Source organism: Nocardioides endophyticus (genome assembly GCF_039543845.1).
Taxonomy (GTDB): Bacteria; Actinomycetota; Actinomycetes; order Propionibacteriales; family Nocardioidaceae; genus Nocardioides; species Nocardioides endophyticus.
This window is the reverse complement of the sequence record NZ_BAABKN010000005.1, coordinates 57,672-113,749: the sequence shown is the minus strand read 5'-3', so window position 1 is coordinate 113,749 and position 56,078 is coordinate 57,672. Positions and strand designations below refer to the sequence as shown.

Genomic DNA, 56,078 nt, shown 5'->3' with positions numbered 1-56,078 from the left:
CCTACCCGACCACGCTGGCGTTGGTCGCTGCCCTGTGGTCGGGCCCGGGGCGGACCAGGACGATCGCACTCTGGTCGGCGCTCGGTGGCGCCATCTCCTCACTGGGACCGCTGATGTCGGGGGCGCTGCTCGAGCACTTCTGGTGGGGGTCGGTCTTCCTGGTGACCTTGCCGCTGGCGGTCGTCGCCCTGGTGATGGCCGTGGTGTTCGTGCCTGCCCACGTCAACGAGGGCTCGGAGCCGGTCGACAACCTCGGTGGCGTCCTGTCGGTGCTGATGATCGGCGCGCTGGTGGTCGGCATCAACTTCGCCGCCGTACCAGGATCGACGACGCTTCTGATCGGCATGGGGGTCATCGTGCTTGCCGCAGGCGGTGCGTTCGTGCTGCGGCAGCGGCGGACGGACAACCCGCTGTACGACCTCGACGTCGCCGCCCGCCGGATCTTCTGGGTCGCTGCCCTTGCCGGCATCATCGTCTTCGGTTCCCTGATGGGCGCGATGTTCATCGGCCAGCAGTTCCTGCAGAACGTCCTCGACTACTCGACGCTCGAGGCCGGCACCTCCATCATCCCGGCGGCGGTGATGATGGTGCTGATCGCGCCGCGCTCTGCCCTGCTGGTGGAGTCCCACGGAGCGCGCTTCACGCTGCTCGTCGGCTACGTGTTCGTGCTGCTCGGCTTCCTCACGATGCTGCTGCTGTGGAAGGAGGGCAGCGCCTACTGGCAGGTGGCGCTCGCCTACGCCCTGGTCGGCACCGGGGTGGGGTTCGCCGGGACGCCCGCGTCGCACTCGCTCACCGGTGCAGTGCCGGTGCGTCGCGTCGGGATGGCGTCAGGTACCGCGGACCTGCAACGGGATCTGGGCGGCGCGGTGATGCAGAGCATCTTCGGTGCGCTGCTGGTAGCGGGCTATGCGTCCTCGTTCACCTCGGCGATCGGCGACTCGTCCGATGCCAGCAAGGTGTCCGACAGCACCGAGGCAGCACTCACCAAGTCGTTCGACAGCGCTGCTGCAGTCGCCCAGCAGAACCCCGAGTACGCCAGTCAGATCACAGCCGCCGCGAAGGAGTCCTTCCTCGCAGGTGATCACTGGGCCTACACCGCCGGGATCGTGGCGGTCCTGCTGGGCGCCGCGTTGGTGGCGACGATGTTCCCCGGCAAGGAGCGCGAGCAGGAGCTGCTCGCGGCGTACCAGTCCGAAGACCAGGCGGAGTTGGGGCCCGCTAGCTGGGACTGAGGGGGTCACGCAGGTTGGCCAGGTCGGCGCGCGGCCAAGACTGCCATCCTGCCGGACGGGTGCCGGGGGACAGGCTCAGCGCAGCTCCCCGCGGACGGCCCGCCCGGGGTAGGCGCCGGGGTCGAGCTCGTCGTCCCTGATCACGAACGTGCCGCCGACCATCAGGTGGCGTACGCCGCTGGAGGGTCGCACCGGGGCGGCGGCCGTCGCGTGGTCGGTGACCGCCTGCGGGTCGAGAACCACGAGGTCCGCGTCGGCCCCCGCCGCGAGACGGCCTTTCGCACGCATCGCCGGAGCCACCTCGTCGAGCACCCTCGCGGGCAGGTAGGCGCAACGGCGGAACGCCTCCGGCCAGTCCCAGAGCCCGTGCTCGATCACCATCAGCCGCAGGCTGCGGGCGAAGGTCCCCGATGTGCGTGGGTGCGTCGACGCGCCCGGCGGCAGCGGCCACTCGCGGGTGTCGGCGCGGTGGTCGGGCCACTCCAGCGGCATGGCGTCGCTGGCGACGATCGCGTCCGGGTAGGCGAGCGCCCGCCGCAGCAGCTCGCGGTCCGCCTCGTCGCGCTCGTCGAGGAACTCCACGATGCAGGTCGCGCCCGGGTCGAGCTCGCGAATCTCCTCCAGCCGGCGTACGTCGGCGATGCGCTCGCCGCTGCCGACCATCACGATGCTGGACGGGGCCAGACCCCAGGCGGGGAGCCGGTCGGGCGCGAGGAAGAAGGCACCGACGCTGGTGCTGCCCATGCCGTACGGGTAGGCCTCGACGGTGACCCGTGAGCCGGCGGCCCGCGCTGTCTCGAGCGTGCCGAGGACCCGGTCGACGTGCCGGCGCGAGGTGCTGTTGACGTGGCAGTGGTGCATCGCGGCGCCGGTCTCTGCGGCCGCGATCGTGACCTCGCTGGAGCCGTCGATCGGCGTGGTCGGGTCGGCCTCGACGAGCTCGCGGACGTGGGTGAACGTCGGTGCTCCGGCTGCGGCCGCGAGGCGCGCGACGGCGAGGTACTCGGCCGGATCCGAGCGCGGCGCGTAGCCCATCAGGATGCCGATCCCGAGGGCGCCGGCGGCGAGCTCACGCTCCAGGAGATCGAGCCAGGCCGCGAGCTCGGCGGGGGACGAGGTGCGCTGCCAGTCGAGGTTGCCCAGCAGACCGGCCGAGCGCTCGAAGTCGGCCGCCGGCGTGATGCCGGCCAGGACCTGCCCGCGAGCGTCGGACCACGATGCGGAGAAGCCGTAGTTGAGCACCCGCCCGGCGGCAGCGGCCTCGGCGTACGCCCGGTCGATCGGCATCAGCCCGGCCTCGAGGTCGAGGTTGGTCGTCACGCCGTCGAACGCCTGCAGTCGCTGACCGGCGATGGAGTGCACGTGGCTGTGCAGGTCGACGAAGCCGGGTCCGACGACGAGACCCGTCACGTCGACGACCGTCGCATCGCCGTCCAAGACGGGCAACGGCGAGATCTGGCTGACCGTCCCGTCCGTGACGACGACGTCGGCGACGGTCTCCGTCCCGGCCTCGGGATCGATGACGCGGCCGCCGCGGAAGATCGTCGTGGTCATGGCGGCGATTGTGCCGCCAGGTCCTCGGGTGGTGGTCGTCGGGCGTCGCTGATCTTCACGGGCTCCACCACCGGGGAATGTCGGGGGACTTGGGCGCGTGCGAAACCGGTGGTCGACCGACCGTTCACCAACGGAACCTTGCCCCCGGGGACCGAGCGAGCGCGTCCTGGACGAGGAGAGTGCCGGCGTGCCGGGATTGGTGTTCGACGCGGGTGGTCACGACGGCGCGGCTCGGTGATGGTGGAGTCGCCGAGGCGTTCGACTACGTCTTGAGGGGCGACGGCGTCTAGGAGCAGAGGCCGTTGGCGGCGGCCTGATCCTTGGAGCCGCTCTGGTTCCTGCCGCTGATCGCGCCCTTGCCGAGGGTGCCGAGCGGTTGGTCGTGCTTGACCTTCGCCCACAGCGCCGGCGCCGCGTCGGTGAGCTGGAGCCGACCCCAGTACGGGCTGTCCGCCGGGAAGTCGGCGGTCGGCGCGGTCACGAAGCGGATCTTGTCCAGGTTGGCGTCGCGCAGGGAGAGGCCGAGCTTGCCGAGCTTGCCGACGCTCGCGATCTCGGGGTTGGTCGTGATCGAGCCCGCGAGCGCGCGGGCGAAGCCGACGACCTTGTCGGGCCGGGTGAGCGTCTGGGCGGACATCACCCTCGACAGCATCGAGGCGATGAACGCCTGCTGACGCTTCATCCGGCCGAGGTCGGAGTTCGGCGTGGAGCTGCGCTGGCGCACGTACGCGAGTGCGGCGTCGCCGTACAGCTTCCGGGTGCCGGCGTCGAGGTGGATGTTGTGCTCGGGGTCGTCGATGTCCGACGGGATGCACACCTCGACACCGTCGACCGCGTCCACCATGTCCTTGAACCCTGCGAAGTCGACGACGACGTAGTCGTCGATGTAGATGCCGGTGAGTGCCTCCACCTGGGCGACGGTGCACGTAGGGCCACCGACCGCGAGCGCGTCGTTCCACATCACGTCGGTCGCCGCCGGGATGGTCTTGTCGTCCTTGGTGCACTCCGGGCGGTCGACGAGCGTGTCCCGGGGGATCGAGATGCCGTACGCCGACTTCCGGCCTTTGGCCACGTGCAGGAGGATCGTCAGGTCGGACCCGCCGCCGCCGGCTTCGCCGTCGATCCCGCAGCCGTCGCAGGAGCGCGTGTCGGTGCCCATCACCAGGATGTTGAGCTCGCTGGTGGGGAGCTTGGGCTCCCGCGTGACACCGGGAGGGTGCACAATCGACGGTCCCGCGACGATGCGCCCGTTGACCTGGTTGTACGCGAAGGCGACGGTCGCGCCGGTGACGAGTGCGACGACGAACTCGGTCACGAGGATGACCCGCAGTGCTGTACGTCGTTGGTGGCGGGTCGCCTTGGCCAAGTCAGGTCCTTCCAGGGAGTGTCCCCGAGACACTGTGCCGCCAGCCTACGGGGCGGTCCCAGGCCCCTGACGGTGATGTCCGATTCCCGCCAGATGGTGTCGGTGGCGTGGGGGAAGATGGATGCATGACCCCGACCCTCGAGACGCGGATGGCTCCCCACCTGGATGGCGAGTCCTGCTACCGCGCGGTGAAGTCGCGGGACCGCCGTTTCGACGGTGTCTTCTACACCGCGGTCCGCACCACTGGCATCTACTGCCGACCGTCCTGCCCGGCGCGCACCCCGGCGTTCCACAACGTGACCTTCCACCCGAGCGCAGCCTCGGCCCAGGCAGCGGGCTACCGCGCATGCAAGCGCTGCCTGCCCGACGCGACCCCGGGGAGCCCCGACTGGGACGTGGCGGCGACCGCGGCCGGCCGGGCGATGCGGTTGATCGCCGACGGCGTCGTCGACCGCGACGGAGTCGAGGGTCTGGCCTGCCGGGTCGGCTACACCTCGCGCCACCTCGGTCGCATCCTCACCGCCGAGCTCGGCGCCGGACCGCTTGCCCTGGCCCGGGCGCGTCGTGCCCAGACCGCCCGGGTGCTCATCGAGACCACGGACCTGACCTACGCGGACGTGGCCTTCGCTGCTGGCTTCTCCAGCGTGCGGCAGTTCAACGAGACCGTTCGCGAGGTCTACGCATCGTCGCCGACCGAGCTTCGCGGACGCCGCGGCGGTCAGCCGGCCACCGGCACGCTCGTGATGCGGCTCGCCGTGCGCACGCCGTACGCCGGGAAGGCGCTGCTCGACTTCCTCGCGTTGCGTGCCGTGCCCGGCGTCGAGACAGCGGGGGAGGGCTGGTACGCCCGGACCCTGGCGCTCCCGCACGGCTCCGGCACGGTGCGGCTGGAGATCCCGGATGAGCCGGCGGCGCAGCAGACCGCGTTCGTGACAGCGTCGTTCGCCCTCGATGACCTGCGCGACATCAGTGCCGCGTCCGAGCGGGTGCGTCGGCTGCTCGACGCCGACTGCGACCCCGTCGCGGTCGGTGACGCCTTTGCGGGGGATCCGGTCATCGGCCCCCTGGTGAGGCAGTGGCCGGGGCTGCGCGTGCCGGGGCACGTCGACGGGCACGAGGTCGCCGTGCGCGCCGTGCTCGGACAGCAGGTCAGCGTGGCCGGCGCACGCACCGTCGCCGCACGGCTCACGGCCCTTCACGGACGTCCCATCGCCCATCCCGTCGAAGGCCTGACCCACCTCTTCCCCGACGCGGCGACCCTCGCGTCGCTCGATCCCGAGGAGCTGCCGATGCCGCGTGCGCGCGGTCGCGCGCTGATCGCCCTGTGCGCCGCGCTGGCCTCCGGCGAGATCGCCCTGGACCGTGGGCCCGACCGTGACGACGTACGCCGGGCGCTGCTGGCGCTGCCCGGCATCGGGCCGTGGACGGCCGACTACATCGCACTGCGCGCGCTCGGCCACCCCGACGTCTTCCTGCCGACCGACATCGGGATCCGCGACGCACTCGTCCGCTTCGGCCGCGACCCGGCGACCGCGGCTCAGCTCGCCGAGTCCTGGAGCCCGTGGCGGTCCTACGCCCAGCTCTACCTCTGGCAAAGCTCTACTCTCACTGCAATCCCGAAGGAGCACTGACATGTGGACCGAGATGGACTCCCCGATCGGCCCGTTGCGCATCGTCGAGCACAACGGCGCGATCACGGCGATCGAGTTCTCGCCCTACCGCGACTCCGACGGGCGGGTCCGCGGTGCGGAAGCACCCGACAACCCGGTCCTGGCGGAGACGGTCCGTCAGCTCACGGCGTACTTCGACCGCGACCTCAAGGAGTTCGACCTGCCCCTCGACCCGGTGGGCACCGACTTCCAGCGGCGGGTCTGGGACCAGCTGCTCGGCGTCGGCTGGGGCGAGACCGCGTCGTACGGCGAGATCGCGCACCGCATCGGCATGACCAACGCCGCCTCGCGGGCCGTCGGCCTCGCCAACGGCAGGAACCCGATCCCGATCGTGATCCCGTGCCACCGCATCATCGGCGCCAACGGCACCCTCACCGGGTACGCCGGCGGCCTGCCGCGCAAGCAGCTGCTGCTGGAACTGGAACAAGATGCCTTGTTCTGAGCTGAGACTCGGCAGCCAGGTCGAGTAGCCGCGCGAGCGAGGAACGAGCTCGCGACCGGCGTATCGAGACCCGGTGAGGTGAGACCACAGCTTGGCTGTCATCTCAGGGTCTCCGCTACTCCGCAGCAGCCCGCCGGAGCGATTCGGACAGCCGCTCTGCGGCAGCGAGCACGGCGGGAGCGTGCATCCGGCCGGGCTGACGGGACAGGCGCTCGAGCGGACCGGAGACCGACACCGCGGCGATGATCTTGCCGCCGGGGGAGCGGACCGGGGCGGAGACGGACGCGACGCCCTGCTCGCGCTCGCCGACCGACTGGGCCCAGCCGCGGCGGCGGATGCCGGAGAGCGCGGCGGCCGAGAACGCGGAGTTCTGCAGGCCGCGGTGCATCCGCTCCGGGTCCTCCCACGCAAGCAGCACCTGCGCGGCCGAGCCGGCACGCATGGTCAGCTGCGAGCCGACGGGGATGGTGTCGCGCAGGCCGCTGGGCCGCTCGGCCGCGGCGACGCAGACACGGTGGTCGCCCTGGCGCCGCCAGAGCTGTGCGGACTCGCCGGTGATGTCGCGGAGACGGGCGAGCACCGGGCCTGCCGTGGCGAGCAGACGGTCCTCGCCGGCGGCGGCGGAGAGCTCGGCGAGACGCGGACCGAGCACGAAACGGCCCTGCATGTCGCGGGCGACCAAGCGGTGGTGCTCGAGTGCGACGGCCAGTCGGTGGGCGGTCGGGCGGGCCAGGCCGGTGCCGGCGACCAGACCCGCGAGGGTGGCCGGGCCCGACTCGAGGGCGGTGAGCACGAGGGCGGCCTTGTCGAGGACGCCGACTCCGCTGGTGTTGTCCATATGGCAATACTGGCGTCTCAGATCATGGGATGCAAGCGGTACGCTCTGTGACGTATCCACCACACGAACGCACACTGAGGGAGTCAGTCATGGGCAAGACCCTGGCCGAGAAGGTCTGGGACGAGCATGTCGTCCGGTCTGTTGACGGAGAGCCGGACCTTCTCTTCATCGACCTCCACCTCATCCACGAGGTGACCTCCCCGCAGGCCTTCGACGGCCTCCGCCTCGCCGGCCGCCAGGTGCGCCGCCCCGACCTGACCCTCGCCACCGAGGACCACAACGTCCCGACGATCGACTGGGACAAGCCGATCGCCGATCCCGTCTCCCGCACGCAGGTCGAGACCATGCGGCGCAACGCCGAGGAGTTCGGTGTCCGGCTGCACCCGCTCGGCGACATCGAGCAGGGCATCGTCCACGTCGTCGGCCCGCAGCTCGGCCTGACCCAGCCCGGCATGACGATCGTGTGCGGCGACAGTCACACCAGCACCCACGGCGCGTTCGGTGCGATCGCCTTCGGGATCGGCACCTCGGAGGTCGAGCACGTGCTCGCCACGCAGACGCTGCCGCAGGCGAAGCCGAAGACCATGTCGGTCACGATCAACGGCAGCCTCCCCGCCGGCGTCACCGGCAAGGACATGGTCCTCGCCTTGATCACCCACACCGGGACGGGCGGTGGGCAGGGCTACATCGTCGAGTACCGGGGCCAGGCCATCGAAGAGCTCTCGATGGAGGGCCGGATGACCGTCTGCAACATGTCGATCGAGTGGGGCGCGAAGGCCGGCATGATCGCTCCCGACCAGACGACCTTCGACTACATCGAGGGCCGTCCCGAGGCACCCAAGGGCGCCGACTGGGACGCCGCGGTCGCACACTGGAAGACCCTGCGCACCGACGACGACGCGGTCTTCGACAAGGAGATCGTGCTCGACGCTGCCGACATGACACCGTTCGTCACCTGGGGCACCAACCCCGGCCAGGGCGTGCAGCTCAGCGGGACCGTCCCCAACCCCGCGGACTTCGACGACGAGCAGGACAAGGTCGCCGCGGAGAACGCCCTGCGCTACATGGGTCTCGAGGCCGGTACGCCGATGCGCGACGTCAAGGTCGACACGGTGTTCGTGGGCTCCTGCACCAACGGCCGCATCGAGGACCTGCGGCTCGCGGCCAGCATCATGGAGGGACACCGCGTCGCCGCGGACACCCGGATGCTCGTCGTCCCGGGCTCGGCTCGGGTGCGGCTCCAGGCCGAGGACGAGGGCCTCGACGTGATCTTCAAGCAGGCAGGCGCCGAGTGGCGCGGTGCCGGCTGCTCGATGTGCCTGGGCATGAACCCCGACACGATCGCGCCCGGCGAGCGCAGCGCCTCGACCTCCAACCGCAACTTCGAGGGCCGTCAGGGCAAGGGTGGTCGCACCCACCTGGTGTCCGTACCGGTCGCTGCGGCGACCGCCATCCGCGGCACGCTCTCCTCGCCCGCCGACCTCCAGCCCGTCACCGTTGGGAGCAACTGAGATGGACAAGTTCACGACCCACACCGGCGTCGGCGTGCCGCTGCGCCGCAGCAACGTCGACACCGACCAGATCATCCCCGCCGAGTACCTCAAGCGGGTCACGCGGACCGGCTTCGAGGACGGGCTGTTCGCCGCGTGGCGCAACGACCCGACATTCATCCTCAACAACGAGGCGTACGCCGGCGGCTCGATCCTGGTCGCAGGCCCCGACTTCGGCACCGGTTCGTCGCGCGAGCACGCCGTGTGGGCCTTGCAGAACTACGGCTTCAAGGCAGTCATCTCACCCCGCTTCGGTGACATCTTCCGAGGGAACTCCGGCAAGGCCGGCCTGGTCGCCGCGCAGGTCGACGAGAAGGTCGTCCAGCGGATCTGGGACCTGCTCGACGGGCAGCCCGGCGCGACCGTGACGGTCGACCTCGAAGCGCGCACGGTGCGTGCCGGTGAGGGGGTCGACGCGATCGAGGACTCCTTCGACATCGACGACTACACCCGTTGGCGTCTGATCGAGGGCCTCGATGACATCGGCATCACTCTCAGCCACGAGGCCGACATCGCGACCTTCGAGGCGACCCGACCCGCATGGAAGCCGGTGACCCTGCACGCGAGCTGATGCTCGCTCACACCTGTCGCTGATGCCGAGTTTTCCCAACCCTGGTTGGGAAAACTCGGCATCACTGCATTACGGGGTGCTGCTGCTGGAGCGCCGGAGATGCCGGCAAATGCCCGCCGCTGAGCCGGTCTGAGACCTCCACGCCGGGCCGAAGCGCACCGCGCGGCATCTGGGACGCGAGGAAAAACACTGCGCAAAACGCCGCTTGGTGATTGTGAGTGCGGCCACGTTTACCTAGCGTGCATTGAAGAAAGTCGAGCATGGGCTCGACCACAGGCGTTCATTGGAAGGGAAGACAGTGAACAAGTCAGAGTTCATTGACGCACTCTCGTCACGTTTCGACGGGAACAAGAAGGCGGCGTCACACGCGCTGGAGTCCGTGTTGGACACGATCACGCGTGAGGTCGCGAAGGGCGAGAAGGTCGCGATCACCGGCTTCGGCTCGTTCGAGAAGCGGATCCGCGAGGCGCGCTGGGTGCGTAACCCGCAGACCGGCGCTCGGATCAAGGCGAAGAAGACGGCGGTGCCGAAGTTCACCGCCGGCGCTGATCTGAAGAACGTCGTGTCGGGTGCCAAGAAGCTGCCCAAGCTGACGCTGGCCGCAGCGCCGGCCGCTGCCAAGAAGGCGTCGGCTGCGGCCAAGAAGGCGGCTCCGGCCAAGAAGGCGGCGCCGGCGAAGAAGGCGGCTCCGGCCAAGAAGGCAGCAACCGCGAAGAAGGCCGCTCCGGCCAAGAAGGCGGCGCCGGCCAAGAAGGTGGCTGCGAAGAAGGCTCCGGCCAAGAAGGTGTCACCCGCGAAGAAGGCAGCACCCGCCAAGAAGACCGCCACGGTCAAGAAGGCGGTACCGGCCAAGAAGGCGGCCGCCAAGAAGGCACCTGCGAAGAAGGCTCCGGCCAAGAAGACGGCCAAGAAGGCCTGACCCACCGCACCGTCGAACGGGCCGTCACCCTCCGGGGTGGCGGCCCGTTCGTCTGTCAGGACGTGAGGTCAGCCGCGAGGAGGGCGACGGCGGTGTTCGGTCCTACGCCGAGGCTGACCGCCTCGTCCAGGTCGGCAGGGTCGTCGACGTCGCGGCGCACCGACGCAGGCGCGTCGGTCAGCTCGCGGGCGCCGGAGGCGAGGTGGGCCACCCGGGACCCGGGCCCGAACTGCGGGTCGAACTCGTCGTGCCCGGCGACGTACAGCGTGGTCCCCACCCCGGCCGCATCGGGGACGAAGCTCGGACGAGTGGTGTCGAGGTCACCCAGCAGCTCGTCCAGGTCGTCGGTGCGCAGCGCCGGAAGGTCGGCGCAGACGGCGACCGGCACCAGGTCGGGCCACCTGCGTCGCGCCTCTGACGCTGCCTGGCGCAGCGTGCCGTTCAGGTCTCCCGACACCCCGTCGGGGATCGCGGTGCAGCCGAGCGCGGAGAGCACGTAGGAGAACTGCGCATCGTCGGTCACGACCATGACCTGGCTGACGGTGCTGGCACGCAGGCAGGCGAGGACGGTGTCCTGGGCGAACGACTCCGCCAACCGTCGCCGAGCGGCGCCGCCGTCGAGGCCGGCGAGGCGCGACTTGCCGACGGCGGGTGGCTTGACCGGCACCAGGACGGCGAAGCGGGCGGCGGGCTGAGCGGACATTGCCCCGATCCTGTCAGGCCCGTGGACTAACCTGCGCAGGTGGTTGTACGGAAGCAGACGCAGAAGCGCGGCTGGGCGTGGTGGATCGCGGTGCCGATCGTGCGTCCGGCACTGATCGCGACGACCACCCATGAGTGGATCGGCGGAGAGAACATCCCCGAGACCGGGGGATTCATCCTGGTGCTCAACCACGTCTCGCACGTCGACCCGCTGACCGCCGCCCACATCGTCTACGACCACGGGCGGCTGCCGCGCTATCTCGCGAAGTCGGGCCTGTTCAAGAACAAGGCGCTCGGCTTCTTCCTCCGGGCCGCCGGCCAGATCCCCGTCGAGCGGCTGAGCAAGAACGCGGCCGGTGCCTTCGACGCGGCCGTCGCCGCGGTGCGACAGGGGGAGTGCGTCGTGGTCTACCCGGAGGGCACGCTCACCCGGGACCCCGACGGCTGGCCGATGACCGGGAAGTCGGGTGCTGCCCGGATCGCACTCGAGACCGGCTGCCCGGTGATCCCCGTCGGGCAGTGGGGTGCGCAAGAGATACTGCCGCGATATTCGAAGAAGCCCGATCTCTTCCCTCGCAAGCTGATCACGATGAAGGTCGGTGCACCGGTGGACCTCTCCGACCTGGTCACCCAGCAACGCACCCCGGCGGTGATCCAGCAGGCGACCGACCGGATCATGGCTGCGATCACCCACCTCGTCGAGGAGGTCCGCGGTGAGAAGGCGCCGGCTGAGCGGTTCGACATGAAGAAGCACGGTGTGCAGCAGATCGGCAACCCCAACAAGACGCGGAAGGATGATTCATGAGCAAGGTTGCGGTGCTCGGTTCCGGTTCGTGGGGGACGGCCTTCTCGATCGTCCTCGCCGACGCCGGCAACGACGTGAACCTGTGGGCGCGGCGCGAAGAGGTTGCCACTGCGGTCAACGAGCAGCGGGAGAACCCCGACTACCTGCCCGGCGTCGAGCTGCCACCCGCGATCCAGGCGACCCACGACGTCGAGAAGGCCCTCCACGGTGCCGACGTCGTGGTGCTGGCGACCCCATCGCAGTCCCTGCGCGAGAACCTCACCCAGTGGGCGCCGTACGTCGAGGCCGGCGCGACGTACGTGTCCCTGATGAAGGGCGTCGAGCTCGGCACTCTGGAGCGGATGAGCCAGGTGATCGCCGAGATCACCGAGGCCGGACCGGAGCGGATCGCGGTCATCAGCGGGCCCAACCTGGCCAAGGAGATCGCCCGCCGCGAGCCTGCGGCCTCGGTGGTGGCCTGCGAGGACGAGGATGTCGCGAAGATGCTGCAGGCGCGGTGCCACTCGCCCGCGTTCCGGCCCTACACGAGCATCGACGTGCTCGGCTGCGAGCTCGGCGGCGCCTACAAGAACGTCGTCGCGCTGTCGGTGGGCATGGCTGTCGGACTCGGGTTCGGCGACAACACGACGGCCTCGCTGATCACCCGTGGGCTTGCCGAGACCGCGCGTCTGGCGATGGCTCTCGGTGCGAATCCGCTCACCCTGATGGGGCTGGCCGGGCTCGGCGACCTGGTCGCGACGTGCTCGTCGCCGTTGTCGCGCAACCGGACCTTCGGCGAGAAGCTCGGGCAGGGCATGACGACGGCGGAGATCTACGCCTCGACGCGCCAGGTCGCCGAGGGAGCGAAGTCGTGCTCCTCGCTGCTCGCGCTCGCCGAGCGCACCGGCGTGGACGCGCCGATCGCCCACCACGTCGACGCCCTCGTCGACGGACGGATGACGGCCGAGCAGATGATGGACGCGTTCATCGCCCGTGACACGAAGGCCGAAACTGACTGATCGGCGGAGTCGATCAGTCAGTTTCATCGGTGGTCGAGCAGCGACCGCGGCTGAGGAACGAAGCCGCGACGGAGTGTGTCGAGACCCGGTGACGGGCCTACGGCGCTGTTCGTCTCACGGCCTCGACACGGTTGCCAGCGCAACCTGCTCGACCGAAGAGCTACTCAGACCAGCCCGTCGAGCGCCGCCTCGAGGTCGTTCCAGAGGTCCTCGACGTCCTCGATCCCGACCGACAGCCGCACCAGGGCGTCGGGGATGGTCGCAGGCTCCGCCTTCCAGCGGCGGCGACGCTCCAGGGTCGACTCGACCCCGCCGAGTGACGTCGCGTGGGTCCACACACGGGTCTTGTGGCACAGCAGGTCGGCCGCCATCGCCCCTTGGGCGAGCACCACGGAGACGATCGCGCCGAAGCCGGGGTAGCGCACCTCGCCGATCGCCGGGTGGTCGGCCAGTCGGCGGGCCAGCTCGGTCGCGTTGGCCTGCGCGCGCTCCACCCGCAGGTGCAGGGTGCGTACGCCGCGCAGAGTCAGCCAGGCCTCGAACGTCCCGGGGATGGCCCCCAGCAGGTCGCGCCGGCCCTTGAGCACGCCGTACAGCTGGTCATCGGTCGTCATGATCGCGCCCATCTGGACGTCGCTGTGTCCCGCGAGGTACTTGGTCGCCGAGTGCACCACGATGTCGGCGCCCATCTCGAGCGGCTTCTGGAGCAGAGGAGTGGCGAAGGTGTTGTCCACGACGACGTACGCCCCGGCCTCGTGCGCCGCTGCCGCGATCGCCGGGATGTCGGCGAGCTCGAGTGCGGGGTTGGTCGGCGACTCGAACCACACCAGCGCCGCGTCGTCGCACGCAGCGACGACGGCCTCGGTGTCGGTGATGTCGACGAGCCGGGCGGTGATCCGTCCGCGGGCCTCCAGGTCGGCCAGCTGGAGCAGCGTGCCCGTGTAGGAGTGCACCGGTGCGACGACGATGCCTCCCTGGCCGACGAGGTCCAGCACGGTCGCGACCGCGGCCAGTCCCGAGGCGAAGGTCAGGCACCGCCCGCCCTCGAGGGCGCCGAGGACGTCCTCGAGTGCCGTCCAGGTGGGATTGCCGTAGCGGCCGTACTCGAGCTCGCCCCCCGCGACGTACGTCGCAGCCATCACGATCGGCGGGTTGAGCGGCTGGTCGGGCTCGTGAGCGGGGCGGCCCGCTGTGACGGCGACGGTGGCGGGCCGCAGGTCCTCGGTCATGGCACGACGCTAGCCGGATAAGGTCGTGCCGATGAACTCCGCACCCCGCAAGCCCCGCGTCGCAGTCGTCTTCGGCGGTCGGTCGAGCGAGCACGCGATCTCCTGTGTCACTGCCGGGAGCGTGCTCGCGGCCATCGACCCCGAGCAGTACGACGTGGTGCCGATCGGCATCGCGACGGACGGGCGTTGGGTGCTGGAGTCCGGCGACCCCGAGCGCCTGCGCATCACCGGCCCGGACCGCCTGCCGGCTGTCGACGGCGACCGCGCGACGATCGCGCTGGCCCCCGAGGCGGCCTCGACCGGCTTGGTCGTCACCGAGCCGTCCGAGCCGCCGCGCACCCTCGGTGACGTGGACGTGGTCTTCCCGCTGCTGCACGGTCCGTGGGGCGAGGACGGGACCATCCAGGGCATGCTCGAGATGGCCGGCGTGCGGTACGTCGGAGCCGGCGTCCTCGCCTCCGCCGTCAGCATGGACAAGGCCTACATGAAGCTCGTGCTCGCGGCCGCCGGGCTTCCGCTGCTCCCGTCGGTGACCGTCACCGCGGGGGAGTGGAAACGGGACGAGGCCGCGTGCCGCGAGCGGGCCGACCGGCTCGGCTACCCGCAGTTCGTGAAGCCCGCACGAGGTGGCTCGAGCTTCGGCATCTCCAAGGTGCACGACGCCACCGAGCTCGAGGCGGCGATCGCCGAGGCGGTCCGCTACGACCCGAAGGTGCTCGTCGAGACCGCGGCCGTCGACGCCCGCGAGATCGAGTGCGGGGTCCTCCAGGCACTCGACGGCACTCCCGAGACCAGCCTGCCGGCGGAGCTGCGGGTCGGCGGCGACCACGAGTTCTACGACTTCGAGGCCAAGTACCTCCCGGGCCAGCACACCGAGATCGACATCCCCGCCGACCTTCCGGCCGAGGTGACCGCGCAGATCCGTGAGCTGTCCGTGCGTGCCTTCGAGGCCGTCGGCTGCGAGGGCCTGGCCAGGGTGGACTTCTTCGTGTTGCCCGGCGGCCGGGTCGTCGTCAACGAGCTCAACACGATGCCGGGCTTCACCCCGACCTCGATGTACCCCCAGATGTGGGCCGCCTCCGGCGTCGACTACCCGGCGCTGGTCGACCGGCTGATCCGGCTCGCGCTGGCCCGCGACACCGGACTGCGCTGAGACCCGTCTAGAAGTCGGACACGCTCAGGCAGGAGACCGTCTTCTTCAGGTGCTGCTTCAGCGGTGCGGCCAGCTCGGCCAGTGCGCTGGCCCCCTGCTCCGGCAGGTAGTCCTCCGGGACCTCGAGTCGCACCCGGGGCCGGTATCCGTCGGCGGTGAACGTCGCGTCCCGGTCGCCCTCGGCGTCCTCGTCCGACACGAGCCAGCCGATGCCGTCCGCCTCCACGCACTGCGGCACGTCGCTGATGTCGACCGCGACGACACCGCAGGTCAGCACGATCGCGGGGTCGCCCCACGCGGCGCCGTACGCCGTCGCGCCGGTGACCTCGACGGCCTTCTCGCCGACGAGGGTGTCCGGGAGGGCCGCCACGAGGGCCCGGCAGGCGGCGTCCTGCGCCGCGGGGAGGTCGGGCCCGTCGATCTCAGGCGGAGTGCTGCTACAGCCGGTCGCCAGGAGCAGCACCGCGCACGCGACGGCGCCCCGGGTCCGGAGGGACACGGGGCGCCGAGAGCGCGTGGGGGTCGGCACTCAGATGTGCACGACCGGGCAGGTCAGGGTGCGGGTGATGCCGTCGAGGTTCTGGACCTTCGACACGACCAGCTTGCCGAGCTCGTCGACGTTGCGCGCCTCGGCACGCACGATGACGTCGTACGGACCGGTGACGTCCTCGGCGAGGGTCACGCCCTTGACCTGGGCAATGGCAGTTGCGACCTCAGCGGCCTTGCCGACATCGGTCTGGATCAGGATGTACGCCTGGACGACCATCGAGCTCTCCCTGGGGTTGCTGGCTAACGTGCGGGGCCAACCTACCGCGGGGTATGCGCGTGTCGATAGGTGGCCGCCGGTCTGGCCGCTGCGGGATCTGGTGGGATGGGTCCATGTCCGCTCCCGCCCCGTTCCCCTCAGACGCCACGCTCGCCGACGCCGGGGAGTTCGGTCTCATCTCGGCGCTCGTGGACTTGTTCCCGCAGGGCGAGCACGTGCTGGTCGGCCCCGGCGACGACGCCGCGGTCCTGCGCGTGCGCACCGGGCATGTGGTCGTGTCGACCGACCTGATGGTCGAGGGCCGCCACTTCCGCCGGGAGTGGGCCTCCGCCGAGGACGTCGGGCACCGGGCTGCGGCCCAGAACCTGTCCGACATCAACGCGATGGGCGGTCGGGCCACGTCCCTCACGGTCGGACTGGCTGCCCCCGCGGACCTGCCGGTGCAGTGGGCGCTCGACTTCGCACGCGGGTTCGCCGACGAGTGTGCGCTGGTCGGCGCCAGCGTCGTCGGGGGAGACGTGACCCGCGCGGACCAGGTCGTCATCGCCGTGACGGTGCTCGGCGCCTGCACCGAGTCCCCCGTGCTGCGTTCGGGTGCACGGCCCGGCGATGTCCTCGCGATCTGCGGCCGGCAGGGCTGGGCCGCCGGCGGGCTCGCAGTCCTGGGCCGCGGGTTCCGCTCCCCGCGCGTGCTGGTCGAGGCCTACCGGCGCCCGGAGCCGCCGTACGACGCCGGCAAGGTCGCCGCCGAGGCCGGCGCCACCGCGCTGATCGACGTCTCCGACGGCCTGCTCGCCGAGGCCGGGCACATCGCGGACGACTCCGGGGTCGCGATCGACGTGCACGCGTCGGCCTTCGACATCCCCGACCCGCTGCACGCGGTCGGCGCCGCACTCGGCGCGGACCCGATCCAGTTCATCCTCGGCGGCGGCGACGACCACGCGCTGCTCGCCACCTTCCGCGATGTCGCTGCGGTGCCGGAGGGGTGGGCCGTGATCGGCGCGGTCGCCGAGGGCGCTGGGGTCACGGTCGACGGTGCGCCGTACGAAGGCGCCACGGGGTGGACGCACTTCTAGCACGGACTTCTCCGGGAGGACTGTCACTTCTCAGGCGTTGCGTCGGCCGAGAAGTGACAGTTTCACCGGTGCACCGGTGAGACCGCCAGGGCATGCGAAAGGCCCCGACCGCAGAAACGATCGGGGCCTCGCGAAGAGCTAGATCAGCGGGAGACCTTGCCGGCCTTGAGGCAGCCGGTGCAGACGTTGAGACGCTTCGGGGTGCCGTTGACGGTGGCCCGGACGCGCTGGATGTTGGGGTCGAAGCGGCGCTTGGTGATCTTGCGCGACCACGGCCGGTTGTTGCCGAAGCCCGGCTTCTTGGCGCAGATGTCGCAGACGGCAGCCACGAGGTACTCCTGAACGATCGAAGGTCTTGAGAACTGGGTGTTGAGAAACGTGGGGCCCGCGAACGGGCAACCGCACAAGAGTATCTGACGTGCCGCCGAGGCGAAAATCGTGCGGGTGCCACTAGCCTGTGGCACTCATCTCCCGAGCCGTTCAGGGCCATTCTCCACGATCGAGGACGCGATGATGGAAGTACCGATCGAGGGTCGCATCACCCTCGCCGTGGTGCTGCGCTTCGTCGATGTCGCCACCGACGCCCTCGCCGAGGCCCGCGAGGAGATCGACGCACTCAACGTCTACCCGGTCCCGGACGGCGACACCGGCACGAACATGTACCTCACCGTCTCGGCTGCGCGCGACGCCGTACGGGCGCTGACCGACCAGGATCCGGAGGTCGACCTCGGTACGGCGCTCGAAGCGTTCGGGCGTGGGGCACTGCTCGGTGCACGCGGCAACTCGGGCGTGATCCTGAGCGAGATGCTGCGCGCGATCGCCCGCCAGATCGCCCGGGCCGGAGCGGACGATCACACCGCCGCGGTGATGGCGGACGCTCTCGTCAACGCGGCCGACGCGAGCTACGCCGCCGTCGGCACCCCGGTCGAGGGCACGATCCTGACCGTGAGCCGGGCCGCGGGGGAGGCGGCCGCCCGTGTCGCCGCGGCACCCGGCGCCCGCGCGCGCGACGTGTTCGTCGCGGCCGCCGCCGCCGCCCGCGAGGCGTTGGCACGTACGCCGGACCTGCTGCCCGTGCTCCGCGACGCCGGTGTCGTCGACGCGGGCGGGCGCGGGCTGAGCGTCATCCTCGACGCCGCCGAGACCGTTCTCACCGGCCGCCGGCCGACGCCGGTCACGTCGCCGCTCGGCAGCAGGCACATCCCGGTGCCCATCCCGGCGATCCAGGGCGACCTGACGCCGGACGGACCCGCCTACGAGGTGATGTACCTCCTCGACGCCGACGACGCCGAGGTGCCCCGGCTCCGGGAGACGCTCGCCGGGCTCGGGGACTCGCTGGTCGTGGTGGGCGGCGACGGCCTCTGGAACGTCCATGTCCACGTCGACGACGTCGGCGCCGCGATCGAGGCGGGCATCGAAGCAGGTCGGCCGCACCGGGTCCGGGTCACTCACTTCGCCGAGCAGGTCGAGGCCGCGGGTGTCCGGGTGTCCGAGCGCGCCGGACGGCGCGTCATCGCCGTGGCGGCCGGCCCGGGTCTGGCCAGCCTGTTCGAGGAGGCGGGTGCGGTGGTCGTGGTCGGCGGTCCTGGCCAGCGCCCGTCCACCGGACAGCTGCTCGAGGCGATCACCGCCTGCGGTGCCGCCGAGGTCGTCGTCCTGCCCAACGATGCCGACTCCGTGCGGGTCGCCGAGATCGCCGCCCGTACGGCGGAGGCGGACCTCGGCGAGTCCATCCGCGTCGCGGTGATCCCGACCCACGCGCAGGTGACCGGCCTGGCCGCGATCGCGGTCCACGAACCCGGTCGCGCGTTCGACCAGGACATCCTGGAGATGACCGCGACCGCCCGGCACGCCCGCCAGGGAGCAGTCACGATCGCCGCCAAGCAGGCGATGACGATGGGGGGACCGTGCGAACCGGGCGACGTGCTGGGGGTGATCGCGGGTGACTTCGCGGTCGTGGGCGACGACCTGTTCGTCGTCGCGACCGACGTCCTCGACCGCCTCCTCGGCAGTGGCGGCGAGCTCGTCACGATCGTCGGCGGCGCCGACGACACCGACGGTGCGCTGGCGACCCGGTGCGCGGCGTACGTCGAGGAGCGTCACCCCGCTGTCGACGTCGTGGTGTACGACGGAGGGCAGCCGCGCTACCCGCTGCTGATGTCCGCCGAATGACCCAGAAGGCACGCCCATGATCACCCTCGACTCGCCGGTCGCCACGGTCCTCGGCGACCAGAAGAAGAAGCGCGACGCCATCGTCGAGCGACTCGGCCTGCGCACGGTCGGAGACCTGCTGCACCACTTCCCGCGCCGCTACGTGAAGACCGGCGAGCTGACCAAGGTCGAGCAGCTCCACGAGGGCGAGATGCTCACGGTGTCGGGGCAGCTGGGCCGGCCGGACATCCGGACCTACAAGGACAAGCGCACAGGTCGCCCGGCGTACCGCGTCGACACGGTCGTGCACACCGACGGCCCCCGGCTGCGGATGTCGTTCTTCGCCAAGTCCAAGGGTGTCGCCGAGTGGAACACCACCCGCCTCAAGGAGGGCCGCCGCGGGATCTTCCTCGGCAAGGTCGGCCGCTTCCGTGACGAGTGGCAGCTCACCAATCCGCAGATGGTGCTCTTCGGGGACGGCGGCGAGGACACGGCCGAGCTCTCGCTGGAGACGCTGCGCGCCTTCTACCCGATCTACCCGCTCACCAAGGGCGTCGACTCGTGGGACATCCAGCGCGCCACGGCGTTCGCGCTCTCGATCGTCCCCGAGGTGCCCGACCTACTGCCCGAGGTGACCCGCATCGACTACGACCTGCTCGACGCCCGGACCGCCCTCGAGCTGATCCACGCGCCGGGCACGTACGCCGAGATCACCCTCGCGCAGCGACGCTTCCGGTTCGAGGAGGCCCTGGTCACCCAGCTCGTCCTGGCCCGGCGTCGGCGCGCCGTACGCGAGCTCGGCGCCCAGGCCCGCACCGGAGGTCAGGGTGCGCTGCTGGCGGCGTTCGACGAACGGCTGCCGTTCGAGCTCACCGCCGGTCAGCGCGAGATCGGCGCGCAGATCGAGTCCGACCTCGCGGCGGCGCACCCGATGAACCGCCTGCTCCAGGGAGAGGTCGGTTCCGGCAAGACGCTGGTCGCGCTCCGCGCGATGCTGCGCGTCGTCGACTCCGGCGGCCAGGCCGCGCTGCTGGCCCCGACCGAGGTGCTCGCCCAGCAGCACCACCGCTCGATCACGGCCATGCTCGGCGACCTCGCGTCCGGCGGCATGCTCGGCGGCAGCGCCGACGCCACCAACGTCGAGCTGCTCACCGGCTCGATGACGAAGGCACAGCGCACGGCGCCGATGTCGCGGATCGCGACGGGGGAGGCAGGCATCGTCATCGGCACCCACGCGCTCCTCGAGGACAGGGTGATCTTCCACGACCTCGGTCTCGTCGTCGTCGACGAGCAGCACCGCTTCGGGGTCGAGCAGCGGGCCGCGTTGACCGACAAGGCCGGCACGCCCCCACACGTGCTCGTGATGACCGCGACGCCGATCCCGCGCACGGTCGCGATGACCGTCTTCGGCGACCTCGAGGTCTCCACGCTGACCGAGCTGCCTGCGGGTCGAGCGCCGATCCAGACCAACGTCGTACCCCTCGCCGAGCACCCCACCTGGTTCGGCCGGGTCTGGGAGCGCGTGCGCGAGGAGGTCGACAAGGGCCACCAGGCGTACGTCGTGTGCCCGCGCATCACCGGTGACGAGCAGGAGCAGGGAGAGAGCGACCAGCTCGAGCTCGACGAGGACGGCAACACCGTCACGCCAGAGCGGCCGGCGGGCGGGCTGGCGGCCGTCGAGGAGGTCGCCGCGCAGCTCACAGCAGGGCCGCTGGCCGGGCTGCGCGTCGAGAAGCTCCACGGCAAGATGCCGCCGGAGGACAAGGACCGCGTGATGCGGGCGTACGCCGCGGGCGACATCGACGTGCTCGTGGCGACGACGGTGATCGAGGTCGGGGTCGACGTCGCCAACGCGACCGCGATGGTGCTGATCGACGCGGAGCGGTTCGGGGTCTCCCAGCTGCACCAGCTGCGTGGGCGGGTCGGCCGGGGCGGCCATCCGGGGCTGTGCCTGCTGGTCTCGCGGGCCGAGCTGGGCAGCCCCGCGCGCGACCGGCTCGACGCCGTCGCTGCCACAACGGACGGCTTCGAGCTCAGCCGGGTGGACCTCGAGCAGCGCCGCGAGGGCGACGTTCTCGGCAAATCGCAGTCGGGATACCGCTCTGGGTTGCAGAATCTGCGCGTGCTCCGCGATGAGAAGACGATCGTGCAGGCGCGCGAGGCCGCGGTCGGGCTCCTCGACGCCGACGCCGACCTCGCCCACGCGCCCGACCTCGCCGTGGCGGTGGCCCGCCTCGAGCAGTCCGTGCAGTCCGACTTCATGGAGAAGTCGTGAGGACCGCGGCGTGACGCGCATCATCGGAGGCTCGGCCGGCGGCCGCAGGCTCGCGACCCCGCGCGGCGCCACCACGCGACCGACCAGCGACCGCGTGCGCGAGGCCCTGTTCTCCGCGGTCGAGTCCTGGTGCGGCTCGCTGCGTGGCCTGCGGTTCCTGGACCTGTACGCCGGGTCGGGCGCGGTCGGGCTCGAGGCCTGGTCCCGCGGAGCCGGTGTCGTCACGCTCGTCGAGCAGGACCGTCGTACCGCCGCCCTGATCTCCGACAACGCCCGGACGATCGGCTTCGCGAAGGCCGTCGTGCTCGCGGGTTCGGTCGCCGCCACCCTGCACAAGCCGCCGATTGCGCCGTACGACGTGGTCTTCTCGGACCCGCCGTACCCCCTCAGCGACGAGGGCGTCGCCACCGACCTCGCCCTGCTCGTCGAGCACGGCTGGCTGGTGCCCGGCGCGCTCGTGGTCGTCGAGCGGTCCGCTCGGAGCCCCGAGCCGACCTGGCCCGACGGCTTCACCGACACCCGCGCCAAGCGCTACGGCGAGACCACGCTCTGGTACGCCGAAGCTGTAGCCTCCACGCCATGACTCGCGCCGTGTGCCCCGGTTCGTTCGACCCGGTGACCAACGGTCATCTCGACATCTTCCGGCGGGCCGCCGCGATCTTCGACGAGCTCGTCATCGCGACCGGGACCAACCTGTCCAAGTCGCGGCTGTTCGACCCCGACGAGCGGATGGAGATGCTGCGCGCCGTGTGCGACGAGCTGCCCAACGTGCGCGTCATGGGCTTCACCGGGCTGATCGTCGACTTCTGCCGCGAGATCGACGCGCAGGCGATCGTGAAGGGGCTTCGTGGGGGCAACGACTACGAGTACGAGCTGCCGATGGCGCAGATGAACGCCCACCTGACCGGGGTCGAGACCGTCTTCATCCCGACCAACGCGTCGCTGGGCTACGTCTCCTCCAGCCTGGTCAAGGAGGTCGCCTCTCTCGGTGGCGACGTCTCCGCGCTCGTCCCGGCGCCCGTGCACGACCGCCTGGTGGCCCGCCTCGCTGAGCGCTGACCGAGCGTGGAGCCGCCTGTTTTGGTCCCGCACGCGCCAGACCGGTACGCTTCTCGCTGATCTGTTTGTGCCTGAACCGGAAGTAGAAACCTGAGCAGCCTGGACCCGAGAGCGCCGCTCGTGCTCGACACCCGCGAGCTCGGCCGCCGCCCGGGGTCCCAGCGACAGGTGGAACTGACTGTTCCGGCGCCCGCAGATCTGGGCATCGAAGTCCTCCGTGTCCCGGAAGGCTCGCCGGTCGAACTCGACCTGCGGCTGGAAGCGGTCATGGAGGGTGTGCTGGTCACGGGGACCGCTACGGCGGCTCTCGACGGTGAGTGCGCGCGGTGCCTGGAACCGATCTCCGAAGACACGGAGGTCACGTTCCAGGAGCTGTTCGTCTACGACGGCCAGGACTACTCCTCCGGGGAGGACGACGGGGTCAGCATGCTCGAGGGAGACCTGGTCGACCTCGAACCCCTGCTGCGGGACGCGGTGGTGCTAGCACTACCGTTCCAGCCGTTGTGCATGGACGACTGTCCTGGGTTGTGCGTCGAGTGTGGCGCCCGGCTGGCGGACGACCCGGACCATGCGCACGACGAACCGATCGACCCCCGCTGGGCCGGGCTCACCGCCCTCCAGCAGGAGCCGGGCGAGCAGGACCAGTAGGCCCACGAGCACGACCCCCGCACGACTTAGAATGACCACACACGACCGGTCCGACCGGTCCTGGTAGAGGAGAAAACAGTGGCTGTCCCGAAGCGGAAGATGTCGCGCAGCAACACGCGTCACCGTCGCTCTGCCTGGAAGGCCGTTCCGGCCAACCTGGCGACCTGCGCGAACCCCGCCTGCGGTGCCAAGCACCTCCCGCACACGGCGTGCGGTGAGTGCGGCCAGTACGGCGCGCGCGCCGACCGTCGTCAGGTCCTCTGACCGGTCCTGGTCCGCTGACCAACTACGCCGCGCTGCGAGCAGCACTCGGGGATCCGGAACTGGACCCCGAGCTGCTCGAGCGCGCGCTCACGCATCGCTCGTACGCGTACGAGAACGGTGGCCTGCCGACCAACGAGCGGCTGGAGTTCCTCGGGGACTCCGTGCTCGGGGTCGTCGTCACCGAGACGCTCTACCGCACCCACCCGGACCTCTCCGAGGGCCGGCTGGCGAAGCTGCGGGCCGCCGTGGTCAATGCTCGCGCCCTGGCGGAGGTCGGTCGCGGCATCGGCATCGGTGACCACGTCATGCTCGGCCGTGGCGAGGAGTCGACCGGCGGTCGCGAGAAGGCGTCGATCCTGTCCGACACCGTCGAGGCCGTGATCGGCGCCGTGCACCTCAGCGGCGGCGGCTTCGAGACCTCCGCGGTGGTCGTGCATCGCCTGTTCGACCCGCTCATCGAGGCGGCGTCCGCGATGGGTGCCGGCCTGGACTGGAAGACCTCCCTGCAGGAGCTCTCCGCCGAGCACGGGCTGGGCGTCCCCGAGTACGTCATCGCGGACGAGGGCCCCGACCACATGAAGACGTTCACCGCCCAGGTGCGCGTCGGCACCGGCCGCTACGGCAACGGTGTGGGCCGGTCCAAGAAGGAAGCCGAGCAGGCCGCGGCCGAGACGGCGTACGGCGAGATCGTCGGCTCCCTCGGTGCCGCCGAGTCCGCGGCCACGGCCGCCGCCGACACCACTGCTGACAACACCGACCTGGGCTGACCGCTTCCGGTGCCCGAGCTGCCCGAGGTCGAGGTCGTCCGCGCCGGCCTCGAGCGCCACGTCGTCGGCGCCACGATCAGCGACGTCGAGGTGTTGCACCCGCGGCCCGTACGCCGTGACCCCCGCGGGCCCGCGGGGTTCGCCGAGGCCCTCACCGGTCGCCGGATCGAGTCGGCCCGGCGCCGCGGCAAGTACCTCTGGCTGCCGCTCGACAGTGGCGACGCCCTGCTCGGCCACCTCGGCATGAGCGGCCAGATCCTGGTCCAGCCGCCCACGGCGCCCGACGAGCGGCACCTGCGGGTGCGGTTCTCGCTGACCGGGTCCGACGAGGGCCGAGAGATGCGGTTCGTCGACCAGCGGATGTTCGGCGGGCTGTCGATCTCGACCGGGGGAGCGGAGCTCCCGGCAGAGATCGCTCACATCGCCCGCGACCCCCTCGACCCGCAGTTCGACGACGACGAGTTCGTCCGCACGGTGCGCAAGCGGACGTCCGGGGTCAAGCGCCAGCTGCTCAACCAGAACCTCATCTCCGGCGTCGGCAACATCTACGCCGACGAAGCCCTGTGGCGTGCCCGGATCCACGGCGAGCGACCGGGCGACCGGCTCTCCGCCGCCCAGGTGCGCGAGCTGCTCGGGCATGCCCGCGAGGTGATGGTCTCCGCGCTCGGACAGGGCGGCACGTCGTTCGACGCCCTCTACGTCAACGTCAACGGGGAGTCGGGCTACTTCGACCGCTCGTTGCACGCCTACGGCCGCGAGGGGGAGCCCTGCGAGCGGTGCGGTACGCCGATGCGACGGGTCGCCTTCATGAACCGCTCGTCGTACTTCTGCCCGGTGTGCCAGCCCGCGCCGCGCCGGCGTCGATCGTCGGCCGGCCGCGGCGGGGCCGTGCCCCACGCCGAGTGACTTGGTTTCGAGACGGCTCGCTCACCTCCCCGCGCTCCGAGATTGACCCCCAGCCCAGCGGGTGGGACTCTTGAAGACGGCTCGCCACCGCGAGTCAACCCCCTTTCCACACCCCCCGGAAGGCTCTTTCATGGCCAAGGCGCTGATCGGCTACATGAACAGCGACCTGCGAAGCCCCGCCCTCGCCGCCGAGAATGCTCGGCTGCGTGCGCGCGTGGGTGAGCTCGAGGCGCTCGCTGGGCGTCTGTCCGAGGAGAACGACCGGCTGGCCCAGGCACACGCCGCCGCCCTCCTCGAGATCGAGACCTCGCACCTGCAGGAGATGCAGCCCGCCTGAACGGCTGCCCATAAATAGATCGCGACCGCCGGGTCGCCCGAGTACCGTCGCGCCCTTGTGAGCATCGTCGGCCTCGTGGCGCCCCGAAGGTTCGGCGCGGAGTTCCGCTGGGTGCTGCACAACGCCGCCGTACGCACGCTGGTGCTGACGATCTTCGTCTTCAACATCACGTTCGGCGCGCACGCCTTCATCTGGGGCAACGACATCGCTCACCGTGCGCCAACGGACCGTCCCCACCGAGCTGCAGGGCCGGGTCGGCAGCGTCAACCTCGGCCAGTCGATCAGCACCGGGCCCGCCGGCGGTCACGACGACGTTGAGGGGATGCAGGTCTCCGGGAGCACTCGCCGGCAGAGACCCGCGCTCCGGATGCCACCGATCGGGGGTGGCTCCCGGTAACGTGTGCCCTGCTGAGCTTCCCCACGGCCGGCTGCGAGGATGCAGCGTTCGTATCAGTACCTCGATACCGATGAGCTGGGAGCCGCACGTTGTACCTGAAGAGCCTGACCCTCAAGGGGTTCAAGTCCTTCGCCTCGGCGACCACCCTCCAGCTCGAGCCCGGGATCACCTGCATCGTGGGTCCCAACGGGTCCGGCAAGTCGAACGTCGTCGACGCGCTCGCCTGGGTGATGGGTGAGCAGGGCGCCAAGTCGCTGCGCGGCGGCAAGATGGAGGACGTCATCTTCGCCGGCACGTCCGGGCGGCCGCCGCTCGGCCGAGCCGAGGTCGTGCTCACCATCGACAACTCCGACGGTGCTCTGCCGATCGAGTACTCCGAGGTCACGATCACCCGGACGATGTTCCGCAGCGGCGGCTCCGAGTACGCCATCAACGGCAACTCATGTCGGCTGCTCGACGTGCAGGAACTGCTCTCCGACTCCGGCATCGGCCGCGAGATGCACGTCATCGTCGGGCAGGGCCAGCTCGACACGATCCTGCACGCGACCCCCGAGGACCGCCGCGGCTTCATCGAGGAGGCCGCCGGCGTCCTCAAGCACCGCAAGCGCAAGGAGAAGGCGCTCCGCAAGCTCGACTCCACCGAGGGCAACCTGACCCGGCTCAACGACCTCCTGGTCGAGATCCGGCGCCAGCTCAAGCCGCTTGGTCGCCAGGCCGAGGTCGCGCGTCGTGCGCAGACCGTCCAGGCCGACGTCCGCGACGCGCGGGCACGCCTGCTGGCCGACGACCTGATGACCGCGCGCTCGTCGCTGCAGCAGGAGATGGCCGACGAGTCGATCCTCGTGGCGCGCCGCGAGCAGGTCGAGGCCGAGGTCGCCCGGGGCCGGGAGCACGAGGGGGTCCTCGAGACCGCCCTGCGCGAGGACCTGCCGGCGCTCGCCCGGGCGCAGGAGACCTGGTTCGCGCTGTCCGGCCTCCGCGAGCGCCTGCGGGGCACCCAGTCGCTGGCCGCAGAGCGGATCCGCAACGCCGCCGGCACCGCCGACGTCGAGGAGGAGCGCTCCGGGCGCGACCCCGAGCAGCTCGAGGCCGAAGCAGCGCAGGTCCGTGAGCAGGAGCAGCGGATCACCGCCGAGGTCGAGGGCCACCGGCTCGCGCTGGAGGCGGCCGTCACCGCCCGCCGCGCGGCTGAGGAAGCCGCCGCCGAGGAGGAGCGCAAGATCGTCGCGCTCCAGCGTGCCGCCGCCGACCGCCGCGAGGGACTGGCCCGGCTGCACGGCCAGGTCAACACGCTGCGCTCGCGCGCGACGGCCGCCGACGAGGAGGTCGGCCGTCTCGGTCTGGCCCGCGAGGAGGCGGTGGCCCGCGCCGACCGTGCCCAGCGCGACTTCACCTCGCTCGAGACCCGGGTCGCGGGTCTCGACGCCGGCGAGGAGGGGCTCGACGCTGAGCACGAGGCGGCGACCAACGCCCTCGACGACATCGAGGACCGCCTCGCCAAGGCCCGCGACGAGGCCCTGCAGGCCGACCGTGACCGCACCGGCCTGGCCGCCCGCAAGGACGCGCTCGAGCTCGGCCTCAACCGCAAGGACGGCGCTGGCGCCCTGCTCGCCGCCAACGACGAGATCTCGGGTCTGCTCGGCTCGGTCGCCGCGCTGGTCACCGTCCGCGCCGGCTTCGAGACCGCGATCGCCCAGGCGCTCGGCTCCGCAGCCGACGCGGTGGCCGTCGCCGACGCCGACGCCGCGGTCCGCGCGATCGACCACCTCAAGGTCGCCGACCTCGGCCGCGCCGGGATGCTGCTCGGAGGCGGGCCCGTGCAGCCGCAGGACTCGGCCCAGGATTGGCCGAGTCTGCCCGCGGGAGCGACGTACGCCGCCGACGCGGTCGAGTGCCCCGACACCGTCCGCCCGGCGCTGACCCGGCTGCTGGCCAAGGTCGCCGTCGTGGACGACCTCGACGCCGCGCGTGCGCTGGTCGCTGCCCTGCCCGACGTCACCGCGGTGACGCGTGAGGGCGACCTGATCGGCACCCACTTCGCGTCCGGCGGCTCCAGCAGCCAGCCGAGCCTGATCGAGATCCAGGCAGCCGTCGACGAGGCCGCCGAGCAGCTCGCCGAGGCCATCGCCTCCTCGGAGCGGCTGGGCTTCGACATGTCCCGCCTGGAGAGCGAGCGGCTCGAGGCGCGCAAGCGGGTCGACGTCGCCCTGGCCAAGCTGCACGAGTCCGACGCCACCCTGGCCGCCGTCGCCGAGGAGCTCGGGCAGTACGGGTCCCAGGCCCGCGCGGCCCGTGGCGAGGCGGAGCGGCTCACCCAGGCGATCGAGAAGGCCGAGGAGGCCCGCGTCCAGGCGGTCGCCGGGCTCGCCGACCTCGAGACCCGGCTCGCCGCCGCTGAGGACGCACCCGAGGCCGAGCCCGACACGACCGTCCGCGAACAGCTCACCGAGGCGGCCCGGGCCGCTCGGCAGGGCGAGATGGACGCCCGGCTCGCGCTGCGGACCTCGGAGGAGCGCTCCCGGGCGATGCACGGCCGCGCCGACTCCCTGCTGCGCGCCGCCGAGAAGGAGCGCGACGCCCGTGCCCGTGCCGCCGAGCGCCGCGAGCGGCTGATCCGCGAGGGTCGCGCCGCCGAGGCCGTCGGCACCGCGGTCAGCTACGTGCTGAGCCGCCTGGAGGTCTCCGTCCACCAGGCAGCCCAGGCACGCACCTCGGTCGAGCAGTCCCGCAGCGGTCGGGAGCAGGAGCTGCGCGACGTGCGCGCCGCCCTGCGTGACCTCGGCAAGGAGCACGACGAGCTGGTCAACTCGGTGCACCGCGACGAGATGGCTCGCACCCAGCAGCGGATGCGCATCGAGCAGCTCGAGGAGCGCGCTCTGGAGGAGCTCGGCCTCGACGGCGACGGCCTGGTCGCCGACTACGGCCCGGACCAGCTCATCCCCTTCAGCGGTGAGGTCGCCGAGGGGGAGGAGATGCCCGAGCCCGCGCCGTACGTCCGCGAGGAGCAGGCCAAGCGGCTGCGCCTCGCCGAGCGCTCCCTTCGTGAGCTCGGCCGGGTCAACCCGCTGGCGCTCGAGGAGTTCTCCGCGATGGAGGAGCGGCACAAGTTCCTCACCGAGCAGCTCGAGGACCTCAAGCAGACCCGTAAGGACCTCCTCGACATCGTGCGCGAGGTCGACTCCCGCGTCGAGCAGGTCTTCACCGAGGCGTACGCCGACGTCAGCCGGGCCTTCGACTCGACGTTCTCGCGGCTGTTCCCGGGCGGCGAGGGTCGCCTGGTGCTGACGACCCCCGACGACATGCTCAACACCGGCATCGAGGTCGAGGCCCGTCCGGCCGGCAAGAAGGTCAAGCGGCTCTCGCTGCTCTCCGGTGGTGAGCGCTCGCTGGTCGCGGTCTGCTTCCTGGTCGCGCTGTTCAAGGCCCGCCCGTCGCCGTTCTACATCCTCGACGAGGTCGAGGCAGCGCTCGACGACACCAACCTCGGTCGCCTGCTGGAGATCTACGAGGAGCTCCGCGAGAACTCGCAGCTGCTCGTCATCACCCACCAGAAGCGCACGATGGAGGTCGGCGACGCGCTGTACGGCGTGACTATGCGCGGTGACGGCGTCTCCGCGGTGATCAGCCAGCGGCTGCGTGAGGCGGAATCGGCCTGAGGGCCGAACGAGAGCAGGGACCACCCATGCGGTCTGCACCGAAGCGGACGGAGTACGTGGCGTGGCGGACCGTCACGACCCGTTGGCGCGACGACGACGCCTACGGGCACCTCAACAACGCGACCTACTACGAGCTCTTCGACACCGCGGTCAACGCGCACCTCTACGAGGCCACGGGTGTCGACGTCCGCAAGCTGCCGCAGATCGGGGTGGTCGCCGAGACGTCGTGCCGCTACTTCCGCGAGCTCGGCTTCCCGGCCCCGATCGAGACCGGGCTGGTCGTCGACAAGGTCGGCACCTCGAGCATCATCTACCGGATCGGCCTCTTCCAGGGCCCGGGGGACGAGGCGGCCGCCGAGGGGCGGTTCGTGCACGTGTACGTCGACAACACCGACCCGTCTCGCACGGTCACGCCGATGCCCGACGTGATCCGGGCCGCAGTCGCACCGTTGCTGCGCGGCGGTTCCGAGTAGCCGTGCCCGGTGTGGCACCGTGGGGGATCGGGTAGTCGTCTGGCTGTCGGTTCTCTCGGGAGGTACGCGCGTGGTCCCCATCGTGGTCGTGATGGCTCTGATCCTGGTCCTGGCCGGTCTGGTGGCGGTGTATGTCGCCTACCCCCACCGCGGCGAGCGGATGCCCGCCACCCCGTGGCTCGGTGAGGCGATGGCGAAGGCGGCCGACGCCGCCCCGCTGATCGAGGAGGAGGACGAGCGGCTCTTCGACCTCACGGGTGAGTACGAGGAGTCGGACCGCCGCCGCTGACCGGGCTCTGGTCGGGCTCTGGTTGGATTGAGCCATGGGTGACTGGCTGTATCTCGTCGTCGCGATCGCGGTCCTCGCCGTCGCACTCGTTGTCGGACTCGTCGTCGGCCGTGGCCGCCGTACGCCGCCGGCCGCGCCTCCGGCGCCGACGCCGGACGTCGTAGTACCACCGCCGAGCGACGCCGATGTCGCCGAACCCGCGGTCGAGGTGCCCGTCGAGGTCACTCCGACGCTGGAGAAGCCCGAGGGCACGGCGTCCCGCCTGGTGCGGCTGCGCCAGCGCCTCGCCGGCACCCAGAGCGGCCTGGGCCGCGGCCTGCTCGCCCTGCTCTCCCGGGACCGTCTCGACGAGGACACCTGGGAGTCGATCGAGGACACCCTCATCACCGCGGACGTCGGCGTTGCGCCGACCCAGGAGCTGGTCGAGAGACTTCGCACCCGGCTCCGGGTCGAGGGCGGCGGCGAAGATGTCCGAGCCGTCCTGCGCGAGGAGCTGATGACGCTCGTGGACGCCGGGATGGACCGTCGGCTCCAGGTCAGCGGGTCCGACGGCAAGCCGGGCATCGTGCTGGTCGTCGGCGTCAACGGCTCCGGCAAGACCACCACCGTCGGCAAGCTCTCGCGCATCCTGGTCGCCGAGGACCGCAAGGTCGTGCTCGGCGCTGCCGACACCTTCCGCGCGGCCGCGGTCGAGCAGCTGGCCACCTGGGGTGAGCGGGTCGGCGTCGACGTCGTCCGCGGCCCGGAGGGCACGGACCCGGCGAGCGTCGCGTTCGAGGCCGTCAAGGAGGGCGTCGACACCGACGCGGACACCGTCATCATCGACACCGCCGGGCGCCTGCAGAACAAGGCGGGCCTGATGGACGAGCTCGGCAAGGTCAAGCGGGTGATCGAGAAGCAGGCGCCAGTGACCGAGGTGCTGCTCGTGCTCGACGCCACCACGGGCCAGAACGGCCTGATCCAGGCCCGCGTCTTCAGTGAGGTCGCCGACGTCACCGGCATCGTCCTCACCAAGCTCGACGGCTCCGCCAAGGGCGGCATCGTCGTGCAGGTGCAGCGCGAGCTCGGCGTACCCGTCAAGCTCGTCGGTCTCGGCGAGGGCGCCGACGATCTGGCTCCGTTCGAGCCCGGTGCGTTCGTCGATGCCCTCCTGGGCTGACCAAACCTCCGCAGAGCGGTCGTAACACCGAAGTAACAAAGTCGGGGATCTCGTTTCCTGACCGCAACACGCGACAACGCAGGTCGAAACCTCTGGCTTCGAAGGTGTCTGGCAATGGGGCGGAACCCCGGAGCCGACAGTGCGGTCGTCGCCGTTCCCGCCCTCCTCAGTTGTGATCCCTGGAGGTTCTGTGGACGGCTATTACGCCTTCATGCTCATCGCGACGGCGTTGGTCTTGATGATGACCGTGCCCGCGCTGGCACTTTTCTACGGCGGCATGTCCCGGTCGAAGTCCGTGCTGAACATGATCATGATGTCGTACATCGCAGCAGCGATCGTCGGCATCGTGTACGTGGCGGTCGGCTGGTCGATGGGCTTCGGCGGCGACGGCACGTTCTTCGCCAACCCGTTCGAGCTGTTCTGGCTCGACGGTGTCAGCACCGACAGCTACATCGGTGTCATGTTCCAGATGACCTTCGCGATCATCACCGTCGCCCTCATCAGCGGCGCTGTCGCCGACCGCCTGAAGTTCTCCGCCTGGGTGGTCTTCGTGCCGATCTGGGCCATCCTGTGCTACTTCCCGATGGCGCACATGGTCTTCAGCTGCACCGAGGACTCGCTCATCTGCGGTCGCATCGGCGCCCAGGACTACGCCGGTGGCACCGCGGTCCACATCAACGCCGGTGTCGCCGCGCTGGTCCTCGTCCTGCTCCTCGGCAAGCGCATCGGCTGGCCGAAGGACAAGATGCGCCCGCACAACCTGACCCTCACCATGCTCGGTGCGGGCATGCTGTGGCTCGGCTGGTACGGCTTCAACGTCGGCTCGATCGTCTTCACCGGTGACACCGACGAGCAGAACATGGCGCAGTTCTTCTCGGAGACCGGGCGCACCTTCGCCAACACCACGCTCGCCGCGATGGCGGCCATCCTCGGCTGGCTGATCATCGAGCGACTGGTCCACAAGAAGGCCACCTCGCTCGGCGCCGCGTCCGGCATCGTCGCGGGCCTGGTCGCCATCACCCCGGCCGCCGGTGCCGTCGACATCGGGGGTGCCGTCGCGATCGGCGCCATCGCTGGTGCGGTCTGCGCCTGGGCCGTGGGCTGGAAGTTCAAGCTCGGCTACGACGACTCGCTCGACGTGGTGGGCGTCCACCTGGTCGGCGGCGTCATCGGCACTGTGCTGATCGGGTTCTTCTCGACATCGGCCGGTGCCGGCGGGATCGACGGACTCTTCTACGGCGGTGGCTTCAGCTCCCTGGGAGACCAGTCGCTGGGTGTCGTGGTGGCGGTCCTGTACTCCGGCATCGTGACCACGGTCATCGGCCTGGCGATCAAGTACACACTCGGCCTGCGCATCAGCGAGGACGACGAGGTCGGCGGCATCGACCTCGCCGCCCACGGCGAGGCGGCGTACGACCTGCACACCGGCAGCCTGGGTGGCAACACGTCCGGGGTCCTCGCGGCCAGCACGGCCCCCGTTTCGGAAGGAGCACAGGCATGAAGCTCGTGACTGCGGTGATCAAGCCGCACAAGTGGGAGGACGTGCGGGAGGCGCTGGAGACCTTCGGCGTCACCGGCATGACCGTCAGCGAGGTCAGCGGCTACGGCCGGCAGAAGGGCCACACCGAGGTCTACCGCGGCGCGGAGTACGACATCGCGCTGGTCCCGAAGATCCGCATCGAGATCGTCGTCGACGACGAGGACGCCGAGGACGTGGTCGGCATCGTGGTGAAGACCGCGCAGACCGGTCGGATCGGCGACGGCAAGGTCTGGGTCAGCCCGGTCGACACGGTGGTGCGGGTCCGCACCGGCGACCGCGACTCGGCCGCGATCTGATCCCTGAGGTGCAGTCCGGCCCGGCTCCCCGGCGGGGAGCCGGGCCGGTGCTTTGATCGGTCTACGCACCACCCGACCCCAGGAGGTCTCGTGAAGCTCGTCACCGCCGTCATCAAGCCCCACAAGTGGGAGGACACCCGCGCCGCGATCGAGGCAGCCGGGGTCACCGGGATGACCGTCAGCGAGGTCAGCGGCTACGGCCGGCAGAAGGGTCACACCGAGGTCTACCGCGGTGCGGAGTACGACATCGCCCTGGTGCCGAAGATCCGGATCGAGATCGTCGCCGCCGACGAGGACGCGGCGGCCATCGTCGACGCGATCGCCGCGGCGGCGCGGACCGGCAAGATCGGCGACGGCAAGGTGTGGGTCACCCACGTCGAGTCGGTGCTGCGCGTGCGCACCGGTGACCAAGGAGAGGCAGCGCTCTGATCACCCCACGACCTTTTTCGTCTCCCCAGCAACGCTTCACCCCACGGACTTCCGGCTCCTCCGCTTCGCTCCTCCGCCACAAGTCCGCGAGGACCCCGAAGCGACGCTCCGCCGACGAAAACCGCCGCAGGGACTCCGAGTGACCTCCGCAGACAGAGCTCGGCGTACGACCGAGGCCGACGCGCTCTGCACCACGGCGTACGCCGATAGTGGCGGTCCGGAGTCGGGGGCCGCGCTGGTGGCCGTCGGTGGCTACGGGCGCAGCGAGCTGGCGCCGTACTCCGACCTCGACGTCGTCCTCGTCTCGGACGAGGGGGTCGACGTCAGGTCGGTGGCGGAGAAGGTCTGGTACCCGCTGTGGGACTCGGGGGCCAAGCTCGACCACTCCGTGCGCACGATGCCGGAGATGGTCGGCGCCGCCGACGCCGACCTGAAGGTCGCGCTCGGCCTGCTCGACGTACGCCACCTCGCCGGCGACCCGAACCTGACGCTGCGCCTACGCACGACGATGCTCGCCAGCTGGCGGCGTACGGCGAAGGAGCGGCTGCCGGCGCTCAAGGAGATGGTGTGGGCGCGCCACGAGTCGATCGGCGAGGTCGCCCATCTGTCGGTGCCCGACATCAAGGAGGCCGAGGGCGGCCTGCGCGACGCCACCGTGCTCAAGGCGCTGGTGGCGACCTGGATGGTCGACGTGCCCCACGTCGAGCTGGAGCGGGTCCGCCTGACGATGCTCGACGTGCGCGACGCGCTCCAGGACAACGCCGGACGTCCGACCGACCGGATCAACCCCGAGCAGTGGAGCGACCTCGGACACGCGCTCGGGCTCGCTGACGCGCGGGCCGCCCAGGTCCACGTGCGCGAGCTCGGTCGTCGGATCACCCACCTCTCGCACCTGACCTGGCGCCGGGTCGATGCCGCGCTGGCCCGGCCCGCGCCCAACCAGCGCGCTCGGCGGCCCGACCTGACCCCGTTGGCCCCCGGGGTCGCCCTCGCCAACGGCGAGGTGGTGCTGGACCGCACGGCCAAGCCCGCCGAGGACCCGGTCCTGCTCCTGCGCGCGGCGACCGCCGCGGCGGAGCACGACGTCGTCCTGGCCCCCGCGACCGCGGCCCGCCTCGCGCGCGAGGGCGTCGCGCTGCCGACCCCGTGGCCCACCGAGGCGCGCCAGCTGCTGGTGCGCCTGCTCGCGTCCGGGCGCGGCCTGCTCGGCGTGTGGGAGACCCTCGAGGAGACCGGCGCCCTCAGTCGGGCGCTGCCCGAGTGGGACCGGATCAGGATGCTGCCGCACGCTTCCGCGATCCATCGCTTCACCGTCGACCGGCACGTCGTCGAGACCTGCATCGAGGCGTCGGCGCTGATCCGGCAGGTCGCCCGGCCCGACGTGCTGATGGTCGCCGCACTCCTGCACGACATCGGCAAGGGGAGCCTCACCGAGCACAGCGTGGCCGGCGAGCCGATCGCCCGCGAGGTCGCCACCCGGATGGGGTTCGCCCCCGACGCCGTCGACCTGATCGCCCGGCTGGTCCGCTGGCACCTGGTGCTCGCCGAGACCGCGACCACCCGCGACCCGGACGACCCCGCCACGGTGGAGCTGATCACCCAGCGCCTGGAGACCGCCGAGGCCCTCGACCTGCTGCTCGCGCTCTCCGAGGCGGACGCCAAGGCGACCTCGCCCAAGGCCTGGTCGGCGTGGCGGGCCGGCCTGATCCGCGACCTGGCCCGGCGTGCCCGGGCGGCACTCGACTCCGGCGTCGCGCTGCCGCCGATCGTCACCGACGACGTGGAGATCCCCAAGGAAGTACGCCGGGGCTCCGCCGCCATCACCGTCGAGCACGACACCGACGGCACCCGCGTCACGGTCATCGCTCCCGACCGGGTCGGCCTGTTGGCCGACTTCGCGGCGATGTTCGCGCTGCAGCGGATCCCGGTGCGCGCGGCACGGGCCTGGGCGCAGGAGCAGTACGGCGTCTCGGTCTGGGAGGTCGGCGTACCCGACCTCGACGCGGCGGTGCTGCGGACGCGCTACGAGGCCGTCGTGGCCGGCCGGCTCGAGGCGGCGCAGCGGCTGCGCCGGGCCGCGTCGACCGACGAGCTCGAGCCGACGGTCGCCGTACGCCCCGAGGCGTCGTCGCACGCCACCGTCCTGGAGGTCCGCACGGGCGACCGGCCGGGCGTCGTCTACCTGGCCTGCGCGGCGCTCGCCGACCTCGACATCGCCGTCCGCTCAGCGCACGTCGACACGCTCGGGCCGCAGGCGGTCGACGTCTTCTACCTGCAGGAGGCGCACGCGGGGGTGCTCAGCGACCAGCGGGCCTCCGAGGCGGCGCACGCCGTCCGGGCGGCGCTCGCCCAGCCGGTCACTGAACCGGCCAGGTGACCGTTACTCGGACCGGGGGATCTTGACGGTCCCGCGGTGCAGGTCGACCTTCCATCCCGGGAGGCTGTCGTCCTCGTCCGGGGTGGGCACGACCTCGGTCTGGTTCTTGTGGTCGTCGATGTCCTCACGAGCCCGGGCCGCGCCCGGGTCGAACACGCCCAGCCCGGTGCCCATCGAGCCGCCGGCGGAGACCGCGTTCGGGTCGGGGTGGGCGACCATCCTGGTGCCCAGCCAGACGATGACGCCGAGCAGCAGCAACGATGCGACGATGACCGCCAGGATGACCATGCCGCCAGCGTACGGCGTACCAGGGCGTGCCGGTTAGAGTTGGCACCCTGTCTCTGACACTCAGGATCACGAGTAGGACCACGACTTGTTCGCCACACTCTCCGACCGGCTCGCCGACACCTTCAAGAACCTTCGCGGGAAGGGGCGCCTCTCCGAGGCCGACATCGACGCCACCGCGCGCGAGATCCGCATCGCGCTGCTGGAGGCGGACGTCGCCCTGCCGGTGGTCAAGGAGTTCGTGGGCGCGGTCAAGGAGCGGGCGCGCGGCGAGGAGGTCAGCGGCGCGCTGAACCCCGCCCAGCAGGTCGTCAAGATCGTCGACGAGGAGCTCGTCAACATCCTCGGCGGCGAGACCCGCCGGCTGCGCTACGCCAAGAACGGCCCGACCGTCATCATGCTCGCCGGCCTCCAGGGCGCGGGCAAGACGACGCTGGCCGCCAAGCTGGCGCTGTGGCTCAAGGAGCAGGGCAAGAGCCCGCTCCTGGTCGCCGCCGACCTGCAGCGCCCCAACGCCGTCAACCAGCTCCAGGTCAACGGTGAGCGGGTCGGCGTCAAGGTCTTCGCCCCCGAGCCGGGCAACGGTGTCGGCAACCCGGTCACGGTCGCGCGCGACGCGATCGAGGAGGCCAAGCGCACCCTGCACGACGTCGTCATCGTCGACACGGCCGGGCGCCTCGGTGTCGACGCCGAGATGATGAAGCAGGCCGCGGACATCCGCGACGCCGTCCAGCCCGACGAGGTGCTCTTCGTCGTCGACGCGATGATCGGTCAGGACGCGGTCACCACGGCGCAGGCCTTCCTCGACGGGGTCGGGTACGACGGCGTCGTGCTCACCAAGCTCGACGGTGACGCCCGTGGTGGTGCGGCGCTGTCGATCGCCTCGATCACCGGCAAGCCGGTCATGTTCGCCTCCAACGGCGAGAAGATGACCGACTTCGACCTCTTCCACCCCGACCGGATGGCCTCGCGCATCCTCGACATGGGCGACATGCTCACCTTGATCGAGCAGGCCGAGAAGACCTTCGACGCCGACCAGGCGGCCAAGGCCGCGGCCAAGCTGACCGGCCAGGGCGGCGAGTTCACCCTCGACGACTTCCTCGAGCAGATGCAGCAGGTCCGCAAGCTCGGCTCGATGTCGAAGATCATGGGGATGCTGCCCGGGATGGGCCAGTTCCGCGACCAGCTCGAGAACTTCGACGAGCGCGAGATCGACCGCATCCAGGCCGTCATCCAGTCGATGACCCCGGCCGAGCGAGCCAACCCGAAGATCATCGACGGCTCCCGCCGGCTCCGCATCGCCAAGGGCTCCGGTCGTCAGGTCTCTGACGTCAACCAGCTCGTCGACCGCTTCTTCGAGGCGCGCAAGATGATGCAGTCGATGGCCAAGGGCGGCGGCATCCCCGGGATGCCCGGCATGCCCGGCATGGGTGGCGGCAAGAGCTCGAAGGCCAAACCGCAGCAGAAGAAGGGCAAGGGCGCGAAGCGCTCCGGCAACCCGGCCAAGGCCGCCCAGGAGGCCGCCGCGGCCAAGGCGAAGGCCGCTGCCAACCCCGCCAACCCCTTCGGCGCCCCTGCTGGTGACGAGCCGGTCGACTACGAGAAGGCCGCCGCCGCGCTCAACCTGCCCAAGGACTTCTCCAAGTACCTGAAGTGATCAAGCGCCCAGTCGGCCGCGAGCGAAGCGAGCGGGCGGCGTCGGGCGACGAGGTTGAGTAAGCCCCGCGCCGGCGAGCTCGCGAGCCGACGCGACGGGCGCATCGAAACCCAGTGAGACGAGAAGCAGCGGTGACCACCCTCATCGTCGACGGCGCCAACGTCGTGGGCAGCCGCCCGGACGGCTGGTGGAAGGACCGTGCGGGAGCGGCCCGCCGGCTGCACGAGGCGCTGATGGTCGCGGACACGCCGTACGACGAGGTGGTGCTGGTCCTCGAGGGCCAGGCCAAGGGCGGCGTCAAGGCCGGTCGGGACGGCCACGTGCGCACCGTGCACGCGAAGGGCTCCGGCGACGAGACGATCGTCGAGCAGGCCCGCGCGGCCGCGGAGCGTGGTGACCGGGTGGTCGTCGTGACGGCCGACCGGTTCCTGCAGGCGCGGGTCGGGGGAGTGGGCGCCCAGGCCCTGAGCCCGTCCTGGCTGCTCGACCAGCTCAGCTGATGCGGCGGCGGTACGTCGCCATCGCGGCGGCGTACGCGACGACCATGATCCCGGCGCACCAGGCGAGGGCGACCCAGATGTCGGAGCCGACCGGCTGCTGGGCGAGCAGGTCGCGGATCGTGTTGACGATCGACGTCACCGGCTGGTGCTCGGCGAACGCCCGCACCGGGCCGGGCATGGTGTCTGTGAGCACGAACGCCGAGCTCACGAACGGCAGGAAGACCAGGGGGTAGGAGAAGGCGCTGACGCCATCCACGGTCTTCGCGGAGAGCCCGGCGATGACGGCGATCCAGGTGACCGCCAGGGTGAAGAGGGTCAGGATCCCGGCGACGGCGAGCCAGGCCAGGACGCTCGCCGACGAGCGGAAGCCCATGAGCATCGCGACGAGGACGACGATCGCGACCGAGATCAGGTTGGAGACGACCGAGGTCAGCACGTGTGCCCAGAGCACGCTGGACCGCGCGATCGGCATCGACTGGAAACGCTCGAAGACGCCGCTCTGCAGGTCGGTGAAGAGCCGGAAGGCGGTGTAGGAGGTGCCCATCACGATCGTGATCAGCAGGATGCCGGGCAGCAGGTAGTCGACGTACGGGACCGATCCGGTGTCGATTGCGCCGCCGAAGACGTAGACGAACATCAGCATCAGGGCGATCGGCGTGATCGTGACGGTGATGATCGTGTCCAGGCTGCGCGTGATGTGGCGCATGGACCGGCCCAGCAGGACCGTGGTGTCTTCGACGAAGTACGTGGTCATTCGGCTGCTCCTTCGATGACGGCGAGGAAGATCTCCTCCAAGGTGGGCTGCTTCTCGACGTACTCGACCGTGGCGGGCGGCAGCAGCCGCTTCAGCTCATCGAGCGTGCCGTTGGCGATGATCCGTCCCTCGTGGAGGATCGCGATCCGGTCGGCGAGGTGCTCGGCCTCGTCGAGGTACTGCGTGGTGAGCAGCACGGTGGTGCCCTGCTCGGCGAGCTCCTTGACGCAGGACCACACCTCGGCGCGCGACTGCGGGTCGAGGCCGGTGGTCGGTTCGTCGAGGAAGATCGCCGGCGGGTTCCCGATGAGGCTCATGGCGATGTCGAGGCGGCGCCGCATCCCTCCGGAGTACGTCGCCACCCGGCGCCCGGCGGCGTCCGTGAGCTGGAACCGGGCGAGCAGCTCGTCGGCGATCCGACCGGCGCCCTTCAGGTGGCGCAGCCGGGCCACCAGCACCAGGTTCTCGCGGCCGGTGAGGACCTCGTCCACGGCCGCGAACTGCCCGGTGAGGCTGATCGACCCCCGTACGTCGGCCGGCTGCGTCGCGATGTCGAAGCCCTCGATGCTGGCCGCTCCCGCGTCCGCCCTGAGCAGCGTCGACAGGATCTTGACGAGCGTCGTCTTCCCCGCGCCGTTGGAGCCCAGCAACGCGAAGATGCTGCCCGGCGCGACGTCGAGGTCGACCCCGCGCAGCACGTGCAGGTCGCCGTACGACTTCTCGATGCCCTGCACCCGGATTGCGGGAGACGTGTGGGTCGTCGTCACGGGGTGTCCTCTCCGGTGACGCGGTCGATCTCCTTGACCAGGCGCGCACGCTCCTTGTCGATCCACCGCTTGCCGCCGTAGGCCTGGGCGAACGTCTCGGCGAAGTCGACGGGGTCGTCGCCGACGATCTCGACGACGAGTGTGCCGTCGACGGCGGCGCGCTCCCAGAGGTCGGCCAGGTCGACGAGCATCCGCACCATCGTGTCGCCCTCGGTGACACCCCCGTAGTACAGGAGGTAGCGGTTGACGGCGTTCCCCGCCGTCAGATACGGCTCGGGCAGCGCGTCGAGGCGTGCCTTGGCCCGCTTGTACTGCTTCTTCTGCTCGAGCGAGCCGGTCAGGGTCTCGATCCACTTCGCTGCCATGACTACTTCTCTCCTTGGTGGAGCTGTTCGATACGTTCCGAGAGGAAGCTCCAGGTCCTCCAGAACTCTGCGAGGTGCGCCTCTCCCTGAGCGTTGAGGGAGTAGACCTTGCGCGGCGGCCCCTTCTCGGAGGGGACCTTCTCGACGTCGACGAGGCCGCGCTGCTCGATCCGGACCAGCAGCGCGTAGACGGTCCCCTCGGCGATGTCGGTGAAGCCCTGGTCGCGCAGCCAGGACGTGATCTCGTAGCCGTACGCCGGCCGGCCGGCGAGGATCGCGAGCACGATCCCCTCCAGCGTTCCCTTGAGCATCTCCGTGACCTGCTTGCCCATCGGGCACCACCTCCTTCACTACTCAGTGACAGTGACTACTGGTACATAGTAGCGCTGAGTACCGGAAGCGCAAGTGGGTTGCCGCGCGTCGAATTGAGGCCCCGGCGTCGGTCGCCGTACGATGGCGGGGCAGAGGGTTTCACGCGTCTTGGAGGTGGGTTCGGCGCGTCGTCCAGACGCACCCGAAAGGCACCCCTGTGTCGCCCCTCGCCTCCTACCGCAGACTCTTCGAGCTCGCGGGCACGACGTACGTCGTGGTCGCGTTCTTCGCCCGGCTCCCGCTCGCGATGAGCCAGCTCGGCACCCTCCTCCTCGTCTCCGGCGCCACCGGCAGCTACGGCCTCGGCGGCCTGTCCGCCGGAGCGCTGGCCGTCGCCAACGCGGTCGGCGCACCGTTCGCCGGCTCCCTCGCGGACCGGCTCGGGCAGCGCCACGTCGTGCTCGTGCAGTCGCTCGCCGGCGCCGCCTCACTGACCCTGCTCGTCGCGCTCGTCCACGGTGGGGCCGCGGACCTGGCCGTCGTCGGAGCGGCCGCGCTGGCCGGTCTCACGATGCCGCAGGTCGGGCCGCTGGCCCGGGTCCGTTGGCGGCCGATCACGGCCCGCACGGGTGCCCAGCAGCGACGGCTCGTCGACGTCGCGTTCTCCTACGAAGGTGCCGCCGATGAGGCCTCCTTCGCCGTCGGTCCGGCGGTGGTCGGCCTCGGGGTCGTCGCGATCTCGCCGAGCGGCGCACTGCTGCTCGCGGCTGCCATGCTCGCGGCCTTCGGTACGGCGTTCGCGCTGCACCCGACCGCGCGCAAGGTGCGCGGCGACGGAGCCTCCCTGCCCACCGGCCGGTTGGTGACCCCGGTCCTGCTCGTGCTGGTCGGCGCACAGCTGCTCATCGGCACCCTCTTCGGCGCCACCCAGACCGGCACCACGGTGCTCGCCACCGAGGTCGGTCAGCCGGGTCTCGCCGGCCTCGTGCACGCCATGCTCGGCCTGGGCAGCGCGCTCGCCGGCATCGCGACGGCGTTCATCCCGGAGCGGATCGGCCCGGAGCGGCGCATCCTGGTCGCGGCCGGCGCCCTTCTGGTGCTCTCGGTCCCGCTGCTGTTCGTCGACGGCCTCCTCGGCCTGATCGCCGCCGTCGCAGTGCTCGGCTGCGCCGTGGCGCCGTTCATGATCGGCGTCTTCACGCTCGCCGAGCGGGTCGTCACGCCGGGCCGCGTCGCCACGGCGATGACGGTCCTCGCCAGCGCCACCGGGCTCGGGTACGCCGTCGGCTCGACCATCGCCGGCCGGCTCGCCGACCAGCACGGCTACACCGCGGCGTTCGCGGTGACCGTGTCGGCCATGGCCTGCGCCCTGGTCCTGGTCTCGCTGGCCCAGCGGCGCCTCCGGGCCGCCCTGGCGCCCTCGGTCGCCGAGCGGGAGCCGGCCCTCGTCTAGGGAGCGACCTTCGCCATGGCGAGGGACACCGCGCCGAGGACCTCGGCGCGGTCGCCGAGCTCGCCGGCGACCACCCGGACCGCGGCTGCGGTATCGGGCTGCGCGTAGCGGTCGACCGCGGCGCGGACGCCGGCCGCGAGTGAAGCCGACGTGCCGAGCGACCCGCCCAGCACGACGGCCTCGGGGTTGAGGCTGTTGCAGAGGTCCGCGAGGGCGCGTCCGACGGAGCGGCCGGCGTCGCCGTCCGCGTCGAGCTCGAGGACGCTCTCGACCGTCAGCTCCTCGTCGTACGCCGGCTGCAGCAGCGCCACCAGCCGGGGCGCCGAGACGACGGTCTCGAGGCAGCCGCGGTTGCCGCAGCGGCAGACCTGGCCGTCCTCGCCGACCTGGACATGGCCGATCTCCCCGGCGATGCCGGTCGCGCCGCGGTGCAGGCGCCCGCCGAGCACGACGCCGGCGCCGAGGCCACTGGCGACCTTCACGTAGAGCACGTCGGTGAGCCCGCGGGCGGCGCCGCGGCCGAGCTCGGCGAGGGCGCCGAGGTTGGCGTCGTTGTCGGCGAAGGTCGGGACGTCGAGGCGCCGTTGCAGTTCGTCGCCGGGGGAGAGGTGCCGCCAGCCGGGCATGATCCCGGTGCGGATCCGCGCCGAGCGCCGGTCCAGGGGCGCCGGCACGCACATCCCGACGGCGTGCAGGTCGCTGCGCTCCACCCTGGCCGTGGCGAGCCCGTCGCGGACCATCCCGGCGGCCCGGTCGAGCGCAGCGACGCCGTGTTCATCGACGTCGAGGGTGTCGATCTCCTCCGCGAGCACGACACCGCTGCGGTCGGCCACCGCCACCCGGACGTGCCCGTGGCCGATGTCGACGCCGGCGACCGCGCCCCGCGGGACGCTCAGCGCGACCAGGTGTGGTGGGCGCCCGCTGCCGCCCTTGTGGGGACGGCCGCGGTCGGCCGTCTCGACGATGTCGCCGCTGCCGATCAGGTCGGTGACCAGGCTCGAGATCGTGGTCCGGGAGAGCCCGGTGCCGCGGGCCAGGTCGGCCCGGCTCATCGGCCCCTCGTTGGCCAGCAGGCTCGTGATCGCGCGCCGGTTGCCGTCGCGCAGCCGCTCCAGCGCTCCTGCGGTCACCATGGCGCGAGCCTAGATCTGTTCGTCCGGAAGGTGCACAAAAAAGAGCGTCACTCGCGATCTTTCCGCATTGACCCGGACGAACGACCATTCCTAACGTGACGAGGGTCACTCCCTTGATCTCGGCAAGGAGACCCACATGTCCCGCAATCCCGCACGACGGCGAGCCTCGGTGCTCGCCGCACTCGCGAGCGGCGCTCTCGCCGTCGCCCTCCTCCAGGCCACCCCACCCGCAGCGGGTGATGAGGCCCTCCCTTACCAGGACCCGGACCTGCCCACCGCCCAACGCGTCACCGACCTGCTCGGGCGGATGACGCTCGCGGAGAAGATCGGCCAGATGACCCAGGCCGAGCGGATCGACGTCGACGCCGACCCGTCCCTGATCACCGCCAACGCCCTCGGCAGCGTGCTGTCCGGCGGCGGTTCGGTCCCGAGCGACAACACGCCCGAGGCCTGGGCCGACATGGTCGACCGCTACCAGGAGGCGGCGCTCGACACGCGCCTCGGCATCCCGCTGATCTACGGCGTCGACTCCGTGCACGGCCACGGCAACCTGCAGGGCGCGACGGTCTTCCCGCACAACATCGGCCTGGGCGCCACCCGCGACCCCAAGCTCGTGGAGAGGATCGGCCACATCACGGCGGAGGAGACCCGAGCGTCCGGCCCCCAGTGGGCGTTCGCGCCGTGCATCTGCGTGGCTCGCGATGACCGCTGGGGCCGCACCTACGAGAGCTTCGGCGAGACGCCGCGGCTGGTGAAGTCGATGGAGACCGTCATCGACGGGCTCCAGGGCCGGCCCGGCCAGCTCGACGACGCCGACCGCGTGCTTGCGAGCGCCAAGCACTTCGCGGGCGACGGGCTCACGACGTACGACGAGTCCGCGGCCGGCACCGGCGCCTACCCGATCGACCAGGGGATCGCCCGGGTGTCGCGCAAGGAGTTCGACAAGCTGGCGCTCTCGCCGTACGTCCCGGCGGTCAAGAAGCACCGGGTCGGCTCGGTCATGCCGTCGTTCTCGAGCACGGACTTCAACGGCGGGTCCACCGCCGACGCCGTGAAGATGCACGCCAACAAGCAGCTGATCACCGGCTGGCTCAAGAACCAGCAGCACTTCAAGGGCTTCGTCATCTCGGACTGGCGAGCGATCCGGCAGCTGCCCGGCGACTACCGCGCCCAGGTGAAGGCGTCGGTGCTGGCCGGCGTGGACATGTTCATGGAGCCGATCCAGGCGCCCAACAACCCCAACGGCTGGGACGTGTTCATCCCGACGCTGACGGATCTCGTCGGCACGGGCGAGGTGCCGATGAGCCGCATCGACGACGCCGTGGCCCGGATCCTCAAGGCGAAGTTCGACCTCGGCCTCTTCGAGCACCCGCTCACCGACCGGTCCAACCTCGACCAGGTCGGCAGCAAGGCGCACCGTGCCGTCGCCCGCCGGGCGGTCGCCGAGAGTCAGGTGCTGCTGCGCAACAAGCAGGCGACGCTCCCGCTCAGGGCGAAGGACAAGGTGTACGTCGCCGGCAGCAACGCCGACAACATCGGCAACCAAGCCGGTGGCTGGACGCTGACCTGGCAGGGCGGCTCGACCAACGTGATCCCCGGCCAGACGGTCTTGGACGGCATCGAGCGGGCCGCGAAGGGTGACGTCGTCTACAGCGAGAAGGCCACCGAGCGCGTCCCGCGCAAGGCGGTCGGCGTCGTGGTGGTCGGCGAGACGCCGTACGCCGAGGGCTTCGGCGACGTCGGCGGCCCGCAGTGGGCCTACGACCCCGGTGACAACGGGCAGCCGCGGCAGAAGCAGACGATGGAGATCAGCGAGGCTGACAAGCAGGCGATCCGGACGGTCTGCGCGCGCACGACGTCGTGCACGGTCCTGGTCGTCTCCGGACGCCCGTTGATCGTCCCGCCCGGACTGCTCAACCAGATCGACGCGCTGGTGGCGTCCTGGCTGCCGGGCAGTGAGGGTGGCGGCGTTGCCGACGTGCTCTACGGCCGCAGCCCGTTCATCGGGAAGCTGCCGGTGACCTGGCCGCGCACGGTCGCGCAGGAGCCGATCAACGTCGGCGACGCGTCGTACGACCCGCTCTACCGCTACGGGTACGGGCTCAGCACACGCCGCTGACCGACGTGGGCCGTGTCCCGGATGCGCGATAGCGTCCGGGGCATGTCTGCTGCGCTGAAGTTCTCCGGCCCGGTGCTGCCCGACGGCGAGGCCCGCGAGGTGTACGTCGTCGACGGCGTCGTCACCTACGAGCCGGTCGCCGGGGCCGAGCGCGCCGTGGACGGCTGGATCGTGCCGGGTCTCGTCGACGCCCACTGCCACCTCGGCCTGGGAGAGGCGGGAGGTGTCAGTGACGAAGAGACCGAGCAACAGGCCATCGAGGACCGCGACGGCGGCACCCTGCTGATCCGCGACTGCGGCTCCCCGGTCGACACCCGCTGGGTGCAGGAGCGCGACGACCTGCCGCGGTTGATCCGTGCGGGGCGACACATCGCGCGCACCAAGCGCTACCTGCGCAACTACGCCCACGAGGTCGAGCCTGACGGGCTGGTGGCGACAGTCGCGCAGGAGGCCCAGCGGGGCGACGGCTGGGTCAAGCTGGTGGGGGACTGGATCTCCCGTGACGACGGCGACCTGACGCCGTCCTTCCCGGCCGACGACTTCGCCGCCGCTGTCGAGGCGGCCCACCAGCAGGGCGCGAAGGTCACCGCCCACTGCTTCGGCCGCGACGTGCTGACCGGGCTCCTCGCGGCGGGCATCGACTGCATCGAGCACGGCACCGGCCTCGCCGAGGAGCACCTGGCGCTGATGGCCGAGCGCCAGGTCGCGCTGGTGCCGACGGTGATGCAGACCGAGAAGTTCCCCGAGTACGCGTGGTCGGGGCGCTCACGCTTCCCGGCGTACTCCCGCACGATGACCGACCTCTTCGTGCACCGCCGCGAGACCCTGATGTCGGCGTACGACGCCGGGGTGCCGCTCTACGCCGGCTCCGACAACGGCGGTGTGAGCCGGCACGGCAACCTGGCAGGAGAGGTGATCGGGCTGGCGGCGATGGGGCTGCCGCGTGAGTACGCGCTCGGGGCCGCGTCGTGGCGGGCCCGGGAGTGGCTGGGGTGGAACGCCGGTCTGACCGAGGGGGCGCCGGCCGACTTCGTGGTCTACGACACCGATCCGCTGACGGACCTCTCGGTGCTGCTACGTCCCGCCTGCGTCGTCCTGCGTGGCCGCGTCGTCGCCTGAGCCGGCATCCGGACGCACCAGACGGTAGCGGCCGTTGGGCAGCGTCTCGAACCACCGCGGCGCCGACTCCTCGTCCTTGATCCGGAGCCGCAGGCCGGTCATCAGCGCCTCGACCCAGCGTTGGTCCTGCATCGCCGTCGTCGTCGAGGTCTCCTCGGTCTGCCCGCGCAGCCGCATCGCGAGCTGCCGCGAGGTCAGCGTGCGGGTGCCGGCGTACATCAGGATCTCGAGCAGGTCGGTCTGCTCCTGCGGCATGTCGACCAGCCGGTCGTCGACGACGACGATGCCGCGAGCGGGGTTGATCCGCAGGCCGCGGAACTCGAGCCAGCTGCCGACGAAGCGCATGCCGACCTCGAGCATGCCGTCGCGGCCGTCCTGACCGGTGTCCTCCTCGCCCTCGACCTCCTCGGTGCCGTCGGTCGCCGAGGTGTCGATCGGCTGGCCCGCGACGACCCGCTCGAGGTACGCCGAGCGGGCGGCGTCCACGTCCGCCGGCTCCCAGGCGGGTGCCGACGCGCTGCCGGCGATGCCCGCCACGGGGCGCCGCGCGACCGCGGCCAGCCGGGCCCGGAGCTCGACGGGCCGGATCGGCTTGGGCACGTAGTCGTCGGCGCCGGCGTCGAAGCCGGCCAGGATGTCGCGCTCCTGCGACTTGCTGCTGATGATGACGATGTAGGTGGGGCTGAACTCGCGGATCCGACGGGTCGCCTCGAGCCCGTCCATCTCGGGCATCGTGACGTCGATGGTCGCCAGCGCGGGTCGGTGCTCGCGCGCCAAGGCGATCCCGTCGGCGCCGTTGTCGGCGGTCAGGACCGAGAACCCGGCCTGGGTCAGCACGACCTCCAGCAATGCGGTGGTGTCCTCGTCATCCTCGATGACGAGTGCGATCGGACCACTGGCCCCCGAGGCTTCAGACACCCGACGGAGTATCACAGGCCCGCAGCGAGTTGTCAGGCCTGCGCCACGTCGACCGGGTACTTCACCACGGCGCGGTTGCGGCGTACGAGCTCGGTCGCGACGACGCCGCCGGTACGCCGGTCCGTCGTCGTTCGCCAGATCTCGTTGCTGCGCCGTACGAGCCCGTCGTCGCAGCGCTCGAACCGCTCCTCGCGGGCCTCGACGCTGTAGGCCACCGGCAGCTGCCGGTCTGCGCGGAGCTCGCCGAGCAGGTGCCTCTCACCGACCCGGGCGCGGAGCTGGAACGTCGTCGAGGTGTCGTTGCGGACCACCAGATCGACGTAGTTGTAGGCGATCGAGCAGCCCACTCCCCACGGCAGCACCCGACCACTGTCGGGGAACGGGTCGAAGCTGTGCTCGGATCGCTCGACGACGGTCAGCGGCGAGTGGAGGACCATCCAGTGCAGCAGGTTCGCGAGTTGGCAGATCCCGCCGCCGACACCCGGGACGGCCACGCCGTCCGAGAGCCGCATGCCGTCGATGTAGCCCTTCCTGCGGGTGCAGCTGCCGACGATCTTGTTGAAGGAGAACGTCTGGCCCGGCCCGATCACCAGACGATCCACTCGCGCCGACGCGAGCCGGAGGTTCACGACCTTGTTGTGCTGGAGCACCATCTCGGCACCGGACAGCTCGCGGAGCAGCAGGGATTCGTGGCGCTGCAGGCGCACCGGCAGGTCGTCCGACGCGTGGGTCGACGCCCAGGCGGTCCCGCCCAGCACCCAGTGCGCCCGACGACGGGCGCGATGGGCGAGCACTGCCACCGGGCGCAGCCACGGGTGCCGTTGGGAGGGAGTCACGTCCGTGGGACGCGCCCGCTCGCCGATTGGTTGTGGGTCAGCCCCTGGGTTTCGCAGGCCGCGTCGACCAGAGGATGCCGGTGACGATCAGGGTGGCCAGGCCGAAGAGGCCCAGCAGGCTCGGTACGGCGATCGTGGCGATCAGTCCGCCGACGAACCCGCCGATGCTCGGCGCGGGGCCGATCTGGACCTCGCCGCCGTCGTCGATGCTGAGGGCCGCAGCGCACGTGACCGCGAGCCGGCCGGAGCCGGGGTCGAACCGGTACGCCGCGGTCCACTCGCCGTCGCCGAAGTCCTTGGTGAACTGGCTGGTGACCGGCCGCAGCTCGACCTCGTCGCCGGTGCCGAGGTCCACGATGCTGCAGTCGGGGTCGAAGACGTCGTCGTCGCGCCAGAGCATGCGCTGACCGTCGGTCTCGACCGTGATCTCGTGGGCCTGTCCGTCGGCCGCCACGGTCGCGTCTGTGTGGAAGAACGCCGACAGCGTCCAGATGAACAGCCCGACGCCGGCCGCCAGAGCGAGGACGATGAGGCCGCCTCCGACCACGAACCACCATCCGCTGGGCCGGTATTTGGGCGGCAGTGGAGGATGGCCGGGCGGATAGCCCGACGGCACCGGGTACGACGGCGGCGGCTGGCTCATGGGACGACTCTGCCCGATTTTTGGCAGTGGCGCCGCGTCTGGCAGACTTGCTGGCTGAGTCCTGCGCGCCCGGACCCTCTCACCCGAGCGACGCAGAGCCCATCGAAGGAACCGACCGGTGCTTTCCCCACCTGGAGCCGGGACCTTCATCACCACACTTATTCCTGAGGAGACACCACAAACGTGGCCGTCAAGATCCGTTTGAAGCGCCTGGGCAAGGTCCGGGTTCCGCAGTACCGCATCGTCGTCGTCGACTCGCGCAAGAAGCGCGACGGCAAGGTCATCGAGGAGATCGGCAAGTACCACCCCAAGGAGGACCCGTCGTACATCGACGTCGTCTCCGACCGGGTGCAGTACTGGCTGGGTGTCGGTGCGCAGCCGTCCGACGCCGTCGCCAAGATCCTGACCATCACCGGTGACTGGCAGACCTTCAAGGGCATGTCCGGCACCGAGGGCACCCTCAAGGTGGCCGCGCCGAAGCCGAGCAAGCTGGACCTCTTCAACGAGGCCCTCAAGGACGCCGCCAGCGCACCCAAGGGTGACGCGGTGACCAAGAAGGCCTCGAAGAAGAAGGCCGAGGAGAAGCCGGCCGAGGACAAGACCGAGGACAAGCCGGCCGAGAAGAAGCCGGCAGCCGAGGAGACCCCCGCCGTGGAGACTCCGGCCGCCGAGGAAGCCCCGGCTGCCGAGGCTGCTCCGGCGGAGGCCGCTGAGGCTGACGCCGAGAAGTCCGAGTCCTGACCGCCATGCTCGCCGAGGCGCTCGAGCACCTGGTGCGTGGTGTCGTCGAACACCCCGACGACGTGGTCGTGCGCGACAAGGCACTGCGTCGCGGCTCGATCCTCGAGGTGCGGGTGCACCCCGACGACCTGGGCAAGGTCATCGGGCGTGGCGGCCGCACCGCCACGGCGTTCCGCACCGTCATCTCCGCACTTGCGGGACGGGGCGGGGCCCGGATCGACTTCGTCGACGTGGACCGGCGTCGCTGAAGCCAGACCGCTTGAATGGGTGTCGCCCTCCGGGGCGACACCCGTTCTGCATTTGAACGATTCGAACCTTTGGTGGAGTGAGGCAAGCGTGGAGAGCATCGACGTCGTCGTGGGCCGGATCGGCAAGGCGCACGGCCTGCGCGGCGACGTGACCATCAACGTCCGCACCGACGAGCCGGAGCGACGGTTCGCGACCGGCTCCGTGCTGATCGTGGAGGCCCCGTCCGGCTCGGCCAACCCGCTGCGGACCGTGACGGTCGCGAGCTCCCGCTGGCACTCCTCGGTGCTCCTCGTCCGCTTCGAGGAGATCCCCGACCGCAACGCGGCCGAGGCGGCCCGCGGCATCCTGCTGCACGCCTCGATCCCGGCCGACGAGTCACCCGAGGACCCGGACGAGTTCTACGACCACCAGCTGGTCGGGCTCACGGCGTACGACCTCGAGGGCGCGGTCCTCGGCGAGGTGACCGGGCTCGTCCACGGGGGAGCGCAGGACCTGCTCACGATCCGTACGCCGGACCGCCGTGACACGCTGGTGCCGTTCGTGAAGGCGCTGGTGCCCGAGGTCGACGTCGCCGGCGGACGCGTCGTCGTCGCTGACCGGCCCGGTCTCGTCACGCCACTGCCGGACGACGAGTGACCGACCGTGCGCATCGACGTCCTCACGATCTTCCCGGACTACCTCGCCCCGCTGGAGCTCTCGCTCGCGGGCAAGGCGCGTGACAGGGGCCTGATCGACATCCGGGTGCACGACCTGCGTGATTGGACGCGCGACCGGCACCGGACCGTCGACGACACGCCGTACGGCGGCGGCGCCGGCATGGTCATGAAGCCCGAGCCGTGGGGCGAGGCGTTCGACACTCTCCTCGACGACGGGGACGTGGAGGGTGCGACGGTCGTCTTCACGACGCCGTCGGGCCAACCCTTCACCCAGGCCGTCGCGCGAGAGCTGGCGAGCAAGGGGCGGCTGATCTTCGCGTGTGGGCGCTACGAAGGCATCGACCAGCGGGTCATCGACGAGGTGTCGACGCGGGCCGAGGTCCGGGAGATCTCGCTCGGTGACTACGTGCTCAACGGGGGAGAGGTGGCCGCGCTGGCGATCACCGAGGCCGTCGTACGCCTGGTGCCGGGGTTCATGGGCAACGCGGCCTCCTTGGTCGAGGAGTCCCACACGCTGTCCGACTCGGGGGCGAGCCTGCTCGAGTACCCCGTCTACACCAAGCCGGCGTCGTGGCGCGACCGCGAGGTGCCGCCGGTCCTGCTGTCGGGCGACCACGCGGCGATCGCCACCTGGCGGCACGACCAGGCGGTCCGGCGTACGGCGGAGCGACGGCCCGACCTCGTCCACGGCTCGGTGCTGCTGGACGACGTCCAGGTGCGGCCGGCGGAGCCTGCCGACGCGGGGGAGCTCTACGTGCTCCAGCTCGCCTGCTGGGTCGCCGAGCAGCACGACAACCCCGGAGTGCGGATCCCCGCGCTGCACGAGACCCTCGACGACCTGCGCGCCTGGCTCGCCCGCGACACCGTGCTGGTGGCGCGCTCGGCGGGGCGGCTCGTCGGAGCCGTCCGTGCCTCGCTCGACGGCGACGCCTGGGAGGTCGGACGGCTGATGGTCGCTCCCGACCTGGCCGGTCGTGGCCTGGGCCGCGCGCTCCTGGAGCGGATCGAGGGGCTGGCGCCCGCGACGGCCACGACGTACGCGCTCTTCACCGGCGCGGGCAGCCTCCGCAACCAGCGCATGTACAAGAAGGCCGGCTACCGGCTGCGCGGGGAGATCGCCCCCGGCGTCGTACGGATGACGAAGCGGATTCGGCGCGGCTGAATGCGCTGTGGCAGACTTGCCCTCGGTCCAACCGGTCAAACAGGGATCGCCCCGACGAAGTCTCCGAGGGGGTTCCGCTCCGGCTCCTGTCACAGGGGGAGTTCGGCGCCGCCGACCAGCATGGCTGGACCTACAACTGCACCACATCCCCGTACCGCGACTGACCTGTGACACTCGCGAGGAGAGCACATCATGACGAACGTCATTGCCGAACTCGGCAACTCGAACAAGCGCACCGACCTCCCCAACTTCCGTGCCGGTGACACCGTCAAGGTGCACGTGAAGGTCGTCGAGGGCAACCGGTCCCGCATCCAGGTCTTCCAGGGCGTCGTGATCCGGGTCCACGGCTCCGGCATCGGCCGCACCTTCACCGTCCGCAAGGTCTCCTTCGGCGTCGGTGTCGAGCGGACCTTCCCGCTGAACTCCCCGATCTTCGAGCAGATCGAGGTCGTCACCCGCGGTGACGTCCGCCGCGCGAAGCTCTACTACCTGCGCAACCTGCGCGGCAAGAAGGCGAAGATCAAGGAGCGCCGCGACGTCTGAGTTCTCAGGCCTCATGGTTACGCTCTGCGCGTGACTCCCGAAGACCGCGACCCGCAACCCGTCGACACAGACGAGCCGGGGTCGCGGTCTTCGCACGTTCCAGGCCCCGACGCGGGCTCCCATCCCGAGGACAGCGGCGAGGCCATGAGCACCACCGACGACACCACGACGGACGCTCCGTCGCCCGACGCCGAGCCCGGCAAGAAGGGCAAGAAGCACCTGCCGGTGTGGCAGGAGACGATCCTGCTGCTGGGCATCGCCCTCGTGCTCGCGATCGTGATCAAGGCGCTGTTCGTCCAGGCGTTCTACATCCCGTCGGAGTCGATGGAGCCGGGGCTGATCAAGAACGACCGGATCCTGGTCGAGAAGCCGTCGTACTGGTTCGACGGTCCGGAGCGCGGCGACATCGTGGTCTTCAAGGACCCGGGTGGCTGGCTCAACGGCGAGGAGGCCGCCGGGCCGACGAGCCCGGTCGCGAAGATGCTGTCGAAGGTCGGGCTCTACCCGACTGGCGGGCACCTCGTGAAGCGGGTGATCGGCGTCAAGGGCGACGTCATCAAGTGCTGCGACGACCAGGGCCGGATCTCGGTCAACGGCCAACCGCTGAACGAGAAGGACTACGCCCGCCTCGACAATGCCGAGTGCTACGGCCCGATGGTCGATGACTGTGGCGAGGACTGGAAGGTCGGCCCCATCCCCGACGGCGAGATCTTCGTGATGGGCGACAACCGCAACAACTCGGCGGACTCGTCGTTCCACATGTGCAAGCCCACGGACAAGGACTGCACGGCCAATCCGTACGTCGACGTCGACGACGTCGTCGGCAAGGTCTTCGTGCTGTTGTGGCCGAGTGACCGGTTCAAGTTCATCCACCGTCCCGACACCTTCGCGGACATCCCCGACGCCGACTGAGCGAAGACCCCGGGCGGCTTCGTTACGATCTCCCGGTGACTGCGCAGACTGCCGGCTCGACGGCGACGCCCGACGGCGGGCCCGTCAAGAAGGGCAAGAAGCACCTTCCGGTGTGGCAGGAGACGATCCTGCTGCTGGGCATCGCCCTGGTGCTCGCGGTCGTGATCAAGGCGCTGTTCGTCCAGGCGTTCTACATCCCGTCGGAGTCGATGGAGCCGGGGTTGGTCGAGAACGACCGGATCCTGGTGGAGAAGCCGTCGTACTGGTTCGACGGTCCGGAGCGCGGCGACATCGTGGTCTTCAAGGACCCGGGTGGCTGGCTGGACGGCGAGGAGGCCGCCGGGCCGCGCGGTCCGGTCGCGAAGGTGCTGTCGAAGGTCGGGCTCTACCCGACTGGCGGGCACCTCGTGAAGCGGGTGATCGGCGTCGAGGGCGACGTCATCAAGTGTTGTGACGACCAGGGTCGCCTGACGGTCAATGGCCGGCCGTTGGACGAGAAGGACTACGCACAGCTCAGCGGCGCGACGTGCTACGGCCCGATGGTCACCGACTGTGGCGGCGACTGGGAGATCGGCCCGATCCCGAAGGGCGAGATCTTCGTGATGGGCGACAACCGACGGCACTCGGCGGACTCGTCGGAGCACATGTGCAAGCCCACGGACAAGGACTGCACGGCCAATCCGTACGTCGACGTCGATGACGTCGTCGGCAAGGTCTTCGTGCTGCTGTGGCCGAGTGACCGGTTCAAGTTCCTCCACCGTCCCGACACCTTCGCGGACGTCCCCGACGCCGACTGAGGTACTTCGCTTGAGTGCACTGCCCCGCGGTTCCACGGTCCGGAGGGACGCCGGTCTCTACGGCTACGAGCGCGCCCTGCGGCGCCACGGGATCGAACCGATCGCCGGCGTCGACGAGGCCGGCCGCGGCGCCTGCGCCGGGCCGCTGGTGGCGGGCGCGGCGATCCTGCCGGCGGGCAAGGCCGGGATCATCCCCGGGCTGGCGGACTCCAAGCTGCTCACCGAGAAGGCGCGAGAGCGGTGCTACGCCCAGATCGTCAAGCGTGCTGTGGCGTGGTCGGTGGTGTCGATCTCGCACGACGAGTGTGACCGGCTCGGCATGCACGTGGCCAACGTCGAGGCGCTTCGGCGAGCCGTCGCGCTGCTCGACCTCCCGCCGGCGTACGTGCTCACCGACGGGTTCCCTGTCGACGGTCTCGGCGTGCCGGGGCTGGCGGTCTGGAAGGGCGACCGGGTGGCCGCGTGCATCTCCGCCGCGTCGGTGCTCGCGAAGGTCACTCGAGACCGGATGATGACCGAGCTGGACGCCGAGTGGCCGGCGTACGACTTCAAGACGCACAAGGGCTACATCACCGACGTACACACGGCCGCGCTCACCGAGCACGGCCCGTCGCCCGTGCACCGGATGAGGTTCGTGAACGTTCGGCGTGCCGCGGGCCTGGAGCCGGTCGGCCTCGTGGGTGCGGAGATAGAGTCGTCGGTGTGAGCGCCGAGGACCTCGAGAAGTACGAGACCGAGATGGAGCTGACGCTCTATCGCGAGTACCGCGACGTCGTCGGGATCTTCAAGTACGTCGTCGAGACGGACCGCCGCTTCTACCTGTGCAACCAGGTGGACGTGAAGGCACGCACCGAGGCCGGCGACGTCTTCTTCGAGGTGTCGATGAGCGACGCGTGGGTGTGGGACATGTACCGCCCGGCCCGGTTCGCGAAGAACGTGAAGGTGCTGACGTTCAAGGATGTGAACGTCGAGGAGCTCAGCCCCACGGAGATCGACCTCCCCAAGACGTGACGGCCCGCGTAACGGACCACTATTCGTCCACAGGCATCGTCCCGACCGCCTGATCCACAGGCGGCCCGCCGCGCCCATCTGAGCGTCCCCGCCGACCGCGAGGGTTGCGGTCAGGAGGTCTCGGAGATGACGAGTTCGACAACGGCGAAGCAGGCGCTCGGCGCGTACGGCGAGTCGGTGGCGGCCCGCCACCTGGTGGAGCAGGGGATGGTGGTGCTCGACCGCAACTGGCGGTGCGACGCGGGAGAGATCGACCTCGTGCTGCGCGACGGCGACGTGCTCGTCGTCTGCGAGGTGAAGACCCGGTCGACCGTCGACTTCGGAACGCCGCACGAGGCGATCAGCGACGTGAAGCTCGACCGGCTGCGCCGGCTCGCGATGTGCTGGCCGTCGGAGCGCGGCCTCGCCGTACCCGACGTTCGGATCGACCTGGTCGCGGTGCTGCGACCCCGCCGCGGACCATCGACCGTCGAGCACGTGCGGGGGCTCGGCTGATGCCCTTCGCAACCGCTCGCACGGTCTCGTTGCACGGCGCCGTCGGCCACTTGATCGACGTCCAGAGCGACGTCTCGCCGGGGCAGCCCGGTCTCACCATGGTGGGGAGGCCGGACGCCACGCTCAACGAGGCCCGCGACCGGTGCCGGATGGCGATCATCAACAGTGGGCTGGTCTGGCCGACGACCAAGCGGATCACGATCCTGCTGTCGCCCGCCGACCTGCTCAAGAGCGGCACACACTTCGACCTCGCCATCGCGGTGTCGGTGCTGGCCGCCGACGGCCGCATCCCGAAGCCGCACCTGACGGGCACTGCGTTCGTCGGTGAGCTCACGCTCGACGGCAACCTGCGATCGGTGACCGGGGTGCTGCCGATGGTGCTGGCCGCCGCGGAGCGCGGCATCGGCCGGGTCTTCGTGCCCGAGCCCCAGGCCGGTGAGGCGGCGATGGTGCCGGGCATGGAGGTGCTCGGGATGCGCTCACTCGCCCAGGTCGTGGCACAGCTGCGCGGCGACGAGGTGCCCGAGGCGCCACCCGTCGCGCCGATGTCGGGTGCCCGGCTGCTGAGCTGGCGCGGTGACGAGCGGCTGGAGGAGACGGACATGTCCGACCTGCTCGGCCTGGCGGACGTGCGGTTTGCCGTCGAGGTGGCCGCGGCCGGGAGCCACCACCTGCTGCTGTCCGGCCCCAAGGGGGCCGGCAAGACCAGCGTGGCCGAGCGGATCCCGGGGATCCTGCCCGACCTCACCCGGAC

General features: G+C 70.8%; 61 protein-coding genes (2 of these 61 cut by a window edge). 44 read left to right on the top strand and 17 right to left on the bottom strand.

Going from position 1 to position 56,078, the window contains the following annotated elements; all coding sequences use genetic code 11:
• Window positions 1–1,235: the 3' portion of an MFS transporter gene (locus ABEA33_RS02835; protein WP_345525044.1), read on the top strand. 364 nt of this gene lie to the left of the window's left edge; 1,235 of the gene's 1,599 nt are visible here — the last part of the coding sequence; the start codon falls outside the window, past its left edge; the stop codon is at window positions 1,233–1,235.
• Between the two features lie 75 nt (window positions 1,236–1,310).
• Here ABEA33_RS02835 and ABEA33_RS02830 read toward each other — a convergent pair whose 3' ends face one another.
• The gene (locus tag ABEA33_RS02830; protein ID WP_345525043.1) at window positions 1,311–2,789 is read right to left on the bottom strand and encodes an amidohydrolase family protein; all 1,479 of its coding nucleotides are present in this window, start codon (window positions 2,787–2,789) and stop codon (window positions 1,311–1,313) included.
• Between the two features lie 286 nt (window positions 2,790–3,075).
• On the bottom strand, window positions 3,076–4,155 hold the full coding sequence (locus ABEA33_RS02825; RefSeq protein WP_345525042.1) for an LCP family protein: 1,080 nt from the start codon (window positions 4,153–4,155) through the stop codon (window positions 3,076–3,078).
• Between the two features lie 125 nt (window positions 4,156–4,280).
• Between ABEA33_RS02825 and ABEA33_RS02820 the strand changes: the two genes are divergently transcribed.
• Entirely contained in the window at window positions 4,281–5,786 is a 1,506-nt protein-coding gene (locus ABEA33_RS02820) for an AlkA N-terminal domain-containing protein (protein ID WP_345525041.1), read from the top strand.
• 1 nt (window position 5,787) lies between these two features.
• Window positions 5,788–6,267, top strand: coding sequence for a methylated-DNA--[protein]-cysteine S-methyltransferase (locus tag ABEA33_RS02815; protein WP_345525039.1), 480 nt, complete (start codon window positions 5,788–5,790; stop codon window positions 6,265–6,267).
• A 115-nt stretch (window positions 6,268–6,382) separates the two neighbouring features.
• On the opposite strand, the gene ABEA33_RS02810 is transcribed toward ABEA33_RS02815, so the two are convergent.
• Window positions 6,383–7,105, bottom strand: a complete 723-nt coding sequence (locus ABEA33_RS02810) for an IclR family transcriptional regulator (protein WP_345525037.1) — start codon at window positions 7,103–7,105, stop codon at window positions 6,383–6,385.
• Window positions 7,106–7,194: 89 nt separating this feature from the next.
• On the opposite strand from ABEA33_RS02810, the gene leuC reads away from it, so the two are divergent.
• From leuC to ABEA33_RS02795, 3 genes are all read left to right on the top strand, one after another.
• The gene (gene leuC / locus ABEA33_RS02805) at window positions 7,195–8,616 is read left to right on the top strand and encodes a 3-isopropylmalate dehydratase large subunit (protein ID WP_345525036.1); all 1,422 of its coding nucleotides are present in this window, start codon (window positions 7,195–7,197) and stop codon (window positions 8,614–8,616) included.
• A 1-nt stretch (window position 8,617) separates the two neighbouring features.
• Window positions 8,618–9,226, top strand: coding sequence for a 3-isopropylmalate dehydratase small subunit (leuD, locus tag ABEA33_RS02800; protein WP_345525035.1), 609 nt, complete (start codon window positions 8,618–8,620; stop codon window positions 9,224–9,226).
• A gap of 298 nt (window positions 9,227–9,524) precedes the next feature.
• Window positions 9,525–10,145, top strand: coding sequence for an HU family DNA-binding protein (locus tag ABEA33_RS02795; RefSeq protein WP_345525034.1), 621 nt, complete (start codon window positions 9,525–9,527; stop codon window positions 10,143–10,145).
• 55 nt (window positions 10,146–10,200) lie between these two features.
• Here the strand turns inward: ABEA33_RS02795 and cofC are convergent, their stop codons facing one another.
• On the bottom strand, window positions 10,201–10,848 hold the full coding sequence (gene cofC, locus ABEA33_RS02790) for a 2-phospho-L-lactate guanylyltransferase (RefSeq protein WP_345525033.1): 648 nt from the start codon (window positions 10,846–10,848) through the stop codon (window positions 10,201–10,203).
• A gap of 39 nt (window positions 10,849–10,887) precedes the next feature.
• Between cofC and ABEA33_RS02785 the strand changes: the two genes are divergently transcribed.
• Window positions 10,888–11,652, top strand: a complete 765-nt coding sequence (locus tag ABEA33_RS02785) for a lysophospholipid acyltransferase family protein (RefSeq protein WP_345525032.1) — start codon at window positions 10,888–10,890, stop codon at window positions 11,650–11,652.
• Entirely contained in the window at window positions 11,649–12,650 is a 1,002-nt protein-coding gene (locus ABEA33_RS02780) for an NAD(P)H-dependent glycerol-3-phosphate dehydrogenase (protein ID WP_345525031.1), read from the top strand. Before ABEA33_RS02785 ends, ABEA33_RS02780 begins: the two co-directional genes overlap by 4 nt.
• A gap of 164 nt (window positions 12,651–12,814) precedes the next feature.
• On the opposite strand, the gene ABEA33_RS02775 is transcribed toward ABEA33_RS02780, so the two are convergent.
• On the bottom strand, window positions 12,815–13,879 hold the full coding sequence (locus ABEA33_RS02775; RefSeq protein ID WP_345525030.1) for a trans-sulfuration enzyme family protein: 1,065 nt from the start codon (window positions 13,877–13,879) through the stop codon (window positions 12,815–12,817).
• 31 nt (window positions 13,880–13,910) lie between these two features.
• Between ABEA33_RS02775 and ABEA33_RS02770 the strand changes: the two genes are divergently transcribed.
• A complete protein-coding gene (locus tag ABEA33_RS02770) occupies window positions 13,911–15,032 on the top strand; it encodes a D-alanine--D-alanine ligase family protein (RefSeq protein WP_345525029.1) in 1,122 nt (373 codons plus the stop codon).
• A gap of 7 nt (window positions 15,033–15,039) precedes the next feature.
• Here the strand turns inward: ABEA33_RS02770 and ABEA33_RS02765 are convergent, their stop codons facing one another.
• Both ABEA33_RS02765 and ABEA33_RS02760 read right to left on the bottom strand, forming a co-directional pair.
• Window positions 15,040–15,531, bottom strand: coding sequence for a DUF3515 domain-containing protein (locus ABEA33_RS02765; RefSeq protein WP_345525028.1), 492 nt, complete (start codon window positions 15,529–15,531; stop codon window positions 15,040–15,042).
• A gap of 30 nt (window positions 15,532–15,561) precedes the next feature.
• On the bottom strand, window positions 15,562–15,798 hold the full coding sequence (locus ABEA33_RS02760) for an Lrp/AsnC family transcriptional regulator (RefSeq protein ID WP_028645383.1): 237 nt from the start codon (window positions 15,796–15,798) through the stop codon (window positions 15,562–15,564).
• A gap of 113 nt (window positions 15,799–15,911) precedes the next feature.
• Between ABEA33_RS02760 and ABEA33_RS02755 the strand changes: the two genes are divergently transcribed.
• On the top strand, window positions 15,912–16,874 hold the full coding sequence (locus ABEA33_RS02755) for a thiamine-phosphate kinase (protein ID WP_345525027.1): 963 nt from the start codon (window positions 15,912–15,914) through the stop codon (window positions 16,872–16,874).
• A 143-nt stretch (window positions 16,875–17,017) separates the two neighbouring features.
• Here the strand turns inward: ABEA33_RS02755 and rpmB are convergent, their stop codons facing one another.
• Window positions 17,018–17,203 carry a 50S ribosomal protein L28 gene (gene rpmB, locus ABEA33_RS02750; protein WP_028645381.1) on the bottom strand — a complete coding sequence of 62 codons (186 nt, stop codon included), beginning with the start codon at window positions 17,201–17,203 and terminating at the stop codon, window positions 17,018–17,020.
• Between the two features lie 184 nt (window positions 17,204–17,387).
• On the opposite strand from rpmB, the gene ABEA33_RS02745 reads away from it, so the two are divergent.
• From ABEA33_RS02745 to ABEA33_RS02660, 18 genes are all read left to right on the top strand, one after another.
• Entirely contained in the window at window positions 17,388–19,046 is a 1,659-nt protein-coding gene (locus ABEA33_RS02745) for a DAK2 domain-containing protein (protein WP_345525026.1), read from the top strand.
• A 16-nt stretch (window positions 19,047–19,062) separates the two neighbouring features.
• Entirely contained in the window at window positions 19,063–21,300 is a 2,238-nt protein-coding gene (locus ABEA33_RS02740) for an ATP-dependent DNA helicase RecG (RefSeq protein ID WP_345525025.1), read from the top strand.
• A gap of 10 nt (window positions 21,301–21,310) precedes the next feature.
• Window positions 21,311–21,883, top strand: a complete 573-nt coding sequence (rsmD, locus tag ABEA33_RS02735) for a 16S rRNA (guanine(966)-N(2))-methyltransferase RsmD (protein ID WP_345525024.1) — start codon at window positions 21,311–21,313, stop codon at window positions 21,881–21,883.
• Complete coding sequence (gene coaD / locus ABEA33_RS02730; RefSeq protein WP_345525023.1) at window positions 21,880–22,359, top strand: pantetheine-phosphate adenylyltransferase; 480 nt, start codon at window positions 21,880–21,882, stop codon at window positions 22,357–22,359. Before rsmD ends, coaD begins: the two co-directional genes overlap by 4 nt.
• 120 nt (window positions 22,360–22,479) lie before the next feature.
• Window positions 22,480–23,007 (top strand): YceD family protein, encoded by a 528-nt coding sequence (locus ABEA33_RS02725; RefSeq protein ID WP_345525022.1) that lies wholly within the window; start codon window positions 22,480–22,482, stop codon window positions 23,005–23,007.
• A 78-nt stretch (window positions 23,008–23,085) separates the two neighbouring features.
• Window positions 23,086–23,271, top strand: a complete 186-nt coding sequence (rpmF, locus tag ABEA33_RS02720; protein ID WP_028645375.1) for a 50S ribosomal protein L32 — start codon at window positions 23,086–23,088, stop codon at window positions 23,269–23,271.
• The gene (gene rnc / locus ABEA33_RS02715) at window positions 23,226–24,038 is read left to right on the top strand and encodes a ribonuclease III (RefSeq protein ID WP_345525021.1); all 813 of its coding nucleotides are present in this window, start codon (window positions 23,226–23,228) and stop codon (window positions 24,036–24,038) included. Before rpmF ends, rnc begins: the two co-directional genes overlap by 46 nt.
• A 9-nt stretch (window positions 24,039–24,047) precedes the next feature.
• Window positions 24,048–24,944, top strand: a complete 897-nt coding sequence (gene mutM, locus ABEA33_RS02710) for a bifunctional DNA-formamidopyrimidine glycosylase/DNA-(apurinic or apyrimidinic site) lyase (RefSeq protein WP_345525020.1) — start codon at window positions 24,048–24,050, stop codon at window positions 24,942–24,944.
• Between the two features lie 130 nt (window positions 24,945–25,074).
• Window positions 25,075–25,281, top strand: a complete 207-nt coding sequence (locus tag ABEA33_RS02705; protein ID WP_056149229.1) for a hypothetical protein — start codon at window positions 25,075–25,077, stop codon at window positions 25,279–25,281.
• A gap of 57 nt (window positions 25,282–25,338) precedes the next feature.
• Entirely contained in the window at window positions 25,339–25,599 is a 261-nt protein-coding gene (locus ABEA33_RS02700; protein WP_345525019.1) for a hypothetical protein, read from the top strand.
• 168 nt (window positions 25,600–25,767) lie between these two features.
• On the top strand, window positions 25,768–29,334 hold the full coding sequence (gene smc, locus ABEA33_RS02695; protein ID WP_345525018.1) for a chromosome segregation protein SMC: 3,567 nt from the start codon (window positions 25,768–25,770) through the stop codon (window positions 29,332–29,334).
• Between the two features lie 26 nt (window positions 29,335–29,360).
• Window positions 29,361–29,807: an acyl-CoA thioesterase gene (locus tag ABEA33_RS02690; RefSeq protein ID WP_345525017.1), complete on the top strand. Its 447-nt coding sequence runs from the start codon at window positions 29,361–29,363 to the stop codon at window positions 29,805–29,807.
• Window positions 29,808–29,877: 70 nt separating this feature from the next.
• Entirely contained in the window at window positions 29,878–30,096 is a 219-nt protein-coding gene (locus ABEA33_RS02685) for a hypothetical protein (protein WP_345525016.1), read from the top strand.
• A 34-nt stretch (window positions 30,097–30,130) separates the two neighbouring features.
• Window positions 30,131–31,255: a signal recognition particle-docking protein FtsY gene (ftsY, locus tag ABEA33_RS02680; RefSeq protein ID WP_345525015.1), complete on the top strand. Its 1,125-nt coding sequence runs from the start codon at window positions 30,131–30,133 to the stop codon at window positions 31,253–31,255.
• Between the two features lie 190 nt (window positions 31,256–31,445).
• A complete protein-coding gene (locus ABEA33_RS02675; protein ID WP_345525014.1) occupies window positions 31,446–32,756 on the top strand; it encodes an ammonium transporter in 1,311 nt (436 codons plus the stop codon).
• Entirely contained in the window at window positions 32,753–33,091 is a 339-nt protein-coding gene (locus ABEA33_RS02670; RefSeq protein WP_345525013.1) for a P-II family nitrogen regulator, read from the top strand. The genes ABEA33_RS02675 and ABEA33_RS02670 overlap by 4 nt, the downstream gene beginning before the upstream one ends.
• A gap of 90 nt (window positions 33,092–33,181) precedes the next feature.
• Window positions 33,182–33,520: a P-II family nitrogen regulator gene (locus tag ABEA33_RS02665; RefSeq protein WP_345525012.1), complete on the top strand. Its 339-nt coding sequence runs from the start codon at window positions 33,182–33,184 to the stop codon at window positions 33,518–33,520.
• On the top strand, window positions 33,495–35,897 hold the full coding sequence (locus ABEA33_RS02660; protein WP_345525011.1) for a [protein-PII] uridylyltransferase: 2,403 nt from the start codon (window positions 33,495–33,497) through the stop codon (window positions 35,895–35,897). Before ABEA33_RS02665 ends, ABEA33_RS02660 begins: the two co-directional genes overlap by 26 nt.
• Before the next feature lie 3 nt (window positions 35,898–35,900).
• Here ABEA33_RS02660 and ABEA33_RS02655 read toward each other — a convergent pair whose 3' ends face one another.
• Window positions 35,901–36,185 (bottom strand): hypothetical protein, encoded by a 285-nt coding sequence (locus tag ABEA33_RS02655; protein ID WP_345525010.1) that lies wholly within the window; start codon window positions 36,183–36,185, stop codon window positions 35,901–35,903.
• An 85-nt stretch (window positions 36,186–36,270) separates the two neighbouring features.
• On the opposite strand from ABEA33_RS02655, the gene ffh reads away from it, so the two are divergent.
• Together ffh and ABEA33_RS02645 are read left to right on the top strand one after the other, a co-directional pair.
• Complete coding sequence (gene ffh, locus ABEA33_RS02650; RefSeq protein WP_345525009.1) at window positions 36,271–37,839, top strand: signal recognition particle protein; 1,569 nt, start codon at window positions 36,271–36,273, stop codon at window positions 37,837–37,839.
• Between the two features lie 131 nt (window positions 37,840–37,970).
• Window positions 37,971–38,339: an NYN domain-containing protein gene (locus ABEA33_RS02645; RefSeq protein WP_345525008.1), complete on the top strand. Its 369-nt coding sequence runs from the start codon at window positions 37,971–37,973 to the stop codon at window positions 38,337–38,339.
• Here the strand turns inward: ABEA33_RS02645 and ABEA33_RS02640 are convergent.
• The 4 genes from ABEA33_RS02640 to ABEA33_RS02625 are packed head-to-tail and all read right to left on the bottom strand — an operon-like array spanning window position 38,332 to window position 40,557.
• Window positions 38,332–39,093: an ABC transporter permease gene (locus ABEA33_RS02640; RefSeq protein ID WP_345525007.1), complete on the bottom strand. Its 762-nt coding sequence runs from the start codon at window positions 39,091–39,093 to the stop codon at window positions 38,332–38,334. The genes ABEA33_RS02645 and ABEA33_RS02640 overlap by 8 nt on opposite strands.
• Window positions 39,090–39,860: an ABC transporter ATP-binding protein gene (locus tag ABEA33_RS02635; protein WP_345525006.1), complete on the bottom strand. Its 771-nt coding sequence runs from the start codon at window positions 39,858–39,860 to the stop codon at window positions 39,090–39,092. Before ABEA33_RS02635 ends, ABEA33_RS02640 begins: the two co-directional genes overlap by 4 nt.
• The gene (locus tag ABEA33_RS02630; RefSeq protein ID WP_345525005.1) at window positions 39,857–40,225 is read right to left on the bottom strand and encodes a DUF1048 domain-containing protein; all 369 of its coding nucleotides are present in this window, start codon (window positions 40,223–40,225) and stop codon (window positions 39,857–39,859) included. Before ABEA33_RS02630 ends, ABEA33_RS02635 begins: the two co-directional genes overlap by 4 nt.
• A 2-nt stretch (window positions 40,226–40,227) precedes the next feature.
• On the bottom strand, window positions 40,228–40,557 hold the full coding sequence (locus ABEA33_RS02625) for a PadR family transcriptional regulator (protein ID WP_345525004.1): 330 nt from the start codon (window positions 40,555–40,557) through the stop codon (window positions 40,228–40,230).
• 197 nt (window positions 40,558–40,754) lie between these two features.
• Here ABEA33_RS02625 and ABEA33_RS02620 point away from each other — a divergent pair, with 197 nt between their 5' ends.
• Window positions 40,755–41,990 carry an MFS transporter gene (locus ABEA33_RS02620; protein WP_345525003.1) on the top strand — a complete coding sequence of 412 codons (1,236 nt, stop codon included), beginning with the start codon at window positions 40,755–40,757 and terminating at the stop codon, window positions 41,988–41,990.
• Here ABEA33_RS02620 and ABEA33_RS02615 read toward each other — a convergent pair.
• On the bottom strand, window positions 41,987–43,123 hold the full coding sequence (locus ABEA33_RS02615; RefSeq protein WP_345525002.1) for an ROK family transcriptional regulator: 1,137 nt from the start codon (window positions 43,121–43,123) through the stop codon (window positions 41,987–41,989). The genes ABEA33_RS02620 and ABEA33_RS02615 overlap by 4 nt on opposite strands.
• A gap of 136 nt (window positions 43,124–43,259) precedes the next feature.
• Here ABEA33_RS02615 and ABEA33_RS02610 point away from each other — a divergent pair, with 136 nt between their 5' ends.
• The gene (locus ABEA33_RS02610) at window positions 43,260–45,242 is read left to right on the top strand and encodes a glycoside hydrolase family 3 protein (RefSeq protein WP_345525001.1); all 1,983 of its coding nucleotides are present in this window, start codon (window positions 43,260–43,262) and stop codon (window positions 45,240–45,242) included.
• A gap of 42 nt (window positions 45,243–45,284) precedes the next feature.
• A complete protein-coding gene (locus ABEA33_RS02605) occupies window positions 45,285–46,361 on the top strand; it encodes an amidohydrolase family protein (RefSeq protein ID WP_345525000.1) in 1,077 nt (358 codons plus the stop codon).
• On the opposite strand, the gene ABEA33_RS02600 is transcribed toward ABEA33_RS02605, so the two are convergent.
• The 3 genes from ABEA33_RS02600 to ABEA33_RS02590 all read right to left on the bottom strand — a co-directional run bounded on the left by ABEA33_RS02600 (window position 46,317) and on the right by ABEA33_RS02590 (window position 48,758).
• Window positions 46,317–47,279 carry a response regulator gene (locus tag ABEA33_RS02600; protein WP_345524999.1) on the bottom strand — a complete coding sequence of 321 codons (963 nt, stop codon included), beginning with the start codon at window positions 47,277–47,279 and terminating at the stop codon, window positions 46,317–46,319. The two genes, ABEA33_RS02605 and ABEA33_RS02600, sit on opposite strands and share 45 nt — an antisense overlap.
• Before the next feature lie 32 nt (window positions 47,280–47,311).
• Complete coding sequence (locus ABEA33_RS02595; RefSeq protein ID WP_345524998.1) at window positions 47,312–48,079, bottom strand: VanW family protein; 768 nt, start codon at window positions 48,077–48,079, stop codon at window positions 47,312–47,314.
• 73 nt (window positions 48,080–48,152) lie between these two features.
• Complete coding sequence (locus ABEA33_RS02590) at window positions 48,153–48,758, bottom strand: hypothetical protein (protein ID WP_345524997.1); 606 nt, start codon at window positions 48,756–48,758, stop codon at window positions 48,153–48,155.
• 183 nt (window positions 48,759–48,941) lie between these two features.
• On the opposite strand from ABEA33_RS02590, the gene rpsP reads away from it, so the two are divergent.
• From rpsP to ABEA33_RS02535, 11 genes are all read left to right on the top strand, one after another.
• On the top strand, window positions 48,942–49,499 hold the full coding sequence (gene rpsP, locus ABEA33_RS02585) for a 30S ribosomal protein S16 (protein ID WP_345524996.1): 558 nt from the start codon (window positions 48,942–48,944) through the stop codon (window positions 49,497–49,499).
• A 5-nt stretch (window positions 49,500–49,504) separates the two neighbouring features.
• On the top strand, window positions 49,505–49,747 hold the full coding sequence (locus ABEA33_RS02580) for an RNA-binding protein (RefSeq protein WP_345524994.1): 243 nt from the start codon (window positions 49,505–49,507) through the stop codon (window positions 49,745–49,747).
• An 88-nt stretch (window positions 49,748–49,835) separates the two neighbouring features.
• Window positions 49,836–50,384: a ribosome maturation factor RimM gene (gene rimM / locus ABEA33_RS02575; RefSeq protein ID WP_345524993.1), complete on the top strand. Its 549-nt coding sequence runs from the start codon at window positions 49,836–49,838 to the stop codon at window positions 50,382–50,384.
• Window positions 50,385–50,390: 6 nt separating this feature from the next.
• Entirely contained in the window at window positions 50,391–51,566 is a 1,176-nt protein-coding gene (trmD, locus tag ABEA33_RS02570) for a tRNA (guanosine(37)-N1)-methyltransferase TrmD (RefSeq protein WP_345524991.1), read from the top strand.
• 192 nt (window positions 51,567–51,758) lie between these two features.
• Window positions 51,759–52,109: a 50S ribosomal protein L19 gene (rplS, locus tag ABEA33_RS02565; RefSeq protein ID WP_345524990.1), complete on the top strand. Its 351-nt coding sequence runs from the start codon at window positions 51,759–51,761 to the stop codon at window positions 52,107–52,109.
• 144 nt (window positions 52,110–52,253) lie between these two features.
• Window positions 52,254–53,021, top strand: coding sequence for a signal peptidase I (gene lepB, locus ABEA33_RS02560; RefSeq protein WP_345524989.1), 768 nt, complete (start codon window positions 52,254–52,256; stop codon window positions 53,019–53,021).
• A gap of 35 nt (window positions 53,022–53,056) precedes the next feature.
• Window positions 53,057–53,818, top strand: coding sequence for a signal peptidase I (lepB, locus tag ABEA33_RS02555; RefSeq protein ID WP_345524988.1), 762 nt, complete (start codon window positions 53,057–53,059; stop codon window positions 53,816–53,818).
• Between the two features lie 10 nt (window positions 53,819–53,828).
• Complete coding sequence (locus ABEA33_RS02550) at window positions 53,829–54,524, top strand: ribonuclease HII (protein ID WP_345524987.1); 696 nt, start codon at window positions 53,829–53,831, stop codon at window positions 54,522–54,524.
• Window positions 54,521–54,829 (top strand): DUF2469 domain-containing protein, encoded by a 309-nt coding sequence (locus ABEA33_RS02545; RefSeq protein ID WP_345518158.1) that lies wholly within the window; start codon window positions 54,521–54,523, stop codon window positions 54,827–54,829. The genes ABEA33_RS02550 and ABEA33_RS02545 overlap by 4 nt, the downstream gene beginning before the upstream one ends.
• 126 nt (window positions 54,830–54,955) lie before the next feature.
• The gene (locus tag ABEA33_RS02540; RefSeq protein ID WP_345524986.1) at window positions 54,956–55,324 is read left to right on the top strand and encodes a YraN family protein; all 369 of its coding nucleotides are present in this window, start codon (window positions 54,956–54,958) and stop codon (window positions 55,322–55,324) included.
• Window positions 55,324–56,078, top strand: partial view of a YifB family Mg chelatase-like AAA ATPase gene (locus tag ABEA33_RS02535; RefSeq protein ID WP_345524985.1) — the 5' end (the start) only. The gene runs 832 nt beyond the window's last position; only the first 755 of its 1,587 coding nucleotides appear in the window; the start codon lies at window positions 55,324–55,326; the stop codon falls past the right edge of the window. Before ABEA33_RS02540 ends, ABEA33_RS02535 begins: the two co-directional genes overlap by 1 nt.

Coding starts and splice junctions, on each gene's coding strand:
- ABEA33_RS02830 (WP_345525043.1), bottom strand. CDS start 2,789: ATGACCACGACGATCTTCCGCGGCGGCCGCGTCATCGATCCCGAGGCC.
- ABEA33_RS02820 (WP_345525041.1), top strand. CDS start 4,281: ATGACCCCGACCCTCGAGACGCGGATGGCTCCCCACCTGGATGGCGAG.
- ABEA33_RS02815 (WP_345525039.1), top strand. CDS start 5,788: ATGTGGACCGAGATGGACTCCCCGATCGGCCCGTTGCGCATCGTCGAG.
- ABEA33_RS02810 (WP_345525037.1), bottom strand. CDS start 7,105: ATGGACAACACCAGCGGAGTCGGCGTCCTCGACAAGGCCGCCCTCGTG.
- leuC (WP_345525036.1), top strand. CDS start 7,195: ATGGGCAAGACCCTGGCCGAGAAGGTCTGGGACGAGCATGTCGTCCGG.
- leuD (WP_345525035.1), top strand. CDS start 8,618: ATGGACAAGTTCACGACCCACACCGGCGTCGGCGTGCCGCTGCGCCGC.
- cofC (WP_345525033.1), bottom strand. CDS start 10,848: ATGTCCGCTCAGCCCGCCGCCCGCTTCGCCGTCCTGGTGCCGGTCAAG.
- ABEA33_RS02780 (WP_345525031.1), top strand. CDS start 11,649: ATGAGCAAGGTTGCGGTGCTCGGTTCCGGTTCGTGGGGGACGGCCTTC.
- ABEA33_RS02775 (WP_345525030.1), bottom strand. CDS start 13,879: ATGACCGAGGACCTGCGGCCCGCCACCGTCGCCGTCACAGCGGGCCGC.
- ABEA33_RS02770 (WP_345525029.1), top strand. CDS start 13,911: ATGAACTCCGCACCCCGCAAGCCCCGCGTCGCAGTCGTCTTCGGCGGT.
- ABEA33_RS02760 (WP_028645383.1), bottom strand. CDS start 15,798: ATGGTCGTCCAGGCGTACATCCTGATCCAGACCGATGTCGGCAAGGCC.
- ABEA33_RS02755 (WP_345525027.1), top strand. CDS start 15,912: ATGTCCGCTCCCGCCCCGTTCCCCTCAGACGCCACGCTCGCCGACGCC.
- ABEA33_RS02745 (WP_345525026.1), top strand. CDS start 17,388: ATGGAAGTACCGATCGAGGGTCGCATCACCCTCGCCGTGGTGCTGCGC.
- ABEA33_RS02740 (WP_345525025.1), top strand. CDS start 19,063: ATGATCACCCTCGACTCGCCGGTCGCCACGGTCCTCGGCGACCAGAAG.
- coaD (WP_345525023.1), top strand. CDS start 21,880: ATGACTCGCGCCGTGTGCCCCGGTTCGTTCGACCCGGTGACCAACGGT.
- ABEA33_RS02705 (WP_056149229.1), top strand. CDS start 25,075: ATGGCCAAGGCGCTGATCGGCTACATGAACAGCGACCTGCGAAGCCCC.
- ABEA33_RS02690 (WP_345525017.1), top strand. CDS start 29,361: ATGCGGTCTGCACCGAAGCGGACGGAGTACGTGGCGTGGCGGACCGTC.
- ftsY (WP_345525015.1), top strand. CDS start 30,131: ATGGGTGACTGGCTGTATCTCGTCGTCGCGATCGCGGTCCTCGCCGTC.
- ABEA33_RS02670 (WP_345525013.1), top strand. CDS start 32,753: ATGAAGCTCGTGACTGCGGTGATCAAGCCGCACAAGTGGGAGGACGTG.
- ABEA33_RS02655 (WP_345525010.1), bottom strand. CDS start 36,185: ATGGTCATCCTGGCGGTCATCGTCGCATCGTTGCTGCTGCTCGGCGTC.
- ABEA33_RS02640 (WP_345525007.1), bottom strand. CDS start 39,093: ATGACCACGTACTTCGTCGAAGACACCACGGTCCTGCTGGGCCGGTCC.
- ABEA33_RS02630 (WP_345525005.1), bottom strand. CDS start 40,225: ATGGCAGCGAAGTGGATCGAGACCCTGACCGGCTCGCTCGAGCAGAAG.
- ABEA33_RS02625 (WP_345525004.1), bottom strand. CDS start 40,557: ATGGGCAAGCAGGTCACGGAGATGCTCAAGGGAACGCTGGAGGGGATC.
- ABEA33_RS02615 (WP_345525002.1), bottom strand. CDS start 43,123: ATGGTGACCGCAGGAGCGCTGGAGCGGCTGCGCGACGGCAACCGGCGC.
- ABEA33_RS02610 (WP_345525001.1), top strand. CDS start 43,260: ATGTCCCGCAATCCCGCACGACGGCGAGCCTCGGTGCTCGCCGCACTC.
- ABEA33_RS02605 (WP_345525000.1), top strand. CDS start 45,285: ATGTCTGCTGCGCTGAAGTTCTCCGGCCCGGTGCTGCCCGACGGCGAG.
- ABEA33_RS02590 (WP_345524997.1), bottom strand. CDS start 48,758: ATGAGCCAGCCGCCGCCGTCGTACCCGGTGCCGTCGGGCTATCCGCCC.
- ABEA33_RS02580 (WP_345524994.1), top strand. CDS start 49,505: ATGCTCGCCGAGGCGCTCGAGCACCTGGTGCGTGGTGTCGTCGAACAC.
- rplS (WP_345524990.1), top strand. CDS start 51,759: ATGACGAACGTCATTGCCGAACTCGGCAACTCGAACAAGCGCACCGAC.
- lepB (WP_345524989.1), top strand. CDS start 52,254: ATGAGCACCACCGACGACACCACGACGGACGCTCCGTCGCCCGACGCC.
- ABEA33_RS02540 (WP_345524986.1), top strand. CDS start 54,956: ATGACGAGTTCGACAACGGCGAAGCAGGCGCTCGGCGCGTACGGCGAG.